We start from the raw sequence: 50,328 nt of genomic DNA, 5'->3' as shown, positions 1-50,328 counted from the left end.
ACCCTATCCTACTCGCCCGCTTAGCGGGCTTTTTTTGTGTCTGTCGTCCCGCCAGCCCCAGGGGCGCGAGGCGCCCTTTTGTGTGCACTGAGGCCGGTTGGCTACGCCACGGCTGCGCCGCGGGGAAATAAGCCTTATATACACCTTGCATGGTGTACGACATTTGATAAAATGAAGTTCGGTTAGGCAAACAACGCAGGCAGGCAGAGACACCATGGAAATCGCATCCGTACCCGAAGCTCTTCTCGAAGAAGCATATCTTCTGACCGATCAGTTCGACGAGATCTATTCCGAAGCATACTCCGGAGCTCGCCATGCCGGTCTGGACGATGGCAACGCTCGGCAGTGGGCAAACGGCAAGGCACGCGCAACTTTCCCCGATATCGAAAAGGCAGAAGCTCTCATCCGTCAGGAGCAAGATTATCAGGCTCTGGCTAACAAGCTGGCTTATGACGCGACCAACCCGGATTTTGACCCGGTGTTTGATAACGACATTCCCTATTGATCGGCAGGAGACGACCCATGAAATATGCAGCAGGAAACATTGAACTGGCCACCACGGCAATGTGCGTCTGGGAGACCTTGAATATTCCGGATCACATCAACGGCCCCTACGGCGACTACCTCGAGGGCGCCCTGAATGACCAAGGCGTGTCTGAGACCCGGGAGCGGGCGGCCAACCTTGCGATCGAGATCAACCAGCTCTATAGCAGGGTTCAGGAGTTCTATGACGAACCCTTCGACATGGACTTTGTTCCTGGGATCATCGAGGCACTGTTCCAGCTGTTCGGCCACTTCGGCGTTGCCAGCTACGATCGAATCCTCTCCGAGGGCCACTTGCTGGCAGCTTGGGCTTTTTTCAGCAGCGTGGATGTCGACGTGGAGGAACTGAAAGCTCCGGGCACTCGGTTCAGCCCAATCCGCCACAATCAGGGCTTCAGCCTCTCAGTCGAGCCAGCTGATGCCGAGGCCTTCAGCATCGGCTGCTTCCGCACTATGAGCGATACACGGTTTGCTTTGCGCACCTTCGAGACCTTGGTCGGCAGACGCCCAGAAGCCCAAGCCGCCTGATCGAACACCTCACCATCGCCCGCCGGCGCGGGCTTACCTCACCCGGGGAGTTTCTTTCTCCGGGGCGCAAGCGCCCTTTCATGTGCACTGAAGCCGGTTGGCTACGCCATCAGGGCCGCAACATAGGTGGAAATTTATAAAATAATGTTAAATCTTGGTCTACACATAGACCTGTATGTGTAAAAGACATGTATATGCTGTAGCCTGATTTATGATTTTAATGTCATGAATCAGGCAAGCTCCGGCTTGCCCTCTACTGAGACATTTCTAAATGGGACAAGCAGAAAGCTTTTACACGCGCACGACCCGATTTTCCGGCATTAAGTCTGCAGCAAGCATTCTTGGCGTTGTCGGCGCCAACCTGACTATGGTCCAGGCGGCGAGCATTGTTTTTGATAACCACTACCCGGTGGTTAATGAGGATTACATCCTCAGGGTTTACGGCAAGGAAGTGTATTCGCTGGTTTCCCAGATCATACCGGTCAGATTGGCCCAAGACTGCCAGGATAACCCAAGCGCGGAAGTAGCTGAATTGATGGGCTCATCTTCGGAGGAAGCTCAAACTGTAATGCTGGCTGGCATTCTTGCTCGAGCACAAAAGACCGCAACCATGCCACTGAGTGAGGCCCGGCTATTTCTGCGCAGGCAAACCGAGTTACTCCGATTCATTCCTGCCGGCAATCCCGATATCTATCACGCAGCATCGCAGTATCTGTATGGGTCACTTTCCTGATATGAGAGGGCTGGATCTTTCTGAGCAACGTAAAGTTCAGCAGGTGTTCGAGGACACTGCCTTATACCGGCGTCGACTCCTCGCCACACGGGCCCATGACCGAAGCTTGAGCTTCTTCCGGATGCAGGCAGAGACGCATAGCCGGGAACTTCTCATCAAGTTGGTCACCCGGGAACCCTTGCGGCCGGAAGCCCGGGATTTCTTCTCATTATGGCTCGAGCACTCCGACGTAGAGTGCGAAGTGGCCCAGCAAGCGTTACGGGATTTCATTGATTCCGTTGCGCGGGTTACCGGGGAGACCATAGACCTCTGAGGCTTTGCCTTTGCAAATATTGTGGTTCAAGCAGCGCAACCTTCGCCTCCAGGACTCGGAGCCTTTGTTCTTTGCAATGAAGGAATACCGGCGGTCTGGTCCGGTTCTCCCGGTTTTCATACACGAACCTTCAATCATCCGTCAGCCGGATGTTGCCCGCCAGCACCAAGCCTTTACCCGGGAAACGCTGGATGAACTGGGCAGTAATATCAGATCCATTGGGGGTGAGCTGGCGGAATACATTGGTGAAGCCCTCGATGTTCTCACCTTACTGCACCGCAAGCAGTCCATCTCCAAGATCTGGACCCACCGCGAGACCATTAATTTCATCAATGGACCCCTAAAGCCTCAGAGCGGCACTTTAAATTGCGTTAAAAATTCTTTGTGATATCCAGCTGGTCGCTCGCCAGGAGTGATGGGCTAATATCGTCATCCTCACTGTCGTAATCAACATCTTCTGACGAAGAACCTGAGTGAAAGGCGATAGCACCTCTGATGATACCCACTGCGAGTACAAACCAGATCCAAAACACCCAAGTCCAATAACTGGAATAGGCGGCACTTTCTGGGGCGAAAACCCATGCCATACAAAGAGTGATTGACCAAACCGCAAAAACTGACAAAAACAATTTCATAATAAACTCCTTTCCGTTGTGCTCTTACGGCATCGAAACAATTAGGAAAAGAAAACCCCCGAACTGGGGGCTTACTCTAATCCTTGTTACCGGCTCTGTGGGATCTCGCTATCAAGACGCCCAAACTCAGAGGCATCAATATTTCCAGACCTCATCGCCTCTTCCTGAGACATCTGTCCAGATGAGATTGCCTCAAGATAGGTGCTTTTGGAACCAGGAACAGTGTTTAGCAACGAACTGTTACCCAAATTTTCCTGTCGAGCGTAATCTTGCAAGTCAGGAGGCAAGTGAAAGAGAATATCCACGCGATCCGCCACGGCTTACCACTCAAAACGGCAGAGCCAGAGCCTCAACAAAGCCTTTTCTGACCAGCTTCTCAGGATCCTTTTTCTTGGGCGCGGTGCGCCCTTTGTTGTGCACTGAGGCCGGTTGGCTACGCCACGGCTGCGCCGTTGATCGCCCATATTATACACCTTGCATGGTGTCTACCTTCTGGTAAAATGGATACCAGGTTAGGACATCAATGGCAGGAGTTATCACCCTATGAACATCAAGAATCTCCCAGACTTGGACCAGCGGGTTATCAAGTCTCTTAAAGAACACCTGAGCACTGGCTATGAGAAGTCTAATGAGGCGGTTCAAGCCGTCATCGACGCCATTCTTCTTGGCAAAATTCGTCTTACGCGCCAGGCCGACACGCACGGTGGCTTTGATGAACTGGCCGGTGACTGCTTCAATCCTGCAGCAAACCCCAGCGTCCCCGCTGAACAGTTAAAGCGGGAAGCGGATAATTTCCGCCGCAAAATCAGCCGCACCGGTGTTTGGGTCATGATTTCCGAGTACTGGACCGGCCGTGAGTGGAAGAGGTTCGACAATATTCAAGACAACATCATTGGTGGTTTTGTCGGCCATGACTTTTTTGGTTCAGGTTATGAGCTTCAGGTCATGGAAGCAGCCCTTGATGCCTACAACCAACAGGATCTCGATGCAGACGGCTTCGTGATCGACCCTTTCCGAAAAGCAGCCTGAGAGGAGATCAGACGATGCATGCACTGTATACCGGCCAACTGGTCGGCCTCGCACAGGATCACGAAATTGAAGGATCAGCCGAACTGATTCGACTGATCAGCCAGGCTCAGAGCAAGCTGGCGGAATTGGTGGCAGAGCATTTCGATGTGCGTCACGGGACCACCAACTTCGATCTGGGAGAAATGTGCTCGAGCTTCGGCCCTAAGGAAAAGGGCCAGGAGTGCCCAATCCATATTGGGGATCTGGATCAAGGCTCCGATTGGGTCAATATGCCGGAGGATGAGGAACCCCTTGTCCCGATGGTTGTGATCTACAAACCCAAGAATGGGGAAATGATGCCCATTCCCCAAGCTTTCCGGTGTTGTGCCAGCGACAGCGACCAAGCCGAGCAGTTTTGCTCTTACTACGCTGATGAACCGATCGAGGTGCTCTGGGTTGTCGAGACAGACAACGTGGCCGTTGCCTTCGATTCCTACTGGCGGGCCGCTGAACCGCGCCCCGAAATAGCTGGTAGAAAGCCATCCGCACCCACCGTGAATGACATTCAGGAATACCCCGTTGTCATCCAGGACCAGGAACGTGATTACCAACCCACCAGAGGGACGATTTCTGTCCTGCCCCATGGCGTAGCAGTGCGAATGGAAGGCCATACGGACAACGCTTCAGAGGACGACATGGGCGAACTGTTCACGCTGATCCAGTACAAAGGCGAACTCCAGTTGGTCGTGTTCGCAGACGTGAATCAGGAAGAGCCGACGCATACGATCTCGCTTGAAGCCGCCCGTAATCTGAATCGCGAAATCCTTCGCCCAGTTTAACCAGACGCCCGGCTTTCCCCGGGCTTCAGATTGAAAGGACAGAACCATGGACCGCCCTACTCACAACATATCGACCACGATGATCTTCGAAGCGCTGGAAATTCTGGCAGACCACAACGAGCTTGAGGACCGAGATCCGGCACTGCAGACGGTGAAAACGCCGGTCTGGGCCGCGAAAATCCGCGATGCTGTAAACGATGCACAGACTACTGACCGTGAGCCATCTGTGACTGTAACGCCTGAGCTGGCGGACTACGCGAATGAATCCCTGACAGATGCTGCTGCTTCAGCTCAGGAAGGCGGCCGGTATAAACCGGTTGCCTGGCACAACTTGATCTCTGGCGCATACGCGCAGTATTTGAACAAAAAAACCGCCGCATTCTACGAATCGATTCTGTGAATGATTCGGTAGTCAAGGCGATTTGCCTTTAGCACTGTTTATTTATACAGTATCGGTATGCCAATTTTCCGATCCGACAGACTCCGAATTCATGCCGACAGTTCGGCCCAGCGCGAAGCGTTGGGCGATACTCTGGTACTGTATCGTCGGTTGGTTCGGGATCTGATGACGGTGGCGTTCACGCATTGGCCAGCAGTTGGCCCTGCCAAAGGTAACGAGGCGGTCGCCGTGATCGAGGGGCTCATTCATCCCACCTCAAAGCGTCCATGCGTTAGGTACCGGTACTTCCAGAACCGGTATTACAAGTTCCCATCCTATTTGCGGCGTGTCGCCATCATGGATGCCGTGGGGCAAGTAAGATCTTTCATGAGTCGTTACAACGACTGGCTCGATGGCCAGCGTCGGACCACGCATTCGCGACCCCCAACGTTGACCGCCAGCACCAACACCTTTCCAAGCCTGTACGGCGGCCAGTGCATCAAGCTCAACGAGGCCGCCACGCAGGCCTTTATCAAAGTCCGATATCGCAACGACTGGATCTGGATGAGTTTCCGGTTGTCCGGGAAACTTCGTTATCGCGGTCGCGGGACCGCCAAATCGCCCTTGCTAACCTTCAATGGGAAACAGTGGGGCTTGTCCCTGCCGGAGCAGTTCACACCGGCAACACTGACCAGTACTCCAAAGCGTGTGCTGTCGGTAGACGTAGGCATCAACACAGCCGCTACCTGGGCGGTGGTCGATGATCAAGGCACTGTCCACGCCAGAGGCTTCCTCCGGCGCAGTGATAAAGACCGTGAGCATCGACTGATCCAGCGTATCCGCTGCAAGGCAAGGAAGCACACCCGCCACGGCACCCACCTTCCTGCCGGGTTTTGTGCCAGAGACCACCAGCGCCTGAAACATCTGGCGGACAACCAGGCCCATCAGATCAGCCGAAGGCTGATCAATCTGGCGCTGGAGCATGAGTGTCAGGCGGTGATTGCGGAAAACCTGAAACACTGGCGTCCAAAGGCCGGGCGCAAGCGCTCACCGATGAAGGCGAAGTTTCACCGCTGGTTTCACCGGATGCTGATCACCCGACTTCAAAGCAAGGCACAGGAAATCGGGTTACGCACAACCCTGGTCTATGCCCGAGGCACCAGCGCCCAGGCGTTCGATGGTTCAGGCACTGTTAAACGGGATGCGAACAACTACAGCCTGTGTACCTTTGCCTCCGGCAAGCGATACCACGCAGACCTCAATGCGGCCTACAACATTGCGGCCCGTGGGCTTGTTTATTTTCAGGGCAGGAAGCGTAAGCCTTCTGCCCGTGAGGGCCAGCCTAAGTCTGGCCCCACACCGGGAACCCCGGTGACGCTCTCCACACTTTGGCTAAACACCGAAGCCGCGTGAGAGTGATCAGAATCCGCGACTCAATTCTTAGAATGAATCGCGGAGGGTTCAAAGCAACTGGCGAAGATGAAGCTAATACTGACTTCAGTGCAGAGGCTTTGGCCACCATAAACACTTGAACTCGACTCTACCAAGGTCATCTCATTCTTGAGATTTCAGCAAGGCCGAGAGTTTGACCACGTTTCCACACTGCCAGCCGAGTACGAACATCTGGTGGAGGGGATCAACGTCACGGACTACTGCGTTACCTACCCTGGCCCGAACCTTCTTGGGTATGACCCTCAGACCGGTGAAGCGTGGTTTCAGGACTACAAAGAGGAATTCCGTGGGCCGCTCGAAGAGATCGAGCGTAAATTCTATTTGTGGGCGATCGTAGAAAGCGACCTCGCCGCCTGATGAGACCAACTTCCCCTTCCGACTAGCCCGCCGATGCGGGCTTTTTGTGCCTGGCGTTGCGCCAGCCGGGCGCAAGCGCCCTTTGTTGTGCACTGAGGCCGTTTGGCTACGCCACGGCTGTCGCCGTGATATATGGCATAAATACACCTTGATGGGTGTATTATTGATGGTAGAATAGGACTCAGGTTAGGCAAACACACAGGCAGGGGAAATTCTATGTACCATTTCAATCATCTTGATCCAGTCAGTTTCACCCACCCCAAAACAGGGGAATCGATTGTCGGCTTCGTCTACATGAATCCGGAAAAGAGGGATGATTTAACCAAGGTTTTCTTTAATCAGGGCGAGCATTTCAGATGCCCTTTGGGGGCCAGTGAAAAGGCCTTCTTCGATAAGCTTAAGTGCAAACCTGCGGAGGTGAGCGATCTTCCAAAGCACACGAGGGCTATTCACGAGCGAATGGGCGTCAGGTTCCTTTTCAAAAAGGGCATGTGTGTTGCCATTCGTGACGATGGGGATAACGAGGTCTATGGGCGTGTCGTTAAAGGCGGTCGAGACACCATAAAGGTTGCCGCCGGCGACACTGTTTATGAAGTCGCAGCATGCTTTGTGGATCATGAGGAGCTACCGAGCTTCGATAGCCCGCTCGATCTGTATGAAGTGACCAACTACCAGATTGTGTCTGGCCACGACGATTCCGAGCCTATGACTGCAAAAATTCGGGCCGGTAACGAAGTTATTGGACACGCCTCTGATGACGGCTGGGGTGGTGGCATGATGATCCACAAGGACACGAAAGCCAGCCCCGAAGCCTTTGAGGCCTTCGAAAACACCGTGGCTGATGTCGCCAAAAAGGCTATGAACGGCGCCAAACTGCACAGTTCAGTAACCGATCTGTGGGTGTATTGGGATTGGTACGTCCGACCAACAAGGCAAAGCTTTGAACAGTACATGGCCGATTTCGCCCAGCGATTGGCCTCAGCCAGAAATGCCGATAACGGCTGATACAGTTTCATCTCCAGCAGAGCCCGCGACGCGGGCTTTTTTTGTGCCTGGCGTTCCGCCAGCCCCAGGGGCGCAAGCGCCCTTATGTGTGCACTGAGGCCGGTTGGCTACGCCACGGCTACCGCCGCGGGATTCCGGAGTACATACACCTTGCAGGGTGTCTATATTCTAGTAGAATGGTTCTCAGGTTAGGCAAACAAAGAAGGCAGGAAAACGATGATTACTCCCTATGATGCAAGTCGTGTCGCTCACGCAATGGCTACGATTGCCACCAGTCTCCTGGGAGCGGCCTACCGTGATGAGTTCAAGGCAAAGAACGCCTACGTCACCGCCAAGGCAGGTAAAGGCAATAGCACCTATCACAGGGCCCAGAACGGAAACCACAAACTCACCTTCGGCCCCGGCATGGTCGCAGAGAAGGCCAACGGCAATGGTGCAGCGTGGCTTTCAGCCCGAGAAATTAAACGTTACCGGTTCTACAACGGTGACCAGTCGGTGTCTTCGCTGTTGGCCCATACGATCCTTCACGAGTTCGCCCATGCGATTCAGACCCTGCGCGGTGAACGCCTCAGAGGATCCGTCCATAATCCTGCGTTCTACCGGATTCTGACGGATTTGCATGCCAAGCACGGCGAGGACGTAAGGACTTCGCTCCGTGGCACGTTGGAGCGATTGGGCATTGACGTTGACAGCGTACGCACTCAAAAACCCACTACTCAGGCAGCGGTCAAACCTGCCAGCCATGGCCGTGATTTCCAGATTGGCAATGCGGTTCGTTTTGAAATTAGCGGCACGATCGCGCTCGGTCGAATTGTCCGTATCAACCCCAAAAGCCTCACAGTGCATGGCACTGAAAATGGCATACCCATGAAGTACCGCGTTTCCTCGAGTTTGGTGACCAAACTCAACGAAGGCGAGTACCTGAAAGCGCTGCAGGACCGAGCTATTGCCAGAGATAGGGCTCCGACCCCCACGCTGATTGAAACACCACCACCAAAGGGCGCCGGCTTCGCTGTTGGCGACAAGGTTAAGTTTCCCTTCAAGGGGCAACAGGTGGAGGGGCGAGTTGTTCGAATCAACAGGAAGAGCATCAGCGTTGATTCTGACAATGGTCGCGGTTACCGGGTACCCCCTCGCCTTCTGCGAGTCGCCTGATGAAGCGGTTCCCGCCATTGGCGGGGACAACTACCCCTTCACACATTGAATCCGGATGAGCTTGACGATTTCTGCCACCAAACCGGCCTGACCGTTGCTCAGATTGATGTAAGAGAACTGTACCGATAGCCCAGGTCAGCGTTGAAACCCACCATCTGGTGGGTTTTTTTGTGCCTGGCGTTCCGCCAGCCGGGGCGCGGTGCGCCCTTTTATGTGCACTAAGGCCGGTTGGCTACGCCACGGCTGCGCCGCGGATAATTAACCCGATATACACCTTGCGGGGTGTACTTGCTCTGGTAAAATGGTTTTCAGGTTAGGCAAACACGCAGGCAGGAGAAAGACCATGAGCACCGATATCTATATCCCAAAAGAGAACACCTACCCGACCGGCGCAGTCACTATTGCCCGTCACGGCAAGCAGGAAAAAGGTTTTGTGAAATTCGCTCCGATGGGCGGCGGTTTTGTAAACCGGCTGCCAGAAGAGAAATTTGACGAAATCTTCCGCAACGTCAGTGAGAACGAGATAAGCAACGTTCAGTATCGCGCCGCTTACTTCAACATCGACGGTGCCTACGATGATCCGATCCCCGGCTTCACCACTGGCCGTTTATGGAACGGCTTTGCCATGCCGGTCTTCGAGGAAGAAGGCGCCCTGATGCTGGCGGAGCAAGGCCCGGACATGACATTCGACAAGGAGCGGGACACCTTCGTCGTTGATATGGGCGAAGAAGTGGATGATGAGTGCCGATTCGAGGAATACAAAGGTTTCGACATCACCTTCGAAGGTGAAGTGAAGCACGTATACGCGATCGGTGACGGATGGGTCTGGGACGAGATTCCGCCTGAGGAAATCCAGTAAAACCCACGGGCGGGCCGCGAGAGGCCTGCCCTTACCCAAGAGGACCCAACGATGAACTCCAAACAGGCCCGCTTCCTGGCGCGAAATCCCAGAGCAATGATGCAGTACAAGGCCACTGGCCGACTGCCCCAGACTTTTCGACCCAGAAGCCCGTTGATTGATCTGCTGGAGACAATGAGCCCGCTGGAGCGCGTAGAGCTTCGAGGTATTCTCCTGTCTCCGGCCCTTGGGTATCAGACCGGTCAAACCTTTGCGAATGCCGAGCAGCTCTACCGGTTCATCAAGCCTCAGCCAGAGATGATCGAGGGTGAGCCCTTCCCGGCGGAAAGTATGAGAATCAAGCGTTTTGCCAAGCGACTCACGATTGATGACCTAAAAGAACATCAGATCAATAGCGGGCACGGAAAATAAAACAATCATAGGTTGCTGGCTAACAGTTTCCGCGATGTACTTAAATTGATAAAATAAATGTACACTCTGAACAAGATAAAGGCATACAGATGAACACCCAGTCGCCCTGTAAAAAACAGTGCAAGCTCAATGAGAACCGCGAGTGCGTCTCATGTGGTCGAGATATCAACAGCATCGCGAACTGGAGCCGTATGTCCGACGAGGAAAAGGATCGGGCCAATACAGTGGCCAGTGTCCGGCTAGCCACGATTCAGACAGCCAGAAACGAGGCAGACAGCTATGAGATCCGCTGAAGAAGAGCTTGAGTTGGTGGTTGCGGCAGCAAATGCCACCGAAGAGGCGCGAATGAAGTTGACGCTTTACCGTTCCGACAACGAGGATTTTGCCCTGTTCCGCCGGTCAGCCATGCGCCAGTGTGGCGAACTGACGGTTGCCCTGGCCCTTGGGAACAAGATTCCTGCCGAGACTCTGAAGTACTTCGGAGAGTGGGTCTCGGATCGCTCTGGCGGTGTTGGAGACCATTTCCGCGAATTCATCCGCTCCGTTGAGCGGGCCACAGGAAAAACAACCGGCTTGTATTGGCCCGAAGCTTTGGAGGCTTGAATGACGCAGTATCTGGAACTGAACCGGCGAATTATTGAGAAAGGCGTCTGGGTCAAGAATGAGCGTACCGGCAAGCGCTGTAAGACCGTGATTAACGCGACGATGACCTACGACGTAGGCGCCGGTGAATGCCCACTGGACACCACTCGGAAAAGTTATTGGAAGCAGGCCATTGCCGAGTTTATTGGCTATCTCAGGGGTTACAGCAGTGCGGCTCAGTTTCGGGCTATTGGTTGTCGCACATGGGATGCCAACGCCAACGAAAACGAAAGCTGGCGGAACAACCCTACCCGAAAGGGTGAGGATGACATGGGTAGAGTGTACGGCGTCCAGATGCGCGATTGGCGCACGCCGGAAGGCAATTCCATTGATCAACTACGCAAGGTTGTGGATGACCTATCGAATGGCATTGATGACCGCTGCGAGATCGTTACGTTCTACAACCCTGGTGAATTCCACCTTGGCTGTTTGCGTCCGTGCATGCATACGCACCAGTTCTCTCTGCTGGGTGATCAATTGTTCCTGACGTCATATCAGAGGTCGATGGACGTCCCGCTTGGCGGCAACTTCAATCAGATGCAAGTCTTTTTCCTGCTGGCCATCATGGCACAGATCACCGGTACTAAGCCGGCGGTGGCCACCCACCACATTGTTAATGCGCACATTTACGAAGATCAGTACGAGCTGATGAGGGACGTTCAGTTGAAGCGTAAGCCCTTCCCGGCTCCGCGGTTCGAGATCAACCCGGATATCAAAACGCTGGAAGATCTGGAGACCTGGGTAACGACCGATGACTTCAAAGTTATTGGGTATCAGCACCATGAGCCGATCGAATACCCATTTTCGGTTTAGTCGGGCGGACAGGAGGCACTGCCATGAATGAGATTCGCGAGAAATTTGAGCAGGTCTTCCCGCTTCCGGAAGGCATGGCGTGGAGTGAGGCCGATCAGCGATATGTCATCGAATCTGATGACGATTTCTGGTGGGACCGCGACAGTGAGGGACCTCAGATTGCAGATCAGTACATCGGCCGGTGGGAAGGCTGGCTAGCCTGCAACAGCCAGCAACCGACTGAATCAAGCGATCGGGAATCCTTCCAGGACCGCGTGGCGCCGTGGATGCAGGAATGCTTTGGACCTGAGATTTCAGCGGATATGGTCGAGCGTTGCGATCGCTACCTCGAGGAGTCGCTTGAGCTGGTTCAGTCGGTAGGCTACACCCGTGAGCGGGCGGACATGCTGTCCAACTATGTATTCTCTCGACCGCTCGGCGAGCCGACTCAAGAAGTGGGCGGCGTCAGAGTGACTCTGGCAGCCCTTTGCCTGGCCGCCGGCATCGACCAAGACGAGTGTGCGGACGCAGAACTTGCACGCATCTGGACCAAAATCCCGCAGATTCGGGAAAAGCAGCGAACCAAACCAAAGGCATCGCCTCTGCCCCAAGCTATGCCAGAGAGTTAAATCACCGTTTCGGCCGGGCGGACTCCTGCCGCCTACCTACCTTCCGCCCGGCCACCCTACTTTGATCAGCCCGCCATGCGGGCTTTTTTTGTGCCTGGCGTTCCGCCAGCCCGGGGCGCAAGCGCCCTTTTATGTGCACTTAGGCCAGTGCTGTAGCACCGGCTGTCGCCGGGGACTTTATCAGCAATACACCTTCAAAGGTGTACAAATAGTGGTACAATGGTTTCCAGGTTAGGACATCAATGCAGGAAAGATCACCATGACAATCAGCTCGAACGGCCCGCGCTTCAACGCATCCACCCTTTTCACTTTGGTCTTTTTCGATCGTTCCAGGGATTCAGACGCTGAAGCGGCCATGAACGGCCCTTACCTTTTCCAGACCCGGGCTGAGGCTTTGGAAACCCTCTGGACCTACGTTCAAGGCCGGATCCTCGCATGTTGTGCCGATCCGTTATTTGAGGATGCCGAGTCTCTGGGCCTCGAAATAGACAACGAAGAAGACGACATCACCCCCATTCTGGCGGCCGCAAACGCTGAACAGCGTGAAGCTATCATCGACTGGTATTTCGAGTATTCTGACGACGATGAAACCGAGGCCTTCTACGAGATCACGGAGCACACCCCCAGCGCCCCTGAATCCGAGGAACCTCTTGAGAATTACTCGGTGTTCGGCTTCTACGAAGAAACCGGCCAGAGCTTTCTGGACCACGTACTGGCGATCAACGAGTATGACGCCATGCGAGTTTCTGCCGAATCTCGACCCGATGCCACCTACCTGTGCGCCATGGCAGGCCTGTTGCGCGAGAGCGCCGGCGTTGCCTTTGCGGGTGAAGGTGTCGTGGACGCCCAGACCATCCTTGAGCAATCCGATGTGTTCTGCTGAGGAGGCATGGATGAGTCATATCACCATCATTCGGAACCATGCTCGAGTCGGGAACTGGAAGGCGCGGATCCCCAAGAGTGCGATTGCCCGGGAAACCACCGTTCAGGGCGTGAAGGTGATCGCTACCCACAGGGATTACTTTATCAACCCCAACCGGGACAACGAGCTGTGCTACCAGCAGATGATTTCAAACGATGCTGAGTCCTTCGTGGATCTCTACGCCGAGGTTCGCCCTGGTGTATTCGCCGGCGGCATGGTAGCAAGTAACACTAACGAGCAGTGGCAACGCGAGCGGCTGGCCAAGATGGTTGCCCGTATGAGTGAGGAAGCTGCTATCGAATACGTGAAAGGTGCGATCGAAGTGCTTTCAGACGCCGCGAGCATTCAGGAGGCCTGAGTGGAAGAGTTTCTCGAAAATCTCAAACAGAAAGTTGCGAAACATGGGCATCAGGTCATTGCGATCGCCGGGGGAAAGGAATCGGATGGCCCGCCGTTCCATTACACCGTGGGGCTGGTCAAATACATTGGCTTCGAAATTCTGGCCGAATCGCTCCCCCCGGATCTTGGTTATGCGTTGCTGAACGACCTGGCCAAGGTTGCCAAGCAGCAGGGATCACTTCCCGCCGGAATCTATACGGGCCTTGTTCAGAATCATTACCCAGTGGCTTTGATTGAGGCCGATCCGGCGATTACCGACGAGAAAATTCCACTGTCTTATGCCTGCTTCCCGGGGCGAGATGAGATACCGGTACTGCAGCTGCTTCTCTCTGATGCTGAAAGGCATCTGCCATGGGAAGTAGGTTACAGCATGGCGGGGCAACGTTTGCTACTGACTGCCCCTGACAGCCCAGAGGCTCAAAAGACGCTTTCCGAGCTTCCCACCGACGACATTGAGGCGATTGTCCGGGGCCCGGGTCCGGATCAGCCTATTCATTGAGGAGCTTCGAATAGACAGCCCCGCTTCGGCGGGGTTTTTTTGTGCCTGGCGTTCCGCCAGCCGGGGCGCGGGGCGCCCTTTCTTGTGCACTGAGGCCGGTTGGCTACGCCACGGCTGCGCCGCGGGGAACCTTGTCTTTATACACCTTGCATGGTGTCTGTATTCTGCTATACTTCTTTACAGGTTAGGCAAAACAATACAGGCAGGAGAATCATGATGATTAACGTCGATCATATCTCAGCAATCAACACCACCGCCCTGGCAACTCTGGCTGAAAAAGAGTTCGGTGACACGCCGCTCGAAAGCGTTGAGAAGGACTTCGTGGACTTTGTTACCCACGGGGCCGGCGCTTACGAAGATTACAGCTCTTGGCGCCAAGCGTGGCGGGATTTTGTTGACTTCACCCGCGAAGAAGAAGCCGAAGAGCAGCAAGAGCGCGTTGTTGGCGTCATTGCCGTTACCCAGGGTCAGCCGCGAGCTCTGACTGCTGAAAACCAACTGGCACTGTTTTAACTCATAGCGGGCGGCGCTGCCGCCCGGGGCTTTCGGGGATCGATCATGAAACACGTACCTTTTCAGGAACTGCCAGTTGGCGCCATTTTCACCGGCATGCTCTCGCAGGCCAGTGGCGAATACCTGAAGGTTTCGGATAGTGAATTCCGCCCCTTTGGCACGACTGAGCGCGGGATCATCCAGGCAAAGCCCGAAGAAATGAATTTTAGTGTGAGGTACCGGAAGATGAGCCGGTACCTGCTCGAAAAGTCACAGGCTTAAACGACAGGCAGGAAACAATGAACACTTTGGTTTTACCCCAGGCAGAGAATGTTGAACGCTACATGGCGGTTGCCATGAGCACCGGACACCTTGCTCCGAAGGATTTCGAAATTCTGGACGAGATGGTTGAGCTTAAGCGCAGCTCCCGGGTACTGAAGCGCGAATACGGGTACTTTATCAAGCTGGCGGGCCCGGCACACCAGACCGATTTTGACCTGATTCCCGAGGCGAGCGACGAGCTTAACCGGATCATTGTTTGGGCCAAGGCGAGCGGCTTCTCATTGATCGAATTCGACAGTGACGCCCCTCGAATCGAAGGATTTCAATTCTTTGAAGAGGAGTAAGGCACCGATGAAGGCACAAACACCAGAACAAGCGATTAAAGACGTTTTTGACCGATACACCGCGATCCTGGATAAGGCCTATGTCGGCGGCGATCTCTCGAAAAAAGAAATGTTCACTTTTGATGTAGACGGCCTTGAGGACACGCTCCAGTTTGCCGGCAACACCTATGCTGCCTGGTGCGCGAACCTTGAAGGCGCCCTCCGGATGGACTGGGGTTGGGGCTGGTTCGAGATTGTAGACAGCGTTCGAGATCACGGGTTTTTCGTTGAGCATAATCAACTGAACTACCTGGCCGAGACTTTCAAGTTCCTGAACGACACGTTCGGCACAGCCACCCCCGATATCCCGGAGCACACCCCGGATTCGCCGCTGCACCAGTTGATTACCGAGCAGTTGCTGGGTGAATCCTGGTACGAGCTCGACCGCGATAAGCTGGACTACAAGTTCTCGATGGAAGAATTCATCACACAGTACACAGATTATGCGGCGCCATACGTCGACAAGCTGATTGCCCAGATCGAGGGCAAGTAGCACAACCGTTTCGGCCGGGGCGGATCCTGCCGCCTACCTACCTACTTCCGCCCCGGCCACCCTATCCTACTCTGCCCGCACTCGCGGGTTTTTTTGTGCCTGGCGTTCCGCCAGCCGGGGCCTGCGGCCCTTTGGTGTGCACTGAGGCCGGTTGGCTACGCCACGGCTGTCGCCGTGAGAATTAATCCTTTATACACCTTGCACGGTGTACATTGTTTGTTAAAATGGTTCTCAGGTTAGGCAAACAACTTCAGGCAGGAGAACACCATGACAAACGCAGCCCAGAACATTGAAAAGGCCCCGGATCTTCGCGTGGGTCGCCGTATCCACTGCATCCTGTACGGAGGCAAGAACGGCACCATCTCTGCCGTTGAAGGTACTCCCGGGCTTGGAAATTCCAGGCGGATGATGAATGGCGTGGTCAGTGTTGTCCGTGGTCCAGAGGCTCATATCACCGTGGTTTGGGACAATGGCACCATCAGCATGCAGGTTCCTGAATGCATCTGTACCGGTGTCCAATGGCGTTTTCTGGATGAGCCAGACCGCACTCAGGCCGAAATCAACGAGGCTATTGCTTACGCGGAAAAGCGTACACGCGAGGCTGAGGAAGCCAGAGAGGCCGCCCGCAACGCCTTTGCAAAGCGCGTTGAAGAATACCGAAATTTCGAGGAGTTCTCCCATTATGAGCAGTCTCCGACCACCGGACACTTCGATCGCACCAAGCTCGCGGCCAAGAACATTCGCAAGCTGCTGAAGAAAGAATTCCCCGGGGTGAAGTTCTCCGTTCGCAAAGAGAGCTATGGCTCGATCTGGATCTCATGGTCACAGGAGGACGACGGTCAGACGGTAAACCAGAAGGCCGTTCACGATGCCGTGGCGCCGTTCAAGACCGGTGTTTACCACCTCCATGAGGACTACCACAGTTCTGAAGAAAGCCCGTTCAACATCGTTTTCGGTGGCGTTGACTACATCACCGCACAGCCCAGTTTCAGCTAATCGTTGCCCCCTGCCTTGCCCGCCCGTGCGGGCTTTTTTTGTGTCTGGCGTTCCGCCAGCCAGGGGCGCGAGGCGCCCTTCCTTGTGCACTGAGGCCGGTTGGCTACGCCACGGCTGCGCCGCGTAATAACCATCATCGTACACCTTGAGAGGTGTATTGGTTCTGGTAAAATGGTTCTCAGGTTAGGCAAACAAAGACAGGCAAAAGGAGAACTACCCATGGGTTCAACGTTTCAATCCCGAACCATCAAAGCGTGCGATGAGAACACTCTTAAACAGTACGTTGCCCGCGAAATCGACCAGGCTGCATACGAAGAAGGTAACAGTTATTCAGGTGATTTGGGCGATAAGCGCACGGGGTTGATCATCAAAAATCTTTTCGTCGCAGACCGCGATGAGGCTTTCGAGTGGATAGACAAGAACTACCCTGACAAAGACGACCCTCTGGTGGCCTTGAAGATTCCAGGCAACCTGAGCGATCGGAAAACTCAGTCTATCGAAAAGCGGAAGCAAAAGATTCTGGATCGCATGAACGAGCAGAAGATCAAGCTTGGTCACGGAGACCCCACACTAGGGAAAGGTATGTCCCTTGGTGTTGAGGCTTACCGCGAAGCCGTAAAAAAAGCTGATGAGGCAAACATTGCACTTCAAATCATTAAGCGGGTGGCGGCGGAAAAGGCCCAGTTCAAAACGTGTCAGTCCTGCGAGAGCAAGATCAACAAGAAGTATCTGACCAGACACCAATGCCCAGTGTGCGGGAACGAAGAGATCCTTCTTACCAACACTGACAAGAAGCGTTTGGAGGGAGTCAGAGCCAAGATCAAACAGTATCAGGCCCAGATTGATGAACTCGACGCGGAACTCAAGCGGTACATCAAAGACCAAGAAGCGAAAATGGTTAAGGACGGAAACTGGTTCTGGTTTGTTGGAGGTTGGTGCCGGGACTGATCAGGTATAGCATGGCGCCCGTTGCCCGGGCGCCTCACCATTCTCGATCTACGGCATTCGAACCACGCCCTCGATCGAACCAGAGGCAATGGAACCCCGTGTTGGCTTCATGCTGACCCTGATTGATGCCGAGATTCCCGGGCCCCAGTCCGTAATGGTCGATGGCGTCTACCAACTTCAGATCCTCAACGAAATCGACTGGAAAAGCCTACGGCCGATCTGATTGTCCGTACCGCCAGCGTTATTATCTGCGAAGCGTTACCCGGGGCGATTCTCCGCGCCCGCAAGGAAGATAGAGATGTCCAGAAGAATCCCATCACCGGTCTCATAATTAACGGTTTCAATGTAGCGCTCGAGGAGCCATTAAACCCAGAATCGGTTGATGATGCATGTGACTCCGATCATCAGGAGTCAGATCGCCACACCCTGACATTTACCTATGAGTTGCCAAGAAGGTCGAAAACTCGCTGAGAGCCAGGGGCTTGCGCCCCTGCCGGCTTTACGAAATACAATAGTCTCGCATTACAGCAAGCACCGCCCTTCTCAGATAGCCAATAGCTTCTCGTTTATTCTTCTGGCAATACCAGGCACGTATTAGCATTTCTGTTACCACTACACCCGTTCGAGTCAGCCATAGCATCAACGCAACCGATGATGCCGGAGCCCAAAAGTATGCCAGTACAGCTAGCACTAAAAGCAGTGTTGCGATTACCTTCAGGCTGTTAGCAATGTCCCACGCCGTAAAACTCATTAATAGTTCATTCATATTGATTCCTTATTATTAATTAATGTTGTCTGAGCACTTTGCTCAGTTGTATTTAGCTTTCCTCGCCAAAAACCCTTCCAAATCTGTAAAAACTGGCTATCCAGATCGGAACCGGAGTGCGCCTTTTATTGAGACAATTCGGGGACTGGCACTTCTATTTATGCTTTTAGGATTTCAAACGAGGCGGAACTGGCTGGAGGTCAAAGACCTGGGCGCGGGGCGCCCTTTGTTGTGCACTGAGGCCGGTTGGCTACGCCACGGCTGTCGCCGAGGGAAATTAGGCTATATACACCTTACTTGGTGTACTCATTCTGATAGAATGGTCATCAGGTTAGGTCATCAAGGCAGGAGATAGAGATGGGCATCAGCGTAATGGTCAACGGCTGGCACGAGTGCGACGACATTGGGCTCAATGCGCCGAACGTCAGCATGTCGGCGTCCAGCATGGCGCAGGTCCTGCGTGCGGCAGGACTGGAGGGTAAGGACCCTCAGGGCGATGGCATTGCCGCCAATCGCGTTGCAGACGCCCTTGAGCGCCTGAAGGCGCTGGAGGTCAGCCTCACCGGCAACGAGGCGATGAAGCTCCTGCGGCTCCGCACCGTGAACGTCTGGAGTGTTCTGGCGTTCGCCCAATCCCGCAATCGCGGCGTCTATTGGGCGTGACCGGAGGTCCCAGCATGTTCGACGTCCCCAACATCATCGGCCTGATCGCCCTCACCATGACGGTGGTGGCGCTCACCCGCCGGTCAAATCGCGGGCTTCTGGCCGTGCTCGGCCTGTCTGTTCTGCTCTGGGCGGTCCACTATGGGCTGCTCGGCTCCGTATCCGGCTTCATGGTCCATCTGGTCGCGGCAATCAGCCTGTTTGTTGCACACTGGATGCAGGGCGCTTCTGAGACTGCCAGAGGCCTTACAGGCGTGGCGTTCTCGGTCGCCGGTGTTACCTGCTGCTGGTACTTCGGAACCGGTTGGGTGGACGTGCTGGCGGCCGTGGGCTGCGTCCTGATTACCATGACTCAGTTTCTCGGCAAGGGGAACACGCTTCGCCTCGGCTTCATGGGCGGAGAGACCGTGTTCTTTGGGTTCGCCCTGATGGTCGGCAGCGTTCCCGGCATGGCCGTCACCGCTGGCAACTTCGCGGCGGGCCTGATCGGTCTGATTCGCCGGAATCGCGCTTCAGAAGAGGCACTGGTTGCGGACTGAGGGTCCGTTCCCCAGGGCCTGACGGCCCTTTTGTGTGCACTGAGGCCGGTTGGCTACGCCACGGCTGCGCCGTGAAATAGATGCCTAAATACACCTTGTACGGTGTACGCTCTTTGGTAAAATGGTTCTCAGGTTAGGACAACACGAGGCAGAACCATGCAACCTTCCGATATTGCAATCATTTCCTGTAAAGAAGCAGCTCCGATCCCTTTGACCGATCGATTCGGTGAGTACGTCGCACGCAAAGAGTTCAAGAATCTATGGGCCTTCAATGGCGCCGCGTCCCAGAACTACGAAAACCTCCGGGGCCACTACTACCAGGGCGAGATGGATGTCGAGGGTAACTCCCTCTATGCCGGCTTCAGTGTGGGCGATCCGCGCAACCACCTGCATTGGGAGTCCAGCTTTGTGGCCGTCCACAACGAGCAGCTCGGGATTCTGGTCGAGATTGAACTGGGTGCTCACTACAACGGTGAAAACGGCCCAATTGGCGAGAATGATCTCACCGACGCCGAGTTCATCGAGCTTGCGAGCATCCTACAGGGACGACTGGCTGAACTGTCGGCCCATTACCCACATACGCAGTTTTTCATCACCCATGGCAACAAGGTCACCCTCGAAGGCCGCATTGTCGTCAACGCCTTTACTCCATTGCTGGATGGGGAGCTGCCTGGCGGACTCCGCCTTGCTCCCGAATACCGGATGGTCATGATCTCGCCCTACTTCACTCCTGGCGAGGGTGCGGACATTACCTCATGTCGAACCTTGTACCGTGTTGCGGTTGATCTTGAACAATCCGTTGCAGATCTGGCAGCTGACAAGCAGGAGAACGCAGCATGAAACCCCACCAGCAAGCCGTGATTGATGAACTACGCCAAGAAGGGTACGCAATCGGGATCTTCTACCCTTTCGAACTTGGAGAGGCGTCACCCAGAGACCTTGAGGACATCCTTGTGAAAGAAGGTAACGAGGCCATCGAAATTCTGAACCCGGAGAAAGATCATGAGTGACAAGGTAATCTTCCATTTCGACGCTGAGGAAATTTCAGAGACAGACGCCGATTTCCATACCATCACGATCGCACTGGATGAGCCGATGGTGAATTCGCTCGAGCGTTATCAAAGCTTCGCAGTGGCAGAGGGCGTCACTATCTCGAAAGCCATAAAAGCTGAGGTTGATAATGAACCGGAAGAAGTCTCGTTTGACTGCCTGCATAACGGCTACATTGGTTTTGAGGCCGCCCAGCGGGTAAGAAACATGTGGCCGGTAGATGTTCAGTCTTCTGGTGAGATCCGTAACGATCAATTAATTCGCGCCTACTATCTTGCTCAGCGTCTCGGTTTCAGCGAGGGTTATATCCCGCGGGACAGCAAGAACATTTATCTGTTTAGCGATGAGGCCCTGACCGATGAGCTTCAGGATGAGATCTCCGAGGTTTTCCATGAATACCAGGACGGCGACGCATTCCTCCATACCAAGGCCTCGATGGTGATTGAAGGAGACGAAAACTGAAGTGGCAGTAATCAAGCGCAAGATCGTCAAACCAGAAGCAGATGCCCCGAAGGAACCGCGTCCGCGCACGCTCCACGACAGGTTGGTAGAGCGAGCTTGTGGATGGCTCAAGAGCACCTGCGGCTGCAGTGTGGCGATCGGTGAGTTGAGAGCAGTCACGGGCTCCGGTGAAACACCGGATGCCCTGGGCTGGCGGTCTGAGTACTCAATACTTGTTGAGTGCAAGACTTCCCGGGCTGACTTTCTTGCCGATCGGAAAAAGCCTTTCAGGATGAAACCGTCTATGGGGGTGGGTACCTATCGTTTTTATATGTGCCCGCCAGGCGTAATTCAACCGGAGGATGTGCCGGAGGGTTGGGGCTTGCTGCATTTGGAGAAGAATCGGGTGCGGCGGGTTGTCGGGCCCCAAGGAAACATCTGGACGCATGGCGACAACCTACGCTTCGCCAATCCCAGAAATCAGGATGCGGAGATTGCGATGCTGGTCAGCGCAATGCGGCGAATTTCCTAATCTCTCATATACACCTTGAATGGTGTACTTGGTGTGGTAAAATGGTTCTCAGGTTAGGCAATTCAAGAGCAGGAGAACGACCATGAGCAACCAGACATTTTTTCAGTTCAAGCAGACCCGCGAGCGGATCACCTTTCGGGACATCATCAAGACCGGCGATGAAGTGGCCGCGTCATACCTCAACCTCAACGCCGCCGATCTTCTCAGCGAAGATCCCAGTGTCCAGGCGGAAGTCAAAGAAGGTCTTGATCGTAAAGCTTTCGGATATCGGTTTGGCGATTCTGAGGAGTTGAACAAATTCATTGAGATCGAGCCAGATGGCAGCTACTACCTGCTTATTGGCAATATGGAGTATGTGGGCTCCACTTCCGAGGAGCTGGAAAAGCTTGAGCAGGAACTTTTTGAGTGGGGAGAAGGCTGATGGCCAGTAAAAAGAAGTGGTACGTTAGATTTATTGCTGGAAATCCCAAGATTTTTTCCGACATTAAAACTGAACCCCGGAGTCCGATGATGCGCAGCGAAGCGCTGGAGGCGATCGGCCATATCGACAAAAACGACTGGCGTGGCTGGGTTGAGGACGAGGCCGGCAACCGGATTTTCGAGACATCGAAAGAGAAAGACTTCAAGAACGCTTGATTGATCGATTAGCAATCGCCGCCAAAGTCCCCGAAGCCTGCCCGTGCGGGCTTTTTTTGTGTCTGGCGTTCCGCCAGCCGGGGCGCGAGGCGCCCTTTCTTGTGCACTGAGGCCGTTTGGCTACGCCACGGCTGCGCCGTGATGTTTTTCTTCTATATACACCTTGCACGGTGTCTTTTATCTGCTAGAATTATTTACAGGTTAGGCAAACAAAGACAGGCAGGAGAATCATCATGGAACAGCAATTCGTATCAGCGGCACAGGGCCTCAGCTTCATGGCCGAGGAAATGGCCAAGCGTACCCGCGAGATCGAGATTACCCGGATGTACGCCCAATATGTTGCCGGCAGCAACGTTGAAGTTTACGTCGACCGTGCTTTCTCAACCGTTCACATCGCCGATCTGGCCGAGCAGAGCCTTGATGTGCTTCTGGAAGGCCACGATGCGGACGAGTTTATCGACGCCGCTGACGAGCTTTACGAGCGCCTTGGTGAAATCACCATGGAAGAGGCTTATCAGGCTACCGCCCACCCTTATCTCGATCTGATGGTGTAATCATGAGTGCTACCACTGATTTCCAACTCCCGTTCGTAATCAACGTCCGTGGTATGTCCATTCTTCAGGTAGTGGCGTTGGTCGACAAGCTGCGCAACTTCTACAACGCGGATTTCAGCCACACGGCTGACGTGTTCTATGGCTGCCTGAGCGATGATTTTGACTCCGCTAAGGAGAACAGTCACGAGCTCGGCCCCTATATCGGGGTGAACAATAACCGCAGTTCGATCCCGAACCTGTTCAGCAGTCGGGCGGTTCCAGAGGTTTGCTCGGTTTACACCGAGGATGAACTTGACGAGTTCGAGGCCCTTGGGATCAAGCCGAAGATGGGCGCGTGGCCGACCACCCCTAACCTGCTGAACCCCGGCACCAAGCCCTACATCGTCTGCAAAAAGCTGGGCCAGCTCTGGGGATACGCAGAGAAGGAATACCGCGTCATGGCTAACAGCCCGGCAGATGCCGATCGGCGTGTTAACGCCCTTGGCCTGACGACATCCATCAAACTGGATTATCAGCCTTGCTGATCCCAGCACATCCAGGCTCCCCCACCCTGCCCGCCGAGCGCGGGCATTCCTATGGCCGACACATTGCCGGCACCAGGGGCCTTTGGCCCTTTTGTGTGCACTGAGGCCGGTTGGCTACGCCACGGCTGTCGCCGTGATATATACACCTTGCAGGGTGTCCGGTATCTGGTAAAATAGTATTCAGGTTAGGTACTTAGATACAGGCAGGAGACACCCCCATGAATAAGATCATCATTTCAGCACTGGCAATCACACTCACCGCTTGCGGCGGTGGCGGTTCAGGTTCAGCCCCTGCGCCGACTCCAAACAATGACGGTGGCAACGGTGAAATCCGCACCCCGGCATTCAGCACCGATCACCTGAAGACAATCAATGCAGACTATGCCCATAACCGTAGCATCGAAGGTGCAGGCGTTACCCTCGCAGTCTTCGATTCCGGCGTGAACGTGAACCACGACGAGTTCGCCGGTAAGACTCTGAACCCGAATAGCGGCTCCTACGTGTCAGCCATCAGCGCTCACACGCTCGATGAAATCGAAGACATGGGCCTGAGCGGTCTGGATCTGTACCAGCCGGTCGCAACTGGCGATCAGGAGGACGTATTCGGCCATGGTACTCACGTAACCTCTATGGCGTGGGGAGAGAACGTTGGTGTGGCACCAGAGGCCGACGTAATCATGATGGACGTTTATGCCACTACCAGCCCGGACTCTCTCGCTGTAAAGGGCCTGATCAGCGATCTGGCAACGATGGATGTTGATTTTATCAATGCGTCCCTGACTGGCGTTGACTACTTCGAGAACAGCGAGTTCACCAACGAGCGCCCGCTCTATGAAGCGCTGGACACTGCGGATATGGGCTTTGTTGTCGCATCCGGCAATTTCGGTCTGGATATGACTGAGACGTTCATTACCAATCCGGTCAACTGTGGTGAGCTTTCTGATGTGGAGCGTCAGGACAATCTGACCTGCACCTTCACGTTCGATGCCACCAGCGTAGACCTGCTGGCCAAGGACGCCGATCTGGCGGATAACTTCCTCTGGGTTGGTGCCGTAGACAACAACGGACTGCCTGCGGAGTTCATGCTGGCGGACGGTACCGAGGCCGGTACGAATGTGCCAGGATCAGATGCAGACATTCAGGCGCGTTGGATCAGTGCGCCGGGCTCTGCGGTAGACGGTGCTTTCTTCAACACTGACACCGACTATCTGGCGGTCTCCGGCACCTCTCAGGCGGCCCCACTGGTCACTGGCGCGGCGGCACTGGTCAAGGGCCAGTTCCCGACCCTGAGCAATACTGCGGTGCTGCAAATCCTTCTGGATACGGCTGACAGCAGCTTCAGCGCCTACGATCCGGCGATCCACGGTCAGGGCATCCTCGATATCGAAGCGGCCCTGAACATCGACCCGACCAACTACGAAGCCCTCTAAGGAGGGCCGTTACCCACTTTTCGAATTGCTGGGCAGGCCAAACCTGCCGCCAACCTACCCCGGCCTGCCCAGCACCCTTTTCCTACTGCCAACCTTGCCCGCATTGCGGGCTTTTTTGTGCCTGGCGTTCCGCCAGCCCCGGGGCGCGGGGCGCCCTTTTGTGTGCACTGAGGCCGGTTGGCTACGCCACGGCTGCGCCGCGGGGAAATAACCCTATATACACCTTGCATGGTGTACGTAATACGCTATAATAATTCACAGGTTAGGCAAACAACTTCAGGCAGGAGAATTACCATGGGCGCAGCAGCCAACATTCAAGACACCACCACTGACCTCCGCGTCGGCCGTCGCATTCATTGCATCCTTTACGGTGGCCGTGATGGCGTTATCACTGCTGTTGACGGCAAACCGGGCGTCAGCAAGTCCCTCTCAGCCCTCGGCGGTGCTGTTGTCATCTCTAGCGGCTCAGACGTCCACATTGATGTGGTCTGGGACGATGGTTCCGTGAGCAAGCGTATTCCCGAGTGCATCGCTACCGGTGTGCAGTGGCGCTTCCTTGATGAGCCGGACTACACCAATGCCGAAATTTTTGAAGCCGTCCAGTTTGCCAAGGACGAAGCGGAACGCGCCGAAGCCGAGAGAAAGGCCGAGGCGGAAGCCTTCGAACGCGCCGTTCAGGCCATGCGTGAAAACGATGAATTCAAGCATCTGGAGCAGGCCCCAGAGGGTGCCGGCATGTATTCCCGCCAGCGGGACAACATGACCGCCAAGAACGTTCGCAAGACCCTGAAAAAGGCTTTCCCAGGGGTCAAGTTCAGCGTTCGCAAGCGTTCTTGCGACGCCCTGTACGTCTCATGGAGCCGCGAGGACGACGGCGAGACCGTCAACCAGCGCACTGTTTCCGATGCCGTCAGCATGTTCAAGACCGGTACCTACAACGCCTATGAGGACTACCACGGCTCCAATAGCTCAGCTTTCAATGTCGTGTATGGCGGGTTCGACTTCATTTTCTGCCAACCGTCTATCTAATCCGCAGCGTTGACGACCTGCACCTTGCCCACCTTCGAGTGGGCTTTTTTGTGTCTGGCCGTTGGCCAGCCAGGGGCGCGGGGCGCCCTTTTGTGTGCACTGAGGCCGGTTGGCTACGCCACGGCTGTCGCCGTTGAAGAAAATCCTAAAACACTTAGCAAGGTGTATTCATTCTGGTAAAATGGTTTACAGGTTAGGCAAACATATTCAGCAAAGGCAGGATCCAACATGAATACTTACGACATCGACAGCACCACCGATCTGTTTCAGGCCCAGGACACCCTCCCGGCAAACATCCGGGCGATTATCGACCGACACACTGCCCTGATCGAGGAAAACGAAGGGGATTGCTACTTGCTATGCCGTGACTTCCTGGAAGAGATGGAAGCCAACGGTTACACCTTTGATTACGGGCTGGACGGGGTGCCTTACGACCTCCAGCGCATCAACCCATAATGATCAACGCACAGGAGCAACACGATGGGTAAACTGAGAGATCTGATCGGCGAATGCCCGAAAGACAGCCCTTTCACCAAAGGAAGAAAGGCCGCAGAGGAAGGACGCTCACCGCCCCCGTTTCCCAAACCCAATTCTGACTGGGCAAGTCGCCTTTATTTCAGGGGCTTCCAATCCTACGGGCGCCAGACCAATAGCACCTGAATCGTTCTGACGAGCAGATTGAACCTGTATCAAGGCCCGCAAGAGCGGGCTTTTTTGTGTCTGGCGTTCCGCCAGCCGGGGCGCTCTCTGGTTTCAACGATGCTGTTTCAAAGGTCTATTGGCACAACTACGATCGGGCCGTTCAGGGGAATATGTTGATCAATGTCCTTTTGCTTGTCGGCTACGGGCTGGCGCTGGCGTTCTTTGTGTATTTCTATAAATACATCAAGAGCAAAGTCATTCCTGCGTCCCGGGCCCGGGCAACAGAAACCGTCGAGCGCTACCGTCAATATTCACACGACAGGAAAGTCCGGAGCGAAACCGAAGCCCTGAAAATCAAGGAAGAGGCCTTCAGACGGTATGAGGCCGAGAAAATCAAAGAATTGATACAGGAGGCGATTGAGCAGGACGAACATCAACGGGCCCAGGAGCTGATGGCCCAGTTGCGGGAAACAAAGACCGACTAACCATTCGTTGTGACCAGGCTGGCCAGCACTCACGGACTTTTAGTGCTGGCCACTTTAAGACTCAGGCCGCCGGGAGCGGAACCTTTCCATCAACCAGGAACATCTCCACCGGATATTCCACGGCCTTCGAAGAACCATCCGGCTCCATGACCACGATGGACACCTTTTCCCGCGTCGTGACCGCAATCATAGGCCGAAGATTCGTAGGCCTCGTTTTCTCAAAGGCCCGGGGTGTATACAGTGCCCAGTTGACCCCTCGCAATTCGGCCCACAAATCCCGAATGCCCGGCGCCGGCGGGCGCTCATCGATTTCCCGTATCCCAGCCTGAACCGCTCGGGCTGAGATGAACTGGAAGGCCTCCACCCCTGCTGCACGCATTGCGCTACCCACATCCTGTGTATACCGGTAATCCTTGGGATGCACCAGATCCGGGTGAAGATCGCACCAGGCATCGGACTGGAGCTTCACCCCTCGTTTCGAAGCGACGTCCACTTCAAAGATCGTGTGCTGTGACTTCACCGGTTTCGGAAAGGGCTTCCGGACATGCCAGACAAAGACAAACCGATAAAAGGCGGTCTCCACCAGGGCGGTTTCCGTCCGGGCTGCCCCGTAGAACAGACTGGGCTCAAAGGTACGACCAAACCGGGAACCCCACTGCAATGGTGGGTAGCGAAAAGGGGTTTTCAGCAGGTAATGAAGTTCGTCTACCGGCTGCACATAAGGCGGCTTGCTGTCCTCCAGGAGTTCTTCCAGTCGGGATTGCTCGGCTGCAGAGTCGACAATATCGGTGGTGGCCACCTGTTCCTGTGACTCCGCAACACGAAAAAGCCGGCCCCTGATCGGCTCGATCGCCTTCTCTACCCGTTCGGCCAGACTCAAACCTTGCCCCGGATAGCGTCGATGTACATGACAACCCGGGCCAGACCCTCGCAGGTATTCATCATTTCCCTGGGCGCTTGGCCAAAGGCATCATTCTCCGTGGATACCCAGTGCTTCATATTGTCCGGATCACCGCCCACAACGGCATAGAGCCCGCGGTAAACACGAACAAACATCAGAGCCAGCTCCCCGGACTTCGATTTTGGGTCAATTCCGTCGCGGGAAATCCCTGTACGCTCCCGGCCGACAATCTGGGCCACATCGGTTTTGCTGATGCCCAGAGCGCTGGCTGCATTGAACAGGGCCTTGCCCAGCACCTGACGGTCATCGACGTCTTTTTCTTTGCGAATGGCTGTAACCATGATTCGCCCTCCCCTTTTGCCAGCAAGTATAGTGAATAATCCACATCATGCAAATAAATTGGGATTTTTCACAAATAACCAGTAATACACCTTGCATGGTGTACTGTATCTGGTAAAATGGTTTTCAGGTTAGGCAAACAAGCAAAGGCAGGAGACACATCATGACTACCGCTACCCGTGAAAGAGTCGCTTTCGTTATCCAGGTTCGCGAGCTGAACACAAACAAAGTCGTTGCCACTCAGCAGATGAGTGCTGACGCCGGTCGCCTGCTGCGCCACCAGAAGGCCGAGGATCTGGCGAAGCGTTACTCCGATCCCCGGGACTGCTATGCCGTCGAGCTGGAGAAGCTTGCCGGCGAGCCCAAAGGTCACCCGGGCTTTGTCATCGACAAGTACGAGCTGGGTATTTAACCCAGCCTTCACCCCCATTGGCAGAGCGAGGTGCACCATGATCAGCATTGAATCCAAGCAAGGTGAGTTACTGAACCCACTGCGAAAGATCCTTGAAACATTTCCCGGGGATATCTTTGAGGGAGACCTGACAGGACACGGTTACGAGTGGCGGGCTGAGTACACCGTCGACTACGCCCCATCCAACCAGGATGAAACCGAAGAAGACGAGTTTGTGCTGACCCTTTCGATTTACCCGAAGTCCGGTACCGGCTCGTTTCGCGCAGAACTGTACCTTGAGCACCATGTCCCGGAAGTTGGCATTGAGGATAAGGAGCCAATTCCCCTCGGTGATCTCGAATCCATGGCCACTGTGCTGGCCAAGCATGCCTGTGAGTGGGATCTGAGGAAGGACACTGTGGAGGTCGCAGGGCCCTATTTAACCAAAGTTGCCGCAGTCGCCAGGCAGATATCTGGGGGTGAGCATGCGTAAGCCAGAGTTCATCACCTTCACCGGCATTGATGATCGCACGGATCTTACCCGTGCAGACAAGCTGGCCAGTCGGTATCCCATTGAATGGGGCGTCTTGATGTCCGTGCACGCCCGTGATGCCCGGTTCCCGAGCAATCAGATGATTTCGGAGCTGACAGATGTTGCCGGCCGGAAGTCTGCGCACCTGTGCGGTGATTACGCTTCCATCCTGACGATCTGCGGGACATTCCCGGAGCCGTTCAAACTGGGGCGGTTCGATCGGGTGCAGGTCAACGGACGCCGGGCGCAGACTCTGAACCTGACAAAGGTCGCGAGCGAGTCGGAGTACGACGTGATCCTCCAGACCAGGAGCATGGCGTTCAATACCGGCCACCCCTTTTTCGAGCTGTTCGATTGCTCCGGAGGCCGAGGCCGCTTCCCGGAGAGTATCCCTGCCCTACCCGGCACTGACCAGTTGGTCGGATACTCCGGCGGCATCGGCCCGGCAACGGTCATCGATTACCTGAAGATGATCGAGGGCGAAGGCCGGTTCTGGATTGATATGGAAGGGCGAGTACGTTCGAACGGTTGGTTTGACCTCGATCTTGTCGAGAAGGTTTGCCAACAGTTTTACGACTGAATTCAACAGTTTTGACCGGCTGGCACGCCTGCCTGCCAACCTGAATACCGCCAGCCGGTCACCCTATACCCGGCCCGGGAACATCCGGGCAACAGACATAACGGAGAATGACAATGCAACGCTTTTTGAAGGAAGACGCCACATTCAAACAGGACGAGCGCGAAAACGCTGCGTTCCAGGCGGTTGCCAAAGCATGGAATCAGATCCATCGACTTATTCTGGCCCAGGGTAAGCCCTGCACTACCAATGTCATTGGTCACGGGATCTTTTTCATCTTTGATGGCGAGCTGCTGACCCACGAGTGGAATCGCGGGCACGACCAGCCGGACTTCAACGCCACCCACGCACTCTATGAGTTTGAGACCGATGCCGGAGCTCTGGAAGAACTGCTGAAAGATATGAGGCAGTGGCTGGCGGATCCGACGTTCATTTTCCCTGAGAGCGGCGAAGTTACGGTCGAACCCTGCCTGAACGAGCGCCTTGGTTTCGGCCCCGACAACCGTTTTCTTACCAATAGCCAGTGAGGCCCGGTATGGACGAAGAACTGAAAGAGCTGATCACCGAATTTCTCAAAGAAAACCTGACTCTCGATGTCGAGACCAGCTCGAGCTATGCCGGTGGTATGGACGGTGGGCCGATGTACGAGGACAGCAAAACCTTGAAGTTGCTGATTGATGGAGAAGTCATCTCTGAAATCGGACTCTGAACCACTGTAGGTTTATCGAATTGCTGGGCGGGCCCCTGCCTGCCGCCTACCTGTCTACCCGGCCTGCCCAGCACCCTTTGCCACTGCCTGCCCGCCGCGAGCGGGCTTTTTTATGCCTGGCCGTTGGTCAGACGGGGCTCGGGCGCCTAATGACCAATTCTGCTCATTAATATTATATTTGTCCAAATGTGCTCATTATTGCTATACTGTGCTTAGAGACAGAGGGTAATGGAGACGAGCCATGCAAACTCAGCCAAATCACAACAGCGCTTCTATTGACCGCGAAGCCGAAAAAGGCCGTGTCGCGCTGAAAGGCTTTTTCAACATCACCCGGGAATGGGGATGCACTGAGAACGAACAGCGAGTGTTGCTAGGCGACGTTTCCCGGAGCACCCTGCAGAACTGGAAAAAACTCAAGCCAATTCGGCTCAATCGGGACGTGATGGAGCGAATCAGCTACATCCTCGGTATCTACAAGTCAGTGGGCGTGCTTTATCCGACGAAGGACCGAGCCATTGCCCGTATGCGTCTGGGCACCACTGACCTGCCGTTCGCCGGCAAGTCAGCCATGGACTTCATGACCCAGGGTTCAATGCGGCATCTGCAGCTCACACGTCGCTACTTCGACGCTCAGCGGGGCTGGTCATGACCGGCATGCCTCCCCTGCTCCGACCGGAGTTCAAAACGTACAGAGTTATCCCGAGCCATTTTCCGCCAATCGACCTGTACGAGGACATCTACGATTCCAGCGAAGAGCTTGAACTGGCCTTCGAGATCGAATCCATGACCAATGATCGACTTCTGGAAGAGGCCGGAGATATCGCGCTGGTTCTGCCGGAAAATCGACTTGTTGGCCCGGGCTGCACCCCGGTCATGGCCGCCTTTACCCACATTGGCTTTGGCAGTCGGTTCGCAACCGAGGACTTTGGCGCCTACTACGCCGCCAATTCGCTTGATGCGGCCGTAGCCGAGACGATTTACCACCGTGAGCGCTACCTGCGAAATGCCAAGGAAGATCCCGTTGAGTTGACGATGCGCTGCTATACCGGCACCGTCGCCCGGGAACTTCATGACATCCGTGGGCAGGAATACGCACACCTGCACAACAGCAACACCGCTATTTCCTATCCAGAGACGCAGGCGTTCGCGGAGAAGATGAGAGCGCAGGATTCTAACGGACTGCTCTACAACAGCGTTCGAGCTCCAGGGCATGAGTGCATTGCTGCGTTCAAGCCCGTTGCAGTCTCCCCGACTACCCAGGGCTGCCATCTCAAGTACGTGTTTGATGGCGAGCGCATTTCCCACTGGTATAAAGTCGGCGAACTGCACGAAGTCCCCCGTAATTAAGCACCGCCGTCATACCCGACATCAGAAGCCAAGCCGAAAAAGGCAACCCCGCCTAGTAATCACGATCTGCCAGCCCGAGCCCGCTATGCGGGCTTTTTTTCGTCTGGCCGCCGGCCAGCCGGGGCGCAAGCGCCCTTTGGTGTGCATTGAGGCCGGTTGGCTACGCCACGGCTGCGCCGCGGAAAATAAAACCTATATACACCTTGCAAGGTGTCTTAGTTCTGCTAGAATTATTTACAGGTTAGGCAAACAAATAACGACAGGCAGGCAGGAGTAACACCATGTTCTCAGTAGAAGATATCGCAAACATCGACAAGACCACCCTCAAGACCCTGATTGAGCGTGAGCCGGACATCTTCGGCGTTATGAGCCTTGAGAGCGTAGAGCGGGACTTCCTCGAATACGCCAACGGCGAAGGTAGCTTTGAGGACTTCCGCTCATGGCGTCAGGCATGGCGCGGCTACGTTGAAGCCCGCCGTGATGAGCTGGAAGAGTTCGCGGCTGAGATGAAGGCGCTGGAAGCGAGCAAGGCCAAGCCGGTTGCTGAAGAAAAGGTTGTCGGCATCGTAGCCTCCCACGCACCGGCTGCAGTTCTCTCAGCAGAACACCAGATGGCGCTGTTCTGATCCATTCAGCGGGGCCCAGAAGGGCCCCAGCAAACCCTTTCCGGAGTTTTCGACCATGACTACACATCAGGCTCAAACACCTCAGGCGCCGGCCACTGAGAGCTATATCGTCCTGAACGAGCACACCCTCGGTGTGGTTGTCTCACCGAACACGATGCAAGTTCTTTCCGGGCCTGTCCTCAAAGGCGGGCACGATCCGTTTAAGGGGCCTGTCTTCATCAATCCGGAGAGAGATCACCTCCGCCCAGCCACGCTGGCGGATTTTGCGGAATACCGTGTATGCCCTCGGGGGCATCTGCTGCCGATCTAACATTTCTTCGGACAATGGCGGGCTAATTGTTCGATTGCCTAGATTTGAACGCAACTCAAGCAGTCTGATATTAGGGAACCATACCGGTTCAGCTATCAATCAGAGGACTAACACTATGAGCAAAACCTTCACCACTACCGTCTCTGCCGTCATTTTCACCGCCGTTTGTCTGCTGGTGCTTTCCATTGAGTACACAGCGGGCCTTGTTGGGACGAGTCACTACTATCTTGGCCACTTCTTCTTCGGGCTGGCTTTCCCGTATCTGGGCTATGGAGTGTTCTCTCTGGGCAGAGATCTTCCGGAGAAGCCGGCTAACTGGGTATATGCCAGACCTGCCCTTCATCGAGCCCTGACGCGGTTTCTGGCTGTCGCGACGCACTTCTATTTCTGGCTGGGGGTGACGACCTTCTGGCACCTCGGAAACGAGCTGTGGGAGGACCAGAAGACCCGCGCCGTGTTCTCCGTCGATCTTGATCACCTGACAGCCGGAATCATCGGCCTGGTGTTATCAGCGGCCATTTATGAGGCGATCCGGAAGCAATGGCCCCAGTTCTGAGCCATTCCACCATCGAACTTTCCGCAGGCTCTTATGGTCGGGCGATTGCCCGCCATGGGGGCCTGTGGCCCTTTTGTGTGCACTGAGGCCGGTTGGCTACGCCACGGCTGCGCCGTGAATTTTCCCTGCTGAATACACCTTGCAAGGTGCCTTATTTCTGTTAGAATTATTAACAGGTTAGGGCAATAAAGACAGGCAGGAATCATGTTCGATGCAAACGTTTCCACATTCGATCCGAGCAGCATCATCGCCACATCCGCTGACGTTCAGCAGCGTGAGTTTTCTGTGGTGTGCCAGGGTGCGATCGAAGCCATCAAGAACACCATGCGTAAGTTCGCTCTGATTACCGTTGCCTCCAGCTGGGGAAAAGACAGCTCGGCGGTTGTCGCCTTGACGATCGAGGCCGCAACTCAACTTCGCGCCGAAGGCATCAAAGTGCGCGTTCGCGTGATGACCTCCGACACCCTGGTTGATTCTGCTCCGATGATTCGATTGGCCAAGCACATGTCTGCCCAGATGAACGAGCTGGCGGAACAGCGGGATCTCGACATTGATCAGGTGTTCGTGACCCCCGATCCGATCGACCACTACCTGGTGACCATGATCGGTGGCCGTGGCACGGCTTCTGTTGCCGGATCAGATGCCACCTGCAGCGTAGATCTGAAGGTTCGGCCGATGGCCAAATACAGTCGAGAGCTGGCCAAGCAGTACGGCAAAGAGAACATCTGTAACTTCATCGGTACCCGCCATGAAGAAAGCGCGGGCCGTAGCGCCCGCATGACCGCCCGTGGTGAGTCAGCGATCGCACCGGTGCAGCAGGACGACGGGATGTACCAGATGTCCCCGATCGCCGACTGGACCGTGGGTGAAGTCTGGCAACTGCTCAACGGCACTGCCCGGAGCCTCGGGTTCGAGACCCTGGACTTCAGCCGCACCGTGAGCGTGTACGAAGCTATGGGCGAGTTCACCTGTGACACCCTGTCGGTGAACACCAGCACCAAGGCCAAGAGCCCCTGCTCCGGCGGCCGTGGTGGCTGTGTGATCTGTCAGAAGGTCACCGTAGACAACTCCATGGATCAGATGCTGGGCTCCTACCCGTACCTGGCCCCGCTGGCCCGGTTCTCCAAGGTCATCCAGGCGGGTCATTTCCTGCCGGAGAACCGTAGCTATCTGGCCAAGTCTGTTGACCAGGCCGGTCTGGTTCGCGTGTTCGCCAACGCCTACTCAGCTGAGTGGCAGGCGAATCTGCTGAAGTGGGCTCTAACGATCGACCGCCGGGAAGATGAGTACGTCGAGGAAAAGTCCCGGAAGCTGGGTCGCCCGGCTGAGCGTCGCTTTGGTCGCCTGCTGGAAGAAGAACATCTGTGGTTGATCGCCTTCTCATGGGCCCGCTACGGCCATCAGAAGCCCGGCGAGTTCGCCCGCATTCTGGAGGCGGTGGACGCCGGCGCTCGCTTCGAAATGCCTTCGGATGCCGAGATCGAGGACATGAAGGCCCGCGCCGAGCGCAAAGGCTCTGGCAAGACCATGGGCTATCTGGCCCCGAAGACCGTGATAACCGGTACCGCGTTCCGTGACAACTGGCGCGACCTGATCAGCGCTGACAGCGCCTGTGCTCCGGATGTGATGGTCAAGGACGGTGACCGGGCCATGTACGTCGCTTCCAGCGGCGTTGCCCACGACACGATCGGTAGCGCCCCGGTGGTTTCCGCTGACCTGAGTGCTCTGCGCGAGGCAGACGGCACCTTCGGCCTGACCTACGAGGAATTCAAGTTCTGGCACGCCCTGGAGTTCGCTGGCGGCCACAAGACCCATAACGACGAGATGGCGTTCCTGATCCGGGAAGGCCTGATCAAGGCCCGCAACGGCTACCAGAGCCAGATCGGCGTGTACCAGGGCCTAAACCTGATGCTCGATGATCTCCGAGCTGAAGGCCCGATCGGGTCTCTGGCTGAGATCCAGTCTCACCCTCGGTTCATGACCGAAGAACAGGCTGCGGTCCTGAAGCAGGAGCTGGCGGCCCAGACCGGTCACCAGGTCGAAACACCGGTCGATGAGCCGACCACTGAAATTCACGAGGAGCAGATGGCACTGGATTTCGCCGCCTGATCCTCAACCGAACTGCTGGGCAGGCCCCTGCCTGCCGCCTGCCTACCTACCGGGCCTGCCCAGCACCCTTTGCCTACTGCCGACCTTGCCCACCTTGAGTGGGCCTTTTTTTGTCTGGCGTTCCGCCAGCCGGGGCGCGGGGCGCCCCTTTGTGTGCACTGAGGCCGGTTGGCTACGCCACGGCTGCGCCGAGGAAAAATAACACTACATACACCTTGCATGGTGTACGGTATCTGGTAAACTGTACAACAGGTTAGGCAAACAAATGCAGGCAGGAGAATCCCCATGACCAAGGTTATCGATGAGCGCGTACTGAAAATCTACCGTGACCGCATTGCTTACGTTGAGAACAGCAATGTCACCGTCGACGTTGACCGCTCCCTCCCCACCGTTTCCATCGAGGCCCCGGACGCCGAGGGCTTTTTCATGCAGGGCGATGAGGCTGAAACCTTTATCGCTGAAGCTGATCGCGTGTACGAGGAGCTTCAGGAAGTTTCCTTCGATGAGGCCTGCAAGGCCGTGGCTTCCCCTTACGCTGACCTGATGTCCTGAGGAGGCGCCCGATGAATTCCCTGAATCCCAGAATGGTCAAAACCAACGTTAAGGACTTCAAGATCCTGACCAAGAACCGGGTGCCGCTCGGACACCAGATGGACGCCATGCGGGCCTTGAAGACGTGGAAGGAAGACGAGAAAACCAGGAAGGCATGGATCAGTCAGAAGCGCAAATCCTTCACTGCAGCGCTCCGGGAGTTCCGTGACCTTTATGAAGCCAAAGAGTACTACATGGCCTTTGGCAAGCATGACGACAGCATCGAAGTCTTCTACCGCACCTGATTCCCTTTATCCACACCGCCGGGGGCGACCCCGGCAAACCCCAACCAGTACAGGAAATGACTATGCGAGACTACCTTATCGTAGGCCATCTTGACGGCTGCCAGATTGTCACGCGGAAGATTACCGCCCAATCACTGGCCCACGCCAAGACTGCCCTGAAGAACGCTCTTCTGGAACCAATCATCGACGAGATCGAAGGGTCAGCTGAGGACGTGGAGTTGCCAGAGTTCTACGTTGATTTCGCTGCCCCGGCCGAAAACATCCCGACGCTTGACCCCAGTCTGGTCGGATCCCTTGGATTCGATGAAGAAGATGATGACCCCGTGGCATGCCCCATGCCGTGGCTGGACAGCGCTCAGCCGGCCTGACATCCAGCATTCAACCTGAAAGCCCGTCGATGCAGCGGGCTTTTTTATGGGCTTCGCCCAGGGCCAGAGGCCCTTTTTGTGTGCACTGAGGCCGGTTGGCTACGCCACGGCTGCGCCGAGGAAAAATAACACTATATACACCTTGCATGGTGTACGGTATCTGGTAAACTGTACAACAGGTTAGGCAAACAAATGCAGGCAGGAGAAACACCATGATTTCCATCGGACAACTCGAAAAAAGTGCCAACATCTTCGCTGACAAGCTGCGCAAGCAGGGCCACGAAGTAGACGTAAAAGCTTTCCGCTCCGGCACCATGACCGGTTGCAACACTCAGGGCGTCTCCAACGTGGAGTTCCGGGTGAACGGTCAATCGGTTCGGTTCATGGCCAACGGCTACGGTGACATCTACAAGCGTGACATCGGCGGTACGTTCATGACGTGGACCGAGATGAAGCAAGAAGCCATCAAGAAGCTCAACCTGGACGCCCACTAAGGGCGTTCAGTATCCGATCGACACCAGGCGAATAATCACAGGCAGGGGAAATCAAAATGGACATGACCAAGATTCTTGAGATGATCGACTCACAGACCAAGGCGACGGAAGGCGAGGTTCTTATCCTTACCCGCGGCGAGTACGACTCATTCTCCGTCATGGCCGTGGTTCGCGTTTGTCGCGACATCAATCTGCGCCTGGAAGCCGATGATTTCCTGGCGAAGTCCGGTGCCCGCCTGAAGGCCCCGGCTGTCCAGTTCGACGCCCACCAGTTCCTGGCGCACCTGGAGGCCGTGGACGCGGTTGAGATCATCCAGACCCGATCTGTTCATGTGATGGATGACTTCGAGTGCACCATCGCCACTCCGGTCACAGGTCGGGATCCGGCGAATGACCCGGATGCCCTGCCCTATGAATGGGCTGAAGCTGAGTTCGACCTGAAGGCCAGAGGGTAAGACGATGGGCGTGTATTCGTGGCTGACCAGTGACACGGAGGAGAGCGTCCTGCACATCCCCTCCGGTTGCCCCCAGGAAACTCATTACCTTCTTCAACCAGGGGACTTGCCCCACATTGTAGCCGAGGTTTATGACGGATACGGCAATTTCGGATACGCCGGCATCAATGCCTATCGATGGCTTGCTGAGACTAACGCGCCAGCCCTCGGGATGGATCTGACCGGCCTGAGCCATGAAGAACTCTGTGATATTGGCGTCACCCTGTCAGTTGGTGACGTTCTCATCCACGCCGAAACCGGGGACTTGTACTGGATCTGGGTAAATAAAAAACTCGAATCCCTCGGCGGCACCTTGCTGCCAGGCAATTACGCCACCCAACAACTGAACCTCGGCGGCAGCGTCAATGACCTGATCGAACGAGGAATCTTGATCCAGCGGCCGGTAGCCGAGCACTTCTCGCTGCCCTACCCGATCAAGATTTCCAAGAACCCGGAGGCGGTCTACGAAGACCTGCCTGCGGCCAAGGACTGCCCGAATCAGGGCTATCCAGCGGACGATGCCGAACCGGATTGGCCGATGGACAACGAAGACGATTTTGACGAGCTGCTGTTCGGATGATGTTTCGGAGCAGTGCTCACAGTTACGGCCGAGCGACCGATCCTGCCGCCTAAAACCTGGTCGCTCGGCCACCTATAACCTGCCCTTGCCCGCCCTGTGCGGGCCTTTTTTTGCCTGGCGTTCCGCCAGCCGGGGCGCGGGGCGCCCTTTTGTGTGCACTGAGGCCGTTTGGCTACGCCACGGCTGCCGCCGTGTGATTCAGACCTATATACACCTTGCAGAGTGTACTGCTGATGGTAAAATGGTGCTCAGGTTAGGCAATCACAGGCAGGAACAGACTCATGGCTTACAGAATCTCAGATCGAATCAAAGAGATCTCAACCCCGACTTTCGCGCAGCAGTACGCGCAGGCCAGCGACAAGCAGGCGTTCTGTATCGAGGCCATGGGCATTTCCGCCAGCCACCCCCACGCCGATCACTGGGTCTCAAAAGCCATGGCGACCTTCAACAAGATCAACGGCAAGCCGTTCACCGCACCGACCTCCGCCAGCAAAGGCAACAGCGATGCTTCCTACACCCGAGGAGTTCGAGAACGATCCGATCCACTTCATCCCCGAGGAACACCAGAGAAAGGCTGACCAATGATCACCGTCCGTACTGCACAAGTGGGAACCCCGATCAGCTTCTGGTTTGAGGATCAGACCCATGTGGGGCGCGTCATGGCCGTAAACGAGACTTCACTCAGCGTGGACATGATTCTCTGCGGCAAAGTGTGCCGGGCTATCGTTGGCCCAGACCAGTACGAGGGCATCCTGTCCTTCACTGAGGCCCAGGCGGAATGCCCCGCCCTGTTCCCGGCGGATCTGACCACCCTGCGTGCCGGCACCCCAGTACGCTTTAACCATCAGGGCCACGAGACCCTTGGCCGCCTGATCCGGGTCAACAAGCGCAGCATCACCGTAGACGCCACAATTGACGATCAACCGATCCGGGCAAAGGTCGCCCTCGAGGACATTCACGCCCTGCTCGAGATGGATGAGGCCGCCCAAGAAGATCCCGCCATGTTCGCCCCGAACGTTCTCGGAATCCCTGCCCCCATTACCCACTAAACTGGCGCTCCGCGCCGGGCCTTTGGCCCTTTGTTGTGCACTGAGGCCGGTTGGCTACGCCACGGCTGTCGCCGTGAAATATCCCATATATACACCTTGCACGGTGTACCGTCTCTGGTAAAATGGTTCTCAGGTTAGGCAAACACAGACAGGCAGGAGAACACCCCATGATGACATTGACCCTCAAGAACACGAATAGCCCGCTCTCAAACATGATGGTCCGCATCGTTGAGAAAGGCGACGGCTATGGCCAGTACAACCGAAAGACCGAGACCTTCGCTTTCACCCACAAGAAGGATGATCCGCTTGTCGAGTTCTATGACCTTGACCACGCACGCGCCCCTTTTGATGGTCAGTTCGTTCAGCGCTACTACCTCAGCTCCCTTCTTGAGCGCGAAGAAGGCGGCATTCCGCTCGATGGTGGCGTGCCAAAGTGGTATGTGAACGACGCCGAAATGAACGAGGTTCGCCATTTCCTCAGGGCAGCTCAGGAACAGATCAATTACGAGCCGGCTTAAGCGTCACGGATACATCGGCCCTGATGTGCAGGGCCGATGTCAGCCCCCAAGCCGAACAACACGAACAGTGTATTGAGTCAGGAGAAAAGTACATGGCAACCATCAAAGCAACCGCTCACGCCATTCAGTGGGATGTAGACGAGCCCAGCGAGCTTGATCAGTTACCCGAGCGAATGCACCTGACCATTCCCATCGAAGGCACTGAGAGTACTTTGGATGCCCAGGATATCGATGACGCCATCAGTGACGCCATCACCAACGAAACCGGCTTTTGCCACAAGGGCTTTGCCGTCAGCCATTGCGACCTTATCGAAGATCAGGAGAAGTAACTCATGAAAGAATTTGTATCCCCCCAGGGCAAAGAGATCATCGGCACCCTTGAAACCGTACCGGGTGTTGCTCTCATTGAGATGGATAGTGCCAGCCTTGAAGGCGATTCCCTGCAGTTCGACTACGAAGGATCCACCGACATTCAATGGAATGAGCAGAAGACGGTTCGCCGCGGCGGCCATAGGGTGTTTGTTGATGAGTGCGACAACGAGTTCACCGAGGACCAGCTCCACTTTATTGACCCAGAGAACGGCATCACGGAGCCAACCCCAGTATTTCCGGATCGGGTAAAGCCCGCCGAGTAATCCATCAATGGGGGTGGCCTATCGGATCAGGCCTCCCCCGTTACCGAGGACCCCAGGCATGAAACTAAAACGTCGCGATGAATCCTTGAGACTTTCCCAGACAATCGCCGGTACCCGGTTCCCGATGAAGCTCGGCACTCGGTGCAAAACCCTCCGTTGGCACAATCCGATGCTGTACAGAAAACGGGATCCAAGAACGTTCAAAACGTTTGTCCCATTCTCAATTCGGGGCAGCTTTGAATATATCTTTGTGTGCTCGATTCTTAATTCTGACCCGGGAGACGTTCCCAAGCGCATTTACCGCGGCTGCCTCTCCACCCGGCGCCTGCGCATCAAACCGAACCCGATCAACAATCTGAATAGGATCCGGAACATTTCGGCCCCAACCATGTAAACCAAACCTCCCTGCCTTAGCCCGCCGCGAGCGGGTTTTTTTGTGCCTGGCGTTCCGCCAGCCGGGGCCTGCGGCCCTTTGGTGTGCACTGAGGCCGGTTGGCTACGCCACGGCTGTCGCCGTGAAAAATAATTCACCAATACACCTTGCGTGGTGTACGATATTTGATAGAATTATTAACAGGTTAGGCAAACAAAGCAGGCAGGAGTAACACCCATGAACAAGCGAGCTATCGACTCAATCCGCGACCAGATTCTTGAAGCTCTTACCCAGGGCCGCGCACCTTGGCAGAAAGGCTGGAAGCCGGGACGGGGCGTACTGCAACCGCTCAACGGCAAGACCGGCCGCCAGTACACCGGGTGGGCTAATATCGTTTCACTGTTCTTCAGCGCCGAGCTTAACGCTTACAGCTCCCCGCGCTGGGTAACCTTCAAGCAGGCCAAAGAAGCGGGTGTATCCGTTAAGAAAGGCGAGAAAGGCACTCACGTTGAGTTCTGGAAATCCTACATCCCGAAGAAGGCCAAAGAGCAGATCGAATCGGACGAGGATGAGAAGGGCCGCAAGCGCCTCGCCTGTAAGGTTTACACCGTCTTTAACGAAGACCAGCTCGACGGGCCTCTAGCGGACGCTCCCGAAGCGGAAACCGTGTCCCGCAATATCCAGTTTGTGCTTGATATGGCCAAAGCCGCCGGCGTAAAGCTCGCCTTCGGTGGGGGTGATCAGGCGTACTACCGCCCGGGGCTGGATATGGTACGCAGCCCCAACCTTGACCAGTACGTGAGCGAGGAAGAAGCAATCGCCACCCTCTGCCATGAGTTCATCCACTGGACAGGCGGTAAAGCTCGGTTGGATCGTGACACCAGCTGCTACGCCACCGAGGAACTGGTAGCAGAAGCGGGTGCCTGGCTGCTGTCTCTGGAACTGGGTCTGCCCTTCACTCCGCAGAACTCAGTCAACTACCTCGCCAACTGGGCCAGCAAGACCAAAGACCCCGAGAAGGCCCTCGACAAGGCTTTGAGCGATGCGCAGAAAGCCGCCCGCTATCTGGCGGACGCCGCCAAGCAGGCGGGCCTGCTGGACGAAGCGCCCGAAGCTCTGCCGGTGGCGGCTTGATCCATTCACCAACACGGGGCGTCAGGTGGCGCCCCGATACCCTGCCCTTTCCCTCATTGGTCGCTGACGCGCCCTTTTTGTGTGCACTGAGGCCGGTTGGCTACGCCACGGCTGTCGCCGTGAAAAATAATTCACCAATACACCTTGCGTGGTGTACGGTGTCTGGTAAAATGGTTTCCAGGTTAGGCAAACAAACTCAGGCAGGAGAACACCCCCATGGCACAGCAAGAATCCATAACCGTTTACAGCATCCCTTCAGGGCTCGGCGGCGCTCATACTGTTTCCATTGTTGAAGAGATGGGCGAGCAAGTTCAGGTACGCATCTGGTACGGCCGCCCTTCCCCGACCGGTTGGGAAAGCTGGGGTGATTGGGACGGTAAAAAGCTGATCGTTGACCGCAGCACCCTCAAAAACGAGCGCATCCAGAAGCTGGTACGCCTGCCCGAAGATACCGACGCCGGCTGGATGTTCTGCCAGCCCTACGAGGCCGAAAACTATAACCCTGAAAACGTGGTGGCCAAGTACATCCACGCCTTCCACGAAGGGGAGCTCTACCGGATGTATGAGATCGATGAAAACAGCCAGTCGATCAAGGAATACCGGGTTGACCCCAGTGAGCTCAGCGAAGCCCACAAAGAACAGGCCAAAGCCGTGCGCCACGAGTGCACCGGCTACCAAGTGAAAGTATGGGAGCGCGGCCAGACAGTGGCCGCCTAATCCCCCTCATTCGGAGAACACCCATGACACCTGCAGACAAAGACCAGGCATTGCACACGATTCTTGCGGCCCTGAGAACCTATCAGGGACTAGGCTACGGCGACCCGGACAACCGCCCGAACGACATTCATGAGATTGCCACCAACGGTGGCGACCAAATCTCCATGGATGCGGTGGGCATCGCAGAACTGTGCGAAATGCTCAATTTCGGTGACCTTGAGCTTACGCACAAGGACGATCTGACCACTGACAAAGGCCCCTTTACCGTGGCCCAGTGCGATGAGTCGTCACGCCTTAACATCGAGGTCCAGGGGCTCGGGGGCGTTCTGCTCAACCGTACCGGCGATGGGCTGGTTATCGATGTAACCGGTCAGAACGAAGACAACCCGGTTATCGGCTCCCTCGCCCTACTGGAATCGGATTTCTCAGCCGAGAGCGATGAGCCCCAGACCGGTGGCCGGGTCATGGTTCCAGTGACCCTGAATACCTTTGATGCCCAGGGCAACCAAATGGACACGCAAAGCATGGATCTGGCTGACCACCAAGTTTCAGACATTATCGACCATGCGTCCCAACTGGTGGTGGTCATGCGCGATATGGGCGCGGGAAATTGCGGCATCGAGGCTTTCGATCAGGTCTACAGCCAGCTCGAAGAAGCCATAGTGACCGCCGATATTGTCGATCCCTGCGACCGGCCCTTACCCACCCTGCATTTGCTGGATTAATTCCAGCTCCGCACAAACCCAGTTGGAGAACCTGAGATGGATAGAATCAACCCCGCTCTCGGCATTGTTGGTAACCAATCGCTGATCTATGTTCTGCGCTTCTCCGGCAGCAAGCGCATTGAGGCAGACGAGTTCTGCGACCAGGCACAACAGATCCTTTACGACGATCTGGGATCCATCGGGCATTTCCGGGTAGCCCCGGCCAAGCGCGAGAATCTGAATGAGAATTTCATTCTGTCGGGAAAACCGGACCATTCCGGCCAGTACATCTCACGGGAGGACAATGAGATTTTCGTTTCCTTTATTATACGGGAGGGTTCCGCCTGCAACCCGATCAGCACGGAGCTTTCCATTATCCCGAAGGAGCTGAAGCAATTCTGCGAAGCCGCCGAGCTCTCGGTTGAACAGATGGACGTCAGATCGCTGTACGCCTGAGATCCAACCCCTCCACCACCATAGCCCGCATTTGCGGGCTTTTTTGTGCCTGGCTGGCGCCAGTCCCGGGGCGCGGGGCGCCCTTTTGTGTGCACTGAGGCCGATTGGCTACGCCACGGCTGTCGCCGTGTGGTTCCGGACTATATACACCTTGCATGGTGTCTCTATGCTGGTAAAATGGTTTACAGGTTAGGCAAACAATGACAGGCAGGAGAGTACCGATGAACCAAGAACCCACATTCAAGCTGGCGGTTGAGCTGACCGCCTCCCAGATCGAGGCAATGGCCTCTCTGATCGAAACCGGTGCAGATGATCTGCAAGAGAAGATCGCCTCAGAATCCGACTACACCGCCGAGGACAAAGCCAGCGCCAATGAACAGATCGAGGACGCCAACAAGGGCATCGAGATCATCAAGCAGGCGCTGGCAGATGATTGCAACGAGATTCTGGCCATGTTCGGCCTCGGCTATCAGGATTCACAGGAGGCTGGCCAATGAGCACTCGCCAAGCCCACACCAGTCGCACCATTGGCATCGTCGGTCGTTTCCATCAGTCCCTGGCCATTGCCGAGTTGCTGCGTAAAGTCCAGCACATCGACGAGAGCGCCATTCAGATTGTCGTTGAGCCGGAGCACAAGGTTGTCACCCTGCACGACATATTCGACCCGCAGGCTTCCGTTCACCTGCATGGTATGGAAGCGGATAACTTCCTCACCAGCACCCGCAAGCTGGCCCAGAAGTCAGGCCTGAACTATCGGGATGCCCAGAAGGCCGCCGCCTACGATTACCGGCAACTCATGGCTAACGCCGCCGAAGTCAAAGCGGCCCAGCCGTTCAGAATGCGCCGAGCTGGCTGATCAGAATGGCCCATCACCCCTCTATCCACCCTTTCTCAACCCGGGAGCCTTGCTCCCGGTAGGAGGGCTTCGCCCTTTTTGTGTGCACTGAGGCCGGTTGGCTACGCCACGGCTGCGCCGCGGAAATAATCATCCCCAGAGCCTGGTGGAATTTGATACAATGGAATCCTAAACCAAACAAGTTGATTACTTTTTATGGATAATTCAAATTCATAGGAAGGGCAAACCAGAATACCGAGGCGCATCATGGGATTTGATCCATATCTTCTGGCAAGGCGAACAGCCGACAAGGCGCACCGCTCGATCGGTCAGGTGCGAAAAGGATCCGGCGCTCCCTACATCACGCATTGTGAGGGGGTTGCTCATCTGGTCCAGGAAGCCGGTGGCACTCATTCCATGATTGAAGCGGCGTACCTCCAACTGAGCTTCGAGAGCGGGCCCTGGAGCTGTGTCTCAAACACATCAAGCAACTGGGTCTGCCAATCGATTCACCGCACGCCTCGAATTTTTGACAACGGAACCACTGGGGAGCACCAGCAGTATGCGTAACCTCACCTCTGAAGAGCAGAAGACTATCCTCAAGATCGCTGAAGCCACCGCCAAGCAGCGCCACCGGCTGATGGCGGTCCCACCAAAAGACAACAATGCCCGGTTCTTCCAGGCGCAGGCCGAGTTCCATTCAATGGAAGTCCTGCTCCATCACGGTACCGGGCGGGAGATCCCTGAGGAAACCGTCGAGTTCCTGCAAACGTACCGCAAAGGTGACGAGACTGAGTACAAGCAGGAGATCAACGAATTCATTCATGCCGTCGAGAAGGCCACCGGTCGGGACCTTAATCTGTAATCCCTGATCGGTACCCTGAAGCTCAAGGCAATCCTTTTGTAGGTAGGCAAAGAAAGTCCCATGGATACACCCAACAATAACCTGAGGCCGTCACCGGTCATGCTCACCCCCAGGCAGAACCATATCCTGCGCCAACTGGTGGTTGACCGTATGGAGGCCATGGCCCGACATCTCCCGGAGTACTCCACCCTCCAGGAAGACCCGGAGATTCTGTCCGATCTTGAAGCACTGTCAGATATCGATATTGCCCTGTCAGAACAGACCATCAATTCACGCACTGCTGGGGGTGGCCCTGAGAAGCCCGGAATTCGCTTCAACTCTGAAGAGCTGGCGGACATCCAGAGATTTGCCATGTACGGCATGGCGGCCGTTGAGCGGGCCCTGATGAGCGAATCTGACCGCATCGAGGATCCGATCGGCATGCAGAAAGACCGCAGCCGTATGCAGGATGACCTGAATCAGTTCCGGTCCACCTTTGGAAAGCTCACCCTGGCATTCCTCTCCGGCTCCGAAGCGAGTGAAATCAAGAAGCGGCTGAAGGACTAGCCACTTCTACCCTGCCCTTCAGGCAGACCTCAGCAAGCCCAGCCGTGTCCATTCTCGCCAACAGCTCAACCACTCAGTACCATCAAAGCCTCCGCAGGGTACCCACACCGAAGAAGGTGTGGGGTGAATGCGGTGTAGCGCGTCAGCGCTACCGAGTTCTCTAACAGATTAATAGCACTGCATGCTGTATAAATAAACAGTGTTTGCTATAGTGACGGCATGATGATTCGCCAAGGTTTCAAATTCCGACTGGATGCCAGTGACGCGCAGAGCGCCCGGTTGCGGGTGCTGTGTGGTCACGCCCGGTTTGTCTGGAATCAGGCCTTGGCTAAGTGCAACGAAGCGGCAGATGCCGAGGGGCAGCGTGTGCCCCGGTATGAAACGATGGCCAAGTGGGTCACGGCCTGGAAGCGCGATCTCGATACCCAATGGCTCAGAGAAGCTTATACTGACAACCTCCAGCAGAAGCTGAAAGACCTGGACACGGCCTGGCAACGGTATTTCAAGAAGGTTAACGGTGCTGAGCGTCCTCGCTTCAAGAAGAAAGGGAAGTCCCGCGACAGCATCCGGTTCGTCAATTTCTCCAAATACTGCCAGATCGACAATCGGCGCGTGAAGCTGCCTGCCGGTATGGGCTGGGTTCGCTTCCGCAAATCCCGAGAGATCGTCGGAACCGTCAAAAACTGTACCGTTGGGTTCGAGGGTGGCCACTGGTTCATCAGCTTCCAAACCGAACGGGAGATGCCCGAACCGGCGCACCCCTTCGCCTCGATGATCGGCGTGGATATGGGCGTAGCCCGCTTTCTCACGTTGTCCGATGGCACGTTCATTGAACCGGTTGGTGCCTTCAAAGCCAACCAGCAAAAGTTGGCTCGGGCGCAACGCGCCCTGGCCCGCAAGGTGAAATTCTCAGCCAACTGGTACAAACAGAAGGCCAGGATCAACCGCCTGCATACCCGCATCGCCAACATCCGGCGCGACTACCTTCACAAGGCTTCTGATCAGATCAGCAAAAACCACGCAATGGTCGTGATTGAAGACTTGAAGGTGAGCAATATGTCGCGCTCGGCTAAAGGCGATCGGGAGAATCCGGGCGTGAACGTCAAAGCCAAGTCTTGTCTGAACCGTAGCATTCTGGATCAAGGCTGGTACGAGTTCCGCCGCCAATTGGAATACAAACAGGCGTTTCGGGGCGGTGAGGTTCTGGCTGTGCCCGCGCACCACACCAGTCAGACCTGCCCGAAATGCCAGCATGTGAGCCCGGACAATCGAACCTCACAAGCGCGTTTTCAGTGTGTGCGGTGCGACTTCAAAGAAAACGCCGATCTGGTCGGTGCGATCAACATCAAAGCGCGAGGGCATCGCGTGTTAGCCTGTGGAGAGTCCGGGTTACCGGACTCCGCGAAGCAGGAACCTGTGCGAAGCCGTGAGGAAGTAGCACCCAGCGCAGCGCACGCTGCGTAAGGAATCCCCCACTGACGCAGGTGGGGGAGGAAGTCAATAACCCTGCCTTCATCACCTGAGAGAACCCTGAGCGTCATGGAACACCATAGCGACCAGACCACCCCCACATTTAGTGAAGGGGCGCGAATTACACTGGCACTGACTTTCAAGAAAGTTCATCAGCAGTTTTTGGCCAACGGTCTGCAAAACAGCAGCGGATATCTCAGAATTGCCGAGCGCCTGGCTCCGATCAACCGGTTTCGCCTGAGAAAGCTTCAACATCAGACCCCGGACCTGACTAACACCATGGCCCTGGGCATTGACTACTGGGCGGATGTGATGCGCATCATCATTGATGCCAATACTCTGTTGAAAAGCTCTACCAGCAATTCACCCCTCCCTGATTCCTTTGAAAGCATCCTGCCCAGCGATAGCCGGCCGGCAATCAAGGAAAAGGCCGAAATCCTGATTAACCAGGCGGATCCGGAAGGCCTGTCGCTGCGCCGGTCAATGAAAGCCCCTGTCACCGACGAAAAGGCTCGGCAGGTCATTCACAACCACTTCATGCGGCACACCTTTGAAACCTCCGGCCCTGTACTGGTGGATCTGCTGAACCACGAACTGCTGAGCTATGAAGCCCGGGTGATGCTGGCGGACGTGAGTGAAAAGGTGCTGCGCTACAAACAGGATCCGGAGGCTCTGGATGCCACGACATTCCATGAAACCGGCGCAGCGCTTTTGTATGTGGAACCGCTCAAGCAGTTGCTCGATGCCAACCGGGACGATCCGGACGGTGATTATGAGCAGGAGGGTGGCGAAGCGCTGGAGCTATCCATCCTCGCCTTACTGGGAAGTCACTTCTATGCCCGGGAGTTCCAGTTACTGAGCGAGATTATCTCTGAGGAACAAAAAAAACCCTCCGGAAAGCCGGAGGGCTAAAGCTACCCCTCATTCCATCCTATGAAATGAGTCGTCGTCTCCCATGCCAGGAGCCAGACGCACAGGGACAATATACGCCGACCCCGTGCCCGCGGATCTGCAATCCTACATCAGGCCGCCCGACTCATGGTTGTTGGTAACGTAGTGCTTTTCAGTCACCACCCCATCCTTGTCGAAATACACCTGTAGCATGGTGTTTTCCGAGCTGGTCCCGCCGACAAAAAGGCCGACGACCGGAATGAAGTTGGCAGCATCAACCTGTGTCTTGCTGTAGCTGTAGGTAATGCCGGTCACGGACTCTCCGCTGAGGGCACTTCCCTGAATGGTTCCATTGGGCTGACCGAGCATCTGGATTACCTCAGAACGAGTCGTCTCACCTTCCTTAATCTGAGCAACGCTCTCATTACCCACTTGAGTCCCTACGGAAGCACAGCCTGTCATCACAAGGGCCATTACGGCTGCAAATAGCACGCGCATACATCGATTCCTTCTACTTCCGAGTTGTTCCCGTTATTCACCCCCAGTACAGCGCCAAGCATGTATCTGTCGGATAAAAGCCCGGGATATTTCACACTAAAACACCTTGCATGGTGTACTACGTATGATATAATAATTAATAGGTTAGGACAACAGCAGGTGATATGTTATGTGCAGCATCGAAAGCAACCCGTTCATCGACCGTCTCGAGGCATTCCAGGAGATGGCTCACAGCCCCTCCATCATGGCCAACTGCCAGGACATCGTGGACGCCTACCATCGTGACGCACAGGCCTTCAAAGCCATTCTCGCCGCCTTCAATGAATCCGGATTCGGCCTCACCCTTCGCAATGACGCCTCCAACCAATGGACCGTCATCCTTGAGGATATGTCCGAGCCCGGCCGCTACCGCCACCAGACCTTCGATCAGCGCGGCTTCTTCGGGCACCACACAATGGACAGCATCGAAGAAGTTATCGAGGACGCCATAGACCTCGGCTACCGCACTGTCGACAATGGCCGGCTCGAACAACTGTGCATGACCGATGAGTGGGCAGAAGGCTCCCGTGTAGGCGCTTTGATCCATCAGCTGAACAATGGCCAGATCGACTGGAGCCAGTTCACCAGCCAGTCTTCACCTACCCCTTAAACCATAACGAGAAAAGGACACACACATGAGTAGTACCGAATCACAGAAAACCGCCAAATGGCTCTCCATTGCCGTATTCGGCCCGGCAGTCATCGTTGGCGCATATATGCTCTACAACGAGATCTCCAGCCAAAACGAAGCTGAGGCAGAGGCCGCCCGTTTCACCGAATTGGCTGAGACGGTCAAACAGCACTTCGATGAAATCCCGCCTCAGCCAACGCACATTCGCGTAACCACCAATGAAAACGGCCAGACCAGCATCGAGCCAGTCGAGGGGGGATCTGCCGATATCATTTCAGTTACCACGACGAACCATAACCAATGCGAGTCCATCGCGAAAAACCTGACCAACGGTGATTTCAACTATTCAACTGTCATCGTTGGCAACAAGAGATACCAGGTCGGCGATTGGGTCAGCACCGGACCTACCTCAGCATGCCTTCTGGCGTTCCAGCAGTCACCCGATCGCGTTACTGTCCAAATCGAGATCCGTTGATCGTTCATAGGCAAGTGACCGTGTAGTGTGGTGGCCCAGCCCCGGGTCATCACAACGCGACAGACAGAACCTGAACCCCTCCCCTCTCTCGCCTATATCGAGCATGCCCTCTCCTTCCGGCGCTTCGCGCTTTTGTGTGCACAGACAAGACGTTCCTAAGGAACGCATGGCGCGTTTTCTATCTGCCTTAATGCACCTTGCTTGGTGTATCTCTATTTGATACTATTACTTACAGGTTAGGACAAGTAAGAGGCAGGCAATCATGAAAGAACATTCTATTCAGATTTCAGAGAAGGCCCAGAGGACGTTGGTTCTCATCGGTCTCATCGCTGGGGGTG

General features: G+C 55.5%; 82 protein-coding genes (1 of these 82 cut by a window edge). 77 read left to right on the top strand and 5 right to left on the bottom strand.

Going from position 1 to position 50,328, the window contains the following annotated elements; all coding sequences use genetic code 11:
• Positions 1-214: 214 nt before the first annotated feature.
• The 5 genes from ACESMK_RS09500 (at position 215) to ACESMK_RS09480 (ending at position 2,505) form a co-directional block, all read left to right on the top strand.
• A complete protein-coding gene (locus ACESMK_RS09500; protein ID WP_372997596.1) occupies positions 215-505 on the top strand; it encodes a hypothetical protein in 291 nt (96 codons plus the stop codon).
• Positions 506-522: 17 nt separating this feature from the next.
• Entirely contained in the window at positions 523-1,071 is a 549-nt protein-coding gene (locus ACESMK_RS09495) for a hypothetical protein (protein WP_372997594.1), read from the top strand.
• Positions 1,072-1,342: 271 nt separating this feature from the next.
• On the top strand, positions 1,343-1,804 hold the full coding sequence (locus ACESMK_RS09490; RefSeq protein WP_372997592.1) for a hypothetical protein: 462 nt from the start codon (positions 1,343-1,345) through the stop codon (positions 1,802-1,804).
• Positions 1,788-2,117, top strand: a complete 330-nt coding sequence (locus ACESMK_RS09485; RefSeq protein ID WP_372997591.1) for a hypothetical protein — start codon at positions 1,788-1,790, stop codon at positions 2,115-2,117. Before ACESMK_RS09490 ends, ACESMK_RS09485 begins: the two co-directional genes overlap by 17 nt.
• Before the next feature lie 4 nt (positions 2,118-2,121).
• Complete coding sequence (locus ACESMK_RS09480; protein ID WP_372997589.1) at positions 2,122-2,505, top strand: deoxyribodipyrimidine photo-lyase; 384 nt, start codon at positions 2,122-2,124, stop codon at positions 2,503-2,505.
• Here the strand turns inward: ACESMK_RS09480 and ACESMK_RS09475 are convergent.
• Positions 2,489-2,752, bottom strand: a complete 264-nt coding sequence (locus ACESMK_RS09475; RefSeq protein WP_372997587.1) for a hypothetical protein — start codon at positions 2,750-2,752, stop codon at positions 2,489-2,491. The two genes, ACESMK_RS09480 and ACESMK_RS09475, sit on opposite strands and share 17 nt — an antisense overlap.
• A 543-nt stretch (positions 2,753-3,295) precedes the next feature.
• Between ACESMK_RS09475 and ACESMK_RS09470 the strand changes: the two genes are divergently transcribed.
• The 23 genes from ACESMK_RS09470 (at position 3,296) to ACESMK_RS09360 (ending at position 17,917) form a co-directional block, all read left to right on the top strand.
• On the top strand, positions 3,296-3,781 hold the full coding sequence (locus ACESMK_RS09470) for a hypothetical protein (protein ID WP_372997585.1): 486 nt from the start codon (positions 3,296-3,298) through the stop codon (positions 3,779-3,781).
• A gap of 14 nt (positions 3,782-3,795) precedes the next feature.
• Positions 3,796-4,599, top strand: a complete 804-nt coding sequence (locus ACESMK_RS09465; protein ID WP_372997583.1) for a hypothetical protein — start codon at positions 3,796-3,798, stop codon at positions 4,597-4,599.
• Positions 4,600-4,645: 46 nt separating this feature from the next.
• Positions 4,646-4,999, top strand: a complete 354-nt coding sequence (locus ACESMK_RS09460) for a hypothetical protein (RefSeq protein WP_372997581.1) — start codon at positions 4,646-4,648, stop codon at positions 4,997-4,999.
• A 57-nt stretch (positions 5,000-5,056) separates the two neighbouring features.
• Positions 5,057-6,391 (top strand): IS200/IS605 family accessory protein TnpB-related protein, encoded by a 1,335-nt coding sequence (locus ACESMK_RS09455; RefSeq protein WP_372997579.1) that lies wholly within the window; start codon positions 5,057-5,059, stop codon positions 6,389-6,391.
• A 147-nt stretch (positions 6,392-6,538) separates the two neighbouring features.
• The gene (locus ACESMK_RS09450; protein ID WP_372997577.1) at positions 6,539-6,787 is read left to right on the top strand and encodes a hypothetical protein; all 249 of its coding nucleotides are present in this window, start codon (positions 6,539-6,541) and stop codon (positions 6,785-6,787) included.
• Between the two features lie 216 nt (positions 6,788-7,003).
• The gene (locus ACESMK_RS09445; RefSeq protein WP_372997575.1) at positions 7,004-7,792 is read left to right on the top strand and encodes a hypothetical protein; all 789 of its coding nucleotides are present in this window, start codon (positions 7,004-7,006) and stop codon (positions 7,790-7,792) included.
• A 216-nt stretch (positions 7,793-8,008) separates the two neighbouring features.
• Positions 8,009-8,947, top strand: a complete 939-nt coding sequence (locus tag ACESMK_RS09440; protein WP_372997573.1) for a hypothetical protein — start codon at positions 8,009-8,011, stop codon at positions 8,945-8,947.
• 343 nt (positions 8,948-9,290) lie between these two features.
• Entirely contained in the window at positions 9,291-9,806 is a 516-nt protein-coding gene (locus tag ACESMK_RS09435) for a hypothetical protein (RefSeq protein WP_372997571.1), read from the top strand.
• Between the two features lie 51 nt (positions 9,807-9,857).
• Positions 9,858-10,217, top strand: coding sequence for a hypothetical protein (locus ACESMK_RS09430; RefSeq protein ID WP_372997569.1), 360 nt, complete (start codon positions 9,858-9,860; stop codon positions 10,215-10,217).
• Positions 10,218-10,306: 89 nt separating this feature from the next.
• On the top strand, positions 10,307-10,510 hold the full coding sequence (locus ACESMK_RS09425; RefSeq protein WP_372997567.1) for a DUF1289 domain-containing protein: 204 nt from the start codon (positions 10,307-10,309) through the stop codon (positions 10,508-10,510).
• Positions 10,497-10,820 (top strand): hypothetical protein, encoded by a 324-nt coding sequence (locus ACESMK_RS09420; RefSeq protein WP_372997565.1) that lies wholly within the window; start codon positions 10,497-10,499, stop codon positions 10,818-10,820. The genes ACESMK_RS09425 and ACESMK_RS09420 overlap by 14 nt, the downstream gene beginning before the upstream one ends.
• Positions 10,821-11,672 carry a thymidylate synthase gene (locus tag ACESMK_RS09415; protein WP_372997563.1) on the top strand — a complete coding sequence of 284 codons (852 nt, stop codon included), beginning with the start codon at positions 10,821-10,823 and terminating at the stop codon, positions 11,670-11,672.
• Between the two features lie 23 nt (positions 11,673-11,695).
• Positions 11,696-12,280: a hypothetical protein gene (locus ACESMK_RS09410; RefSeq protein ID WP_372997561.1), complete on the top strand. Its 585-nt coding sequence runs from the start codon at positions 11,696-11,698 to the stop codon at positions 12,278-12,280.
• Between the two features lie 259 nt (positions 12,281-12,539).
• The gene (locus ACESMK_RS09405) at positions 12,540-13,163 is read left to right on the top strand and encodes a hypothetical protein (protein WP_372997559.1); all 624 of its coding nucleotides are present in this window, start codon (positions 12,540-12,542) and stop codon (positions 13,161-13,163) included.
• 10 nt (positions 13,164-13,173) lie between these two features.
• Positions 13,174-13,560, top strand: coding sequence for a hypothetical protein (locus tag ACESMK_RS09400; protein WP_372997557.1), 387 nt, complete (start codon positions 13,174-13,176; stop codon positions 13,558-13,560).
• Positions 13,561-14,100, top strand: a complete 540-nt coding sequence (locus ACESMK_RS09395; RefSeq protein ID WP_372997555.1) for a DUF4262 domain-containing protein — start codon at positions 13,561-13,563, stop codon at positions 14,098-14,100.
• A 213-nt stretch (positions 14,101-14,313) separates the two neighbouring features.
• Positions 14,314-14,613 carry a hypothetical protein gene (locus ACESMK_RS09390; protein ID WP_372997553.1) on the top strand — a complete coding sequence of 100 codons (300 nt, stop codon included), beginning with the start codon at positions 14,314-14,316 and terminating at the stop codon, positions 14,611-14,613.
• A gap of 45 nt (positions 14,614-14,658) precedes the next feature.
• The gene (locus ACESMK_RS09385; RefSeq protein WP_372997551.1) at positions 14,659-14,874 is read left to right on the top strand and encodes a hypothetical protein; all 216 of its coding nucleotides are present in this window, start codon (positions 14,659-14,661) and stop codon (positions 14,872-14,874) included.
• Positions 14,875-14,891: 17 nt separating this feature from the next.
• Entirely contained in the window at positions 14,892-15,218 is a 327-nt protein-coding gene (locus ACESMK_RS09380) for a hypothetical protein (RefSeq protein ID WP_372997549.1), read from the top strand.
• 7 nt (positions 15,219-15,225) lie between these two features.
• Positions 15,226-15,750 carry a hypothetical protein gene (locus ACESMK_RS09375; protein ID WP_372997547.1) on the top strand — a complete coding sequence of 175 codons (525 nt, stop codon included), beginning with the start codon at positions 15,226-15,228 and terminating at the stop codon, positions 15,748-15,750.
• A gap of 267 nt (positions 15,751-16,017) precedes the next feature.
• Positions 16,018-16,746, top strand: coding sequence for an LPD29 domain-containing protein (locus tag ACESMK_RS09370; protein WP_372997545.1), 729 nt, complete (start codon positions 16,018-16,020; stop codon positions 16,744-16,746).
• 219 nt (positions 16,747-16,965) lie between these two features.
• Positions 16,966-17,694 carry a hypothetical protein gene (locus tag ACESMK_RS09365; protein WP_372997543.1) on the top strand — a complete coding sequence of 243 codons (729 nt, stop codon included), beginning with the start codon at positions 16,966-16,968 and terminating at the stop codon, positions 17,692-17,694.
• A gap of 88 nt (positions 17,695-17,782) precedes the next feature.
• On the top strand, positions 17,783-17,917 hold the full coding sequence (locus ACESMK_RS09360; protein WP_372997541.1) for a hypothetical protein: 135 nt from the start codon (positions 17,783-17,785) through the stop codon (positions 17,915-17,917).
• A gap of 276 nt (positions 17,918-18,193) precedes the next feature.
• Here ACESMK_RS09360 and ACESMK_RS09355 read toward each other — a convergent pair whose 3' ends face one another.
• Positions 18,194-18,460, bottom strand: coding sequence for a hypothetical protein (locus ACESMK_RS09355; protein WP_372997539.1), 267 nt, complete (start codon positions 18,458-18,460; stop codon positions 18,194-18,196).
• Between the two features lie 357 nt (positions 18,461-18,817).
• Here ACESMK_RS09355 and ACESMK_RS09350 point away from each other — a divergent pair, with 357 nt between their 5' ends.
• The 14 genes from ACESMK_RS09350 (at position 18,818) to ACESMK_RS09285 (ending at position 26,985) form a co-directional block, all read left to right on the top strand.
• Positions 18,818-19,123: a hypothetical protein gene (locus ACESMK_RS09350; protein WP_372997537.1), complete on the top strand. Its 306-nt coding sequence runs from the start codon at positions 18,818-18,820 to the stop codon at positions 19,121-19,123.
• Between the two features lie 14 nt (positions 19,124-19,137).
• Positions 19,138-19,662 (top strand): YgjV family protein, encoded by a 525-nt coding sequence (locus ACESMK_RS09345; protein ID WP_372997535.1) that lies wholly within the window; start codon positions 19,138-19,140, stop codon positions 19,660-19,662.
• Positions 19,663-19,818: 156 nt separating this feature from the next.
• Complete coding sequence (locus tag ACESMK_RS09340; RefSeq protein ID WP_372997533.1) at positions 19,819-20,502, top strand: hypothetical protein; 684 nt, start codon at positions 19,819-19,821, stop codon at positions 20,500-20,502.
• Positions 20,499-20,672 carry a hypothetical protein gene (locus ACESMK_RS09335; RefSeq protein WP_372997531.1) on the top strand — a complete coding sequence of 58 codons (174 nt, stop codon included), beginning with the start codon at positions 20,499-20,501 and terminating at the stop codon, positions 20,670-20,672. The genes ACESMK_RS09340 and ACESMK_RS09335 overlap by 4 nt, the downstream gene beginning before the upstream one ends.
• On the top strand, positions 20,665-21,174 hold the full coding sequence (locus ACESMK_RS09330; RefSeq protein ID WP_372997529.1) for a hypothetical protein: 510 nt from the start codon (positions 20,665-20,667) through the stop codon (positions 21,172-21,174). Before ACESMK_RS09335 ends, ACESMK_RS09330 begins: the two co-directional genes overlap by 8 nt.
• A 1-nt stretch (position 21,175) precedes the next feature.
• On the top strand, positions 21,176-21,685 hold the full coding sequence (locus ACESMK_RS09325) for a hypothetical protein (protein WP_372997527.1): 510 nt from the start codon (positions 21,176-21,178) through the stop codon (positions 21,683-21,685).
• Between the two features lie 82 nt (positions 21,686-21,767).
• Positions 21,768-22,106 (top strand): hypothetical protein, encoded by a 339-nt coding sequence (locus ACESMK_RS09320; protein ID WP_372997525.1) that lies wholly within the window; start codon positions 21,768-21,770, stop codon positions 22,104-22,106.
• Entirely contained in the window at positions 22,106-22,321 is a 216-nt protein-coding gene (locus tag ACESMK_RS09315; protein WP_372997523.1) for a hypothetical protein, read from the top strand. The genes ACESMK_RS09320 and ACESMK_RS09315 overlap by 1 nt, the downstream gene beginning before the upstream one ends.
• Before the next feature lie 233 nt (positions 22,322-22,554).
• A complete protein-coding gene (locus ACESMK_RS09310; RefSeq protein ID WP_372997521.1) occupies positions 22,555-22,875 on the top strand; it encodes a hypothetical protein in 321 nt (106 codons plus the stop codon).
• A gap of 2 nt (positions 22,876-22,877) precedes the next feature.
• A complete protein-coding gene (locus ACESMK_RS09305; protein WP_372997519.1) occupies positions 22,878-23,399 on the top strand; it encodes a hypothetical protein in 522 nt (173 codons plus the stop codon).
• Between the two features lie 218 nt (positions 23,400-23,617).
• Positions 23,618-24,829 carry a S8 family serine peptidase gene (locus ACESMK_RS09300; RefSeq protein WP_372997517.1) on the top strand — a complete coding sequence of 404 codons (1,212 nt, stop codon included), beginning with the start codon at positions 23,618-23,620 and terminating at the stop codon, positions 24,827-24,829.
• 294 nt (positions 24,830-25,123) lie between these two features.
• Positions 25,124-25,858 (top strand): LPD29 domain-containing protein, encoded by a 735-nt coding sequence (locus ACESMK_RS09295; RefSeq protein WP_372997515.1) that lies wholly within the window; start codon positions 25,124-25,126, stop codon positions 25,856-25,858.
• A 228-nt stretch (positions 25,859-26,086) separates the two neighbouring features.
• A complete protein-coding gene (locus ACESMK_RS09290; RefSeq protein WP_372997513.1) occupies positions 26,087-26,314 on the top strand; it encodes a hypothetical protein in 228 nt (75 codons plus the stop codon).
• Between the two features lie 260 nt (positions 26,315-26,574).
• Entirely contained in the window at positions 26,575-26,985 is a 411-nt protein-coding gene (locus ACESMK_RS09285) for a hypothetical protein (protein WP_372997511.1), read from the top strand.
• 61 nt (positions 26,986-27,046) lie between these two features.
• On the opposite strand, the gene ACESMK_RS09280 is transcribed toward ACESMK_RS09285, so the two are convergent.
• Positions 27,047-27,865: an RES family NAD+ phosphorylase gene (locus tag ACESMK_RS09280; protein ID WP_372997509.1), complete on the bottom strand. Its 819-nt coding sequence runs from the start codon at positions 27,863-27,865 to the stop codon at positions 27,047-27,049.
• The gene (locus ACESMK_RS09275) at positions 27,862-28,227 is read right to left on the bottom strand and encodes an antitoxin Xre/MbcA/ParS toxin-binding domain-containing protein (protein WP_372997507.1); all 366 of its coding nucleotides are present in this window, start codon (positions 28,225-28,227) and stop codon (positions 27,862-27,864) included. The genes ACESMK_RS09280 and ACESMK_RS09275 overlap by 4 nt, the downstream gene beginning before the upstream one ends.
• Positions 28,228-28,388: 161 nt before the next feature.
• Here ACESMK_RS09275 and ACESMK_RS09270 point away from each other — a divergent pair, with 161 nt between their 5' ends.
• The 32 genes from ACESMK_RS09270 (at position 28,389) to ACESMK_RS09115 (ending at position 48,368) form a co-directional block, all read left to right on the top strand.
• Positions 28,389-28,637 (top strand): hypothetical protein, encoded by a 249-nt coding sequence (locus ACESMK_RS09270; RefSeq protein WP_372997505.1) that lies wholly within the window; start codon positions 28,389-28,391, stop codon positions 28,635-28,637.
• 37 nt (positions 28,638-28,674) lie between these two features.
• On the top strand, positions 28,675-29,109 hold the full coding sequence (locus ACESMK_RS09265; protein WP_372997503.1) for a hypothetical protein: 435 nt from the start codon (positions 28,675-28,677) through the stop codon (positions 29,107-29,109).
• Positions 29,102-29,728: a hypothetical protein gene (locus ACESMK_RS09260; RefSeq protein WP_372997501.1), complete on the top strand. Its 627-nt coding sequence runs from the start codon at positions 29,102-29,104 to the stop codon at positions 29,726-29,728. The genes ACESMK_RS09265 and ACESMK_RS09260 overlap by 8 nt, the downstream gene beginning before the upstream one ends.
• Before the next feature lie 113 nt (positions 29,729-29,841).
• A complete protein-coding gene (locus tag ACESMK_RS09255; protein ID WP_372997499.1) occupies positions 29,842-30,252 on the top strand; it encodes a hypothetical protein in 411 nt (136 codons plus the stop codon).
• Between the two features lie 8 nt (positions 30,253-30,260).
• Positions 30,261-30,434 (top strand): hypothetical protein, encoded by a 174-nt coding sequence (locus ACESMK_RS09250; protein ID WP_372997498.1) that lies wholly within the window; start codon positions 30,261-30,263, stop codon positions 30,432-30,434.
• A 241-nt stretch (positions 30,435-30,675) separates the two neighbouring features.
• Positions 30,676-31,083: an antitoxin Xre-like helix-turn-helix domain-containing protein gene (locus tag ACESMK_RS09245; protein ID WP_372997496.1), complete on the top strand. Its 408-nt coding sequence runs from the start codon at positions 30,676-30,678 to the stop codon at positions 31,081-31,083.
• Positions 31,080-31,781 (top strand): RES family NAD+ phosphorylase, encoded by a 702-nt coding sequence (locus tag ACESMK_RS09240; protein WP_372997494.1) that lies wholly within the window; start codon positions 31,080-31,082, stop codon positions 31,779-31,781. Before ACESMK_RS09245 ends, ACESMK_RS09240 begins: the two co-directional genes overlap by 4 nt.
• Positions 31,782-32,062: 281 nt before the next feature.
• A complete protein-coding gene (locus ACESMK_RS09235) occupies positions 32,063-32,407 on the top strand; it encodes a hypothetical protein (protein ID WP_372997492.1) in 345 nt (114 codons plus the stop codon).
• 55 nt (positions 32,408-32,462) lie between these two features.
• Complete coding sequence (locus ACESMK_RS09230; RefSeq protein ID WP_372997490.1) at positions 32,463-32,717, top strand: hypothetical protein; 255 nt, start codon at positions 32,463-32,465, stop codon at positions 32,715-32,717.
• Positions 32,718-32,832: 115 nt separating this feature from the next.
• Positions 32,833-33,273: a hypothetical protein gene (locus tag ACESMK_RS09225; protein WP_372997488.1), complete on the top strand. Its 441-nt coding sequence runs from the start codon at positions 32,833-32,835 to the stop codon at positions 33,271-33,273.
• 204 nt (positions 33,274-33,477) lie between these two features.
• Positions 33,478-35,382 carry a phosphoadenosine phosphosulfate reductase family protein gene (locus ACESMK_RS09220; protein WP_372997486.1) on the top strand — a complete coding sequence of 635 codons (1,905 nt, stop codon included), beginning with the start codon at positions 33,478-33,480 and terminating at the stop codon, positions 35,380-35,382.
• A gap of 285 nt (positions 35,383-35,667) precedes the next feature.
• Complete coding sequence (locus tag ACESMK_RS09215; protein ID WP_372997484.1) at positions 35,668-35,934, top strand: hypothetical protein; 267 nt, start codon at positions 35,668-35,670, stop codon at positions 35,932-35,934.
• A gap of 11 nt (positions 35,935-35,945) precedes the next feature.
• Positions 35,946-36,218 (top strand): hypothetical protein, encoded by a 273-nt coding sequence (locus ACESMK_RS09210; protein WP_372997482.1) that lies wholly within the window; start codon positions 35,946-35,948, stop codon positions 36,216-36,218.
• Between the two features lie 62 nt (positions 36,219-36,280).
• Positions 36,281-36,586: a hypothetical protein gene (locus ACESMK_RS09205; protein ID WP_372997480.1), complete on the top strand. Its 306-nt coding sequence runs from the start codon at positions 36,281-36,283 to the stop codon at positions 36,584-36,586.
• Positions 36,587-36,798: 212 nt separating this feature from the next.
• Positions 36,799-37,080 carry a hypothetical protein gene (locus ACESMK_RS09200; protein ID WP_372997478.1) on the top strand — a complete coding sequence of 94 codons (282 nt, stop codon included), beginning with the start codon at positions 36,799-36,801 and terminating at the stop codon, positions 37,078-37,080.
• Positions 37,081-37,136: 56 nt separating this feature from the next.
• Positions 37,137-37,535: a hypothetical protein gene (locus ACESMK_RS09195; RefSeq protein WP_372997476.1), complete on the top strand. Its 399-nt coding sequence runs from the start codon at positions 37,137-37,139 to the stop codon at positions 37,533-37,535.
• Between the two features lie 4 nt (positions 37,536-37,539).
• Entirely contained in the window at positions 37,540-38,154 is a 615-nt protein-coding gene (locus ACESMK_RS09190; RefSeq protein WP_372997474.1) for a hypothetical protein, read from the top strand.
• Positions 38,155-38,435: 281 nt separating this feature from the next.
• A complete protein-coding gene (locus ACESMK_RS09185; RefSeq protein WP_372997472.1) occupies positions 38,436-38,732 on the top strand; it encodes a hypothetical protein in 297 nt (98 codons plus the stop codon).
• A gap of 3 nt (positions 38,733-38,735) precedes the next feature.
• Positions 38,736-39,203: a hypothetical protein gene (locus ACESMK_RS09180; RefSeq protein WP_372997470.1), complete on the top strand. Its 468-nt coding sequence runs from the start codon at positions 38,736-38,738 to the stop codon at positions 39,201-39,203.
• 167 nt (positions 39,204-39,370) lie between these two features.
• Positions 39,371-39,721, top strand: a complete 351-nt coding sequence (locus ACESMK_RS09175) for a hypothetical protein (protein ID WP_372997468.1) — start codon at positions 39,371-39,373, stop codon at positions 39,719-39,721.
• Between the two features lie 92 nt (positions 39,722-39,813).
• On the top strand, positions 39,814-40,050 hold the full coding sequence (locus tag ACESMK_RS09170) for a hypothetical protein (RefSeq protein ID WP_372997466.1): 237 nt from the start codon (positions 39,814-39,816) through the stop codon (positions 40,048-40,050).
• A 3-nt stretch (positions 40,051-40,053) separates the two neighbouring features.
• The gene (locus tag ACESMK_RS09165) at positions 40,054-40,356 is read left to right on the top strand and encodes a hypothetical protein (RefSeq protein ID WP_372997464.1); all 303 of its coding nucleotides are present in this window, start codon (positions 40,054-40,056) and stop codon (positions 40,354-40,356) included.
• Between the two features lie 610 nt (positions 40,357-40,966).
• Positions 40,967-41,863, top strand: a complete 897-nt coding sequence (locus tag ACESMK_RS09160) for an ArdC family protein (protein ID WP_372997462.1) — start codon at positions 40,967-40,969, stop codon at positions 41,861-41,863.
• Between the two features lie 216 nt (positions 41,864-42,079).
• Positions 42,080-42,580 carry a hypothetical protein gene (locus ACESMK_RS09155; protein ID WP_372997460.1) on the top strand — a complete coding sequence of 167 codons (501 nt, stop codon included), beginning with the start codon at positions 42,080-42,082 and terminating at the stop codon, positions 42,578-42,580.
• 23 nt (positions 42,581-42,603) lie between these two features.
• Positions 42,604-43,305: a hypothetical protein gene (locus tag ACESMK_RS09150; protein ID WP_372997458.1), complete on the top strand. Its 702-nt coding sequence runs from the start codon at positions 42,604-42,606 to the stop codon at positions 43,303-43,305.
• Between the two features lie 36 nt (positions 43,306-43,341).
• Positions 43,342-43,740 carry a hypothetical protein gene (locus ACESMK_RS09145; RefSeq protein ID WP_372997456.1) on the top strand — a complete coding sequence of 133 codons (399 nt, stop codon included), beginning with the start codon at positions 43,342-43,344 and terminating at the stop codon, positions 43,738-43,740.
• Positions 43,741-43,961: 221 nt separating this feature from the next.
• The gene (locus tag ACESMK_RS09140) at positions 43,962-44,237 is read left to right on the top strand and encodes a hypothetical protein (RefSeq protein WP_372997454.1); all 276 of its coding nucleotides are present in this window, start codon (positions 43,962-43,964) and stop codon (positions 44,235-44,237) included.
• On the top strand, positions 44,234-44,596 hold the full coding sequence (locus ACESMK_RS09135; protein ID WP_372997452.1) for a hypothetical protein: 363 nt from the start codon (positions 44,234-44,236) through the stop codon (positions 44,594-44,596). Before ACESMK_RS09140 ends, ACESMK_RS09135 begins: the two co-directional genes overlap by 4 nt.
• Positions 44,597-45,137: 541 nt before the next feature.
• Positions 45,138-45,440 carry a hypothetical protein gene (locus tag ACESMK_RS09130; protein WP_372997450.1) on the top strand — a complete coding sequence of 101 codons (303 nt, stop codon included), beginning with the start codon at positions 45,138-45,140 and terminating at the stop codon, positions 45,438-45,440.
• A 60-nt stretch (positions 45,441-45,500) separates the two neighbouring features.
• Positions 45,501-45,986 (top strand): hypothetical protein, encoded by a 486-nt coding sequence (locus tag ACESMK_RS09125; RefSeq protein ID WP_372997448.1) that lies wholly within the window; start codon positions 45,501-45,503, stop codon positions 45,984-45,986.
• 219 nt (positions 45,987-46,205) lie between these two features.
• Positions 46,206-47,450, top strand: coding sequence for an RNA-guided endonuclease InsQ/TnpB family protein (locus tag ACESMK_RS09120; RefSeq protein WP_372997446.1), 1,245 nt, complete (start codon positions 46,206-46,208; stop codon positions 47,448-47,450).
• A gap of 75 nt (positions 47,451-47,525) precedes the next feature.
• Positions 47,526-48,368: a hypothetical protein gene (locus ACESMK_RS09115; RefSeq protein ID WP_372997444.1), complete on the top strand. Its 843-nt coding sequence runs from the start codon at positions 47,526-47,528 to the stop codon at positions 48,366-48,368.
• A 105-nt stretch (positions 48,369-48,473) separates the two neighbouring features.
• Here the strand turns inward: ACESMK_RS09115 and bamE are convergent, their stop codons facing one another.
• Positions 48,474-48,845, bottom strand: coding sequence for an outer membrane protein assembly factor BamE (gene bamE / locus ACESMK_RS09110; protein ID WP_372997442.1), 372 nt, complete (start codon positions 48,843-48,845; stop codon positions 48,474-48,476).
• A gap of 169 nt (positions 48,846-49,014) precedes the next feature.
• Between bamE and ACESMK_RS09105 the strand changes: the two genes are divergently transcribed.
• The 3 genes from ACESMK_RS09105 to ACESMK_RS09095 all read left to right on the top strand — a co-directional run.
• A complete protein-coding gene (locus ACESMK_RS09105; protein ID WP_372997440.1) occupies positions 49,015-49,494 on the top strand; it encodes a hypothetical protein in 480 nt (159 codons plus the stop codon).
• Positions 49,495-49,519: 25 nt separating this feature from the next.
• On the top strand, positions 49,520-49,990 hold the full coding sequence (locus ACESMK_RS09100) for a hypothetical protein (protein ID WP_372997438.1): 471 nt from the start codon (positions 49,520-49,522) through the stop codon (positions 49,988-49,990).
• Between the two features lie 262 nt (positions 49,991-50,252).
• Positions 50,253-50,328, top strand: partial view of a hypothetical protein gene (locus ACESMK_RS09095; RefSeq protein WP_372997436.1) — the beginning only. Its footprint extends 128 nt past the window's final position; only the first 76 of its 204 coding nucleotides appear in the window; it begins with the start codon at positions 50,253-50,255; its stop codon lies beyond the right edge, outside the window.

It is taken from the genome of Marinobacter sp., from assembly GCF_041687235.1.
Taxonomy (GTDB): Bacteria; Pseudomonadota; Gammaproteobacteria; order Pseudomonadales; family Oleiphilaceae; genus Marinobacter.
The sequence above is the reverse complement of the archived record's forward strand: the minus strand, read 5'-3'. Positions and strand labels throughout refer to the sequence as shown.

What these genes read in the sequence shown, in the direction of transcription:
- ACESMK_RS09255 (WP_372997499.1), top strand. Translation starts at nt 29,842, where the DNA reads ATGCAACGCTTTTTGAAGGAAGACGCCACATTCAAACAGGACGAGCGC.
- ACESMK_RS09220 (WP_372997486.1), top strand. Translation starts at nt 33,478, where the DNA reads ATGTTCGATGCAAACGTTTCCACATTCGATCCGAGCAGCATCATCGCC.
- ACESMK_RS09165 (WP_372997464.1), top strand. Translation starts at nt 40,054, where the DNA reads ATGAAAGAATTTGTATCCCCCCAGGGCAAAGAGATCATCGGCACCCTT.
- ACESMK_RS09360 (WP_372997541.1), top strand. Translation starts at nt 17,783, where the DNA reads ATGGAACCCCGTGTTGGCTTCATGCTGACCCTGATTGATGCCGAGATT.
- ACESMK_RS09490 (WP_372997592.1), top strand. Translation starts at nt 1,343, where the DNA reads ATGGGACAAGCAGAAAGCTTTTACACGCGCACGACCCGATTTTCCGGC.
- ACESMK_RS09125 (WP_372997448.1), top strand. Translation starts at nt 45,501, where the DNA reads ATGGATACACCCAACAATAACCTGAGGCCGTCACCGGTCATGCTCACC.
- ACESMK_RS09405 (WP_372997559.1), top strand. Translation starts at nt 12,540, where the DNA reads ATGACAATCAGCTCGAACGGCCCGCGCTTCAACGCATCCACCCTTTTC.
- ACESMK_RS09185 (WP_372997472.1), top strand. Translation starts at nt 38,436, where the DNA reads ATGGCTTACAGAATCTCAGATCGAATCAAAGAGATCTCAACCCCGACT.
- ACESMK_RS09170 (WP_372997466.1), top strand. Translation starts at nt 39,814, where the DNA reads ATGGCAACCATCAAAGCAACCGCTCACGCCATTCAGTGGGATGTAGAC.
- ACESMK_RS09425 (WP_372997567.1), top strand. Translation starts at nt 10,307, where the DNA reads ATGAACACCCAGTCGCCCTGTAAAAAACAGTGCAAGCTCAATGAGAAC.
- ACESMK_RS09400 (WP_372997557.1), top strand. Translation starts at nt 13,174, where the DNA reads ATGAGTCATATCACCATCATTCGGAACCATGCTCGAGTCGGGAACTGG.
- ACESMK_RS09140 (WP_372997454.1), top strand. Translation starts at nt 43,962, where the DNA reads ATGAACCAAGAACCCACATTCAAGCTGGCGGTTGAGCTGACCGCCTCC.
- ACESMK_RS09420 (WP_372997565.1), top strand. Translation starts at nt 10,497, where the DNA reads ATGAGATCCGCTGAAGAAGAGCTTGAGTTGGTGGTTGCGGCAGCAAAT.
- ACESMK_RS09270 (WP_372997505.1), top strand. Translation starts at nt 28,389, where the DNA reads ATGACTACCGCTACCCGTGAAAGAGTCGCTTTCGTTATCCAGGTTCGC.
- ACESMK_RS09240 (WP_372997494.1), top strand. Translation starts at nt 31,080, where the DNA reads ATGACCGGCATGCCTCCCCTGCTCCGACCGGAGTTCAAAACGTACAGA.
- ACESMK_RS09465 (WP_372997583.1), top strand. Translation starts at nt 3,796, where the DNA reads ATGCATGCACTGTATACCGGCCAACTGGTCGGCCTCGCACAGGATCAC.
- ACESMK_RS09415 (WP_372997563.1), top strand. Translation starts at nt 10,821, where the DNA reads ATGACGCAGTATCTGGAACTGAACCGGCGAATTATTGAGAAAGGCGTC.
- ACESMK_RS09225 (WP_372997488.1), top strand. Translation starts at nt 32,833, where the DNA reads ATGAGCAAAACCTTCACCACTACCGTCTCTGCCGTCATTTTCACCGCC.
- ACESMK_RS09105 (WP_372997440.1), top strand. Translation starts at nt 49,015, where the DNA reads ATGTGCAGCATCGAAAGCAACCCGTTCATCGACCGTCTCGAGGCATTC.
- ACESMK_RS09355 (WP_372997539.1), bottom strand. Translation starts at nt 18,460, where the DNA reads ATGAATGAACTATTAATGAGTTTTACGGCGTGGGACATTGCTAACAGC.
- ACESMK_RS09145 (WP_372997456.1), top strand. Translation starts at nt 43,342, where the DNA reads ATGGATAGAATCAACCCCGCTCTCGGCATTGTTGGTAACCAATCGCTG.
- ACESMK_RS09485 (WP_372997591.1), top strand. Translation starts at nt 1,788, where the DNA reads ATGGGTCACTTTCCTGATATGAGAGGGCTGGATCTTTCTGAGCAACGT.
- ACESMK_RS09250 (WP_372997498.1), top strand. Translation starts at nt 30,261, where the DNA reads ATGGACGAAGAACTGAAAGAGCTGATCACCGAATTTCTCAAAGAAAAC.
- ACESMK_RS09500 (WP_372997596.1), top strand. Translation starts at nt 215, where the DNA reads ATGGAAATCGCATCCGTACCCGAAGCTCTTCTCGAAGAAGCATATCTT.
- ACESMK_RS09275 (WP_372997507.1), bottom strand. Translation starts at nt 28,227, where the DNA reads ATGGTTACAGCCATTCGCAAAGAAAAAGACGTCGATGACCGTCAGGTG.
- ACESMK_RS09265 (WP_372997503.1), top strand. Translation starts at nt 28,675, where the DNA reads ATGATCAGCATTGAATCCAAGCAAGGTGAGTTACTGAACCCACTGCGA.
- bamE (WP_372997442.1), bottom strand. Translation starts at nt 48,845, where the DNA reads ATGCGCGTGCTATTTGCAGCCGTAATGGCCCTTGTGATGACAGGCTGT.
- ACESMK_RS09380 (WP_372997549.1), top strand. Translation starts at nt 14,892, where the DNA reads ATGAACACTTTGGTTTTACCCCAGGCAGAGAATGTTGAACGCTACATG.
- ACESMK_RS09310 (WP_372997521.1), top strand. Translation starts at nt 22,555, where the DNA reads ATGGAACAGCAATTCGTATCAGCGGCACAGGGCCTCAGCTTCATGGCC.
- ACESMK_RS09495 (WP_372997594.1), top strand. Translation starts at nt 523, where the DNA reads ATGAAATATGCAGCAGGAAACATTGAACTGGCCACCACGGCAATGTGC.
- ACESMK_RS09300 (WP_372997517.1), top strand. Translation starts at nt 23,618, where the DNA reads ATGAATAAGATCATCATTTCAGCACTGGCAATCACACTCACCGCTTGC.
- ACESMK_RS09435 (WP_372997571.1), top strand. Translation starts at nt 9,291, where the DNA reads ATGAGCACCGATATCTATATCCCAAAAGAGAACACCTACCCGACCGGC.
- ACESMK_RS09150 (WP_372997458.1), top strand. Translation starts at nt 42,604, where the DNA reads ATGACACCTGCAGACAAAGACCAGGCATTGCACACGATTCTTGCGGCC.
- ACESMK_RS09440 (WP_372997573.1), top strand. Translation starts at nt 8,009, where the DNA reads ATGATTACTCCCTATGATGCAAGTCGTGTCGCTCACGCAATGGCTACG.
- ACESMK_RS09210 (WP_372997482.1), top strand. Translation starts at nt 35,946, where the DNA reads ATGAATTCCCTGAATCCCAGAATGGTCAAAACCAACGTTAAGGACTTC.
- ACESMK_RS09245 (WP_372997496.1), top strand. Translation starts at nt 30,676, where the DNA reads ATGCAAACTCAGCCAAATCACAACAGCGCTTCTATTGACCGCGAAGCC.
- ACESMK_RS09115 (WP_372997444.1), top strand. Translation starts at nt 47,526, where the DNA reads ATGGAACACCATAGCGACCAGACCACCCCCACATTTAGTGAAGGGGCG.
- ACESMK_RS09315 (WP_372997523.1), top strand. Translation starts at nt 22,106, where the DNA reads ATGGCCAGTAAAAAGAAGTGGTACGTTAGATTTATTGCTGGAAATCCC.
- ACESMK_RS09470 (WP_372997585.1), top strand. Translation starts at nt 3,296, where the DNA reads ATGAACATCAAGAATCTCCCAGACTTGGACCAGCGGGTTATCAAGTCT.
- ACESMK_RS09180 (WP_372997470.1), top strand. Translation starts at nt 38,736, where the DNA reads ATGATCACCGTCCGTACTGCACAAGTGGGAACCCCGATCAGCTTCTGG.
- ACESMK_RS09120 (WP_372997446.1), top strand. Translation starts at nt 46,206, where the DNA reads ATGATGATTCGCCAAGGTTTCAAATTCCGACTGGATGCCAGTGACGCG.
- ACESMK_RS09430 (WP_372997569.1), top strand. Translation starts at nt 9,858, where the DNA reads ATGAACTCCAAACAGGCCCGCTTCCTGGCGCGAAATCCCAGAGCAATG.
- ACESMK_RS09235 (WP_372997492.1), top strand. Translation starts at nt 32,063, where the DNA reads ATGTTCTCAGTAGAAGATATCGCAAACATCGACAAGACCACCCTCAAG.
- ACESMK_RS09365 (WP_372997543.1), top strand. Translation starts at nt 16,966, where the DNA reads ATGGGTTCAACGTTTCAATCCCGAACCATCAAAGCGTGCGATGAGAAC.
- ACESMK_RS09190 (WP_372997474.1), top strand. Translation starts at nt 37,540, where the DNA reads ATGGGCGTGTATTCGTGGCTGACCAGTGACACGGAGGAGAGCGTCCTG.
- ACESMK_RS09200 (WP_372997478.1), top strand. Translation starts at nt 36,799, where the DNA reads ATGATTTCCATCGGACAACTCGAAAAAAGTGCCAACATCTTCGCTGAC.
- ACESMK_RS09305 (WP_372997519.1), top strand. Translation starts at nt 22,878, where the DNA reads ATGAGTGCTACCACTGATTTCCAACTCCCGTTCGTAATCAACGTCCGT.
- ACESMK_RS09370 (WP_372997545.1), top strand. Translation starts at nt 16,018, where the DNA reads ATGACAAACGCAGCCCAGAACATTGAAAAGGCCCCGGATCTTCGCGTG.
- ACESMK_RS09475 (WP_372997587.1), bottom strand. Translation starts at nt 2,752, where the DNA reads ATGAAATTGTTTTTGTCAGTTTTTGCGGTTTGGTCAATCACTCTTTGT.
- ACESMK_RS09205 (WP_372997480.1), top strand. Translation starts at nt 36,281, where the DNA reads ATGCGAGACTACCTTATCGTAGGCCATCTTGACGGCTGCCAGATTGTC.
- ACESMK_RS09390 (WP_372997553.1), top strand. Translation starts at nt 14,314, where the DNA reads ATGATGATTAACGTCGATCATATCTCAGCAATCAACACCACCGCCCTG.
- ACESMK_RS09330 (WP_372997529.1), top strand. Translation starts at nt 20,665, where the DNA reads ATGAGTGACAAGGTAATCTTCCATTTCGACGCTGAGGAAATTTCAGAG.
- ACESMK_RS09320 (WP_372997525.1), top strand. Translation starts at nt 21,768, where the DNA reads ATGAGCAACCAGACATTTTTTCAGTTCAAGCAGACCCGCGAGCGGATC.
- ACESMK_RS09375 (WP_372997547.1), top strand. Translation starts at nt 15,226, where the DNA reads ATGAAGGCACAAACACCAGAACAAGCGATTAAAGACGTTTTTGACCGA.
- ACESMK_RS09230 (WP_372997490.1), top strand. Translation starts at nt 32,463, where the DNA reads ATGACTACACATCAGGCTCAAACACCTCAGGCGCCGGCCACTGAGAGC.
- ACESMK_RS09100 (WP_372997438.1), top strand. Translation starts at nt 49,520, where the DNA reads ATGAGTAGTACCGAATCACAGAAAACCGCCAAATGGCTCTCCATTGCC.
- ACESMK_RS09445 (WP_372997575.1), top strand. Translation starts at nt 7,004, where the DNA reads ATGTACCATTTCAATCATCTTGATCCAGTCAGTTTCACCCACCCCAAA.
- ACESMK_RS09350 (WP_372997537.1), top strand. Translation starts at nt 18,818, where the DNA reads ATGGGCATCAGCGTAATGGTCAACGGCTGGCACGAGTGCGACGACATT.
- ACESMK_RS09460 (WP_372997581.1), top strand. Translation starts at nt 4,646, where the DNA reads ATGGACCGCCCTACTCACAACATATCGACCACGATGATCTTCGAAGCG.
- ACESMK_RS09130 (WP_372997450.1), top strand. Translation starts at nt 45,138, where the DNA reads ATGCGTAACCTCACCTCTGAAGAGCAGAAGACTATCCTCAAGATCGCT.
- ACESMK_RS09295 (WP_372997515.1), top strand. Translation starts at nt 25,124, where the DNA reads ATGGGCGCAGCAGCCAACATTCAAGACACCACCACTGACCTCCGCGTC.
- ACESMK_RS09135 (WP_372997452.1), top strand. Translation starts at nt 44,234, where the DNA reads ATGAGCACTCGCCAAGCCCACACCAGTCGCACCATTGGCATCGTCGGT.
- ACESMK_RS09410 (WP_372997561.1), top strand. Translation starts at nt 11,696, where the DNA reads ATGAATGAGATTCGCGAGAAATTTGAGCAGGTCTTCCCGCTTCCGGAA.
- ACESMK_RS09345 (WP_372997535.1), top strand. Translation starts at nt 19,138, where the DNA reads ATGTTCGACGTCCCCAACATCATCGGCCTGATCGCCCTCACCATGACG.
- ACESMK_RS09260 (WP_372997501.1), top strand. Translation starts at nt 29,102, where the DNA reads ATGCGTAAGCCAGAGTTCATCACCTTCACCGGCATTGATGATCGCACG.
- ACESMK_RS09340 (WP_372997533.1), top strand. Translation starts at nt 19,819, where the DNA reads ATGCAACCTTCCGATATTGCAATCATTTCCTGTAAAGAAGCAGCTCCG.
- ACESMK_RS09155 (WP_372997460.1), top strand. Translation starts at nt 42,080, where the DNA reads ATGGCACAGCAAGAATCCATAACCGTTTACAGCATCCCTTCAGGGCTC.
- ACESMK_RS09215 (WP_372997484.1), top strand. Translation starts at nt 35,668, where the DNA reads ATGACCAAGGTTATCGATGAGCGCGTACTGAAAATCTACCGTGACCGC.
- ACESMK_RS09290 (WP_372997513.1), top strand. Translation starts at nt 26,087, where the DNA reads ATGAATACTTACGACATCGACAGCACCACCGATCTGTTTCAGGCCCAG.
- ACESMK_RS09335 (WP_372997531.1), top strand. Translation starts at nt 20,499, where the DNA reads ATGAAACCCCACCAGCAAGCCGTGATTGATGAACTACGCCAAGAAGGG.
- ACESMK_RS09455 (WP_372997579.1), top strand. Translation starts at nt 5,057, where the DNA reads ATGCCAATTTTCCGATCCGACAGACTCCGAATTCATGCCGACAGTTCG.
- ACESMK_RS09175 (WP_372997468.1), top strand. Translation starts at nt 39,371, where the DNA reads ATGATGACATTGACCCTCAAGAACACGAATAGCCCGCTCTCAAACATG.
- ACESMK_RS09195 (WP_372997476.1), top strand. Translation starts at nt 37,137, where the DNA reads ATGGACATGACCAAGATTCTTGAGATGATCGACTCACAGACCAAGGCG.
- ACESMK_RS09385 (WP_372997551.1), top strand. Translation starts at nt 14,659, where the DNA reads ATGAAACACGTACCTTTTCAGGAACTGCCAGTTGGCGCCATTTTCACC.
- ACESMK_RS09160 (WP_372997462.1), top strand. Translation starts at nt 40,967, where the DNA reads ATGAACAAGCGAGCTATCGACTCAATCCGCGACCAGATTCTTGAAGCT.